49 protein-coding genes and 1 tRNA gene (2 of these 50 running past the window's edge) are annotated in these 57,671 nt (G+C 46.5%); 29 read left to right on the forward strand and 21 right to left on the reverse strand.

Annotation, left to right across the window (positions count from 1 at the left end; genetic code table 11):
* From A7981_RS07325 to A7981_RS07345, 5 genes are all read left to right on the forward strand, one after another.
* A protein-coding gene (locus A7981_RS07325) for a UvrD-helicase domain-containing protein (RefSeq protein WP_067266139.1) crosses the window boundary here: on the forward strand, window positions 1-1,876 show its 3' portion. 119 nt of this gene lie to the left of the window's left edge; only the last 1,876 of its 1,995 coding nucleotides appear in the window; the start codon falls outside the window, past its left edge; it ends in the stop codon at window positions 1,874-1,876.
* A gap of 23 nt (window positions 1,877-1,899) precedes the next feature.
* Complete coding sequence (locus A7981_RS07330; protein WP_254258517.1) at window positions 1,900-3,042, forward strand: MFS transporter; 1,143 nt, start codon at window positions 1,900-1,902, stop codon at window positions 3,040-3,042.
* Window positions 3,043-3,149: 107 nt separating this feature from the next.
* A complete protein-coding gene (locus A7981_RS07335; RefSeq protein ID WP_082889265.1) occupies window positions 3,150-5,165 on the forward strand; it encodes an AsmA family protein in 2,016 nt (671 codons plus the stop codon).
* A gap of 117 nt (window positions 5,166-5,282) precedes the next feature.
* Entirely contained in the window at window positions 5,283-6,209 is a 927-nt protein-coding gene (locus A7981_RS07340) for a tetratricopeptide repeat protein (RefSeq protein WP_067266145.1), read from the forward strand.
* A 45-nt stretch (window positions 6,210-6,254) separates the two neighbouring features.
* Window positions 6,255-8,165 carry an ATP-binding cassette domain-containing protein gene (locus tag A7981_RS07345; protein ID WP_067266148.1) on the forward strand — a complete coding sequence of 637 codons (1,911 nt, stop codon included), beginning with the start codon at window positions 6,255-6,257 and terminating at the stop codon, window positions 8,163-8,165.
* A 198-nt stretch (window positions 8,166-8,363) separates the two neighbouring features.
* Here the strand turns inward: A7981_RS07345 and A7981_RS07350 are convergent, their stop codons facing one another.
* From A7981_RS07350 to A7981_RS07380, 7 genes are all read right to left on the reverse strand, one after another.
* Window positions 8,364-10,403, reverse strand: a complete 2,040-nt coding sequence (locus tag A7981_RS07350) for a PAS domain S-box protein (protein WP_067266151.1) — start codon at window positions 10,401-10,403, stop codon at window positions 8,364-8,366.
* Between the two features lie 195 nt (window positions 10,404-10,598).
* Window positions 10,599-11,150: a thermonuclease family protein gene (locus A7981_RS07355; RefSeq protein ID WP_067266700.1), complete on the reverse strand. Its 552-nt coding sequence runs from the start codon at window positions 11,148-11,150 to the stop codon at window positions 10,599-10,601.
* A 16-nt stretch (window positions 11,151-11,166) separates the two neighbouring features.
* Window positions 11,167-12,153 (reverse strand): hypothetical protein, encoded by a 987-nt coding sequence (locus A7981_RS07360; protein ID WP_067266154.1) that lies wholly within the window; start codon window positions 12,151-12,153, stop codon window positions 11,167-11,169.
* A gap of 59 nt (window positions 12,154-12,212) precedes the next feature.
* Window positions 12,213-12,455: a GIY-YIG nuclease family protein gene (locus A7981_RS07365; RefSeq protein WP_088178032.1), complete on the reverse strand. Its 243-nt coding sequence runs from the start codon at window positions 12,453-12,455 to the stop codon at window positions 12,213-12,215.
* 50 nt (window positions 12,456-12,505) lie between these two features.
* Entirely contained in the window at window positions 12,506-12,727 is a 222-nt protein-coding gene (locus A7981_RS07370) for a hypothetical protein (RefSeq protein ID WP_067266161.1), read from the reverse strand.
* A 453-nt stretch (window positions 12,728-13,180) separates the two neighbouring features.
* A complete protein-coding gene (locus A7981_RS07375; protein ID WP_067266164.1) occupies window positions 13,181-14,191 on the reverse strand; it encodes a hypothetical protein in 1,011 nt (336 codons plus the stop codon).
* A 189-nt stretch (window positions 14,192-14,380) separates the two neighbouring features.
* Window positions 14,381-14,456: transfer RNA gene (locus A7981_RS07380), tRNA-Arg, on the reverse strand.
* Window positions 14,457-14,516: 60 nt separating this feature from the next.
* Here A7981_RS07380 and A7981_RS07385 point away from each other — a divergent pair.
* A complete protein-coding gene (locus A7981_RS07385; protein WP_067266167.1) occupies window positions 14,517-15,095 on the forward strand; it encodes a peroxiredoxin in 579 nt (192 codons plus the stop codon).
* 37 nt (window positions 15,096-15,132) lie between these two features.
* The gene (locus tag A7981_RS07390) at window positions 15,133-15,363 is read left to right on the forward strand and encodes a hypothetical protein (RefSeq protein ID WP_067266170.1); all 231 of its coding nucleotides are present in this window, start codon (window positions 15,133-15,135) and stop codon (window positions 15,361-15,363) included.
* Window positions 15,364-15,421: 58 nt separating this feature from the next.
* Here A7981_RS07390 and A7981_RS07395 read toward each other — a convergent pair whose 3' ends face one another.
* A complete protein-coding gene (locus tag A7981_RS07395) occupies window positions 15,422-15,835 on the reverse strand; it encodes a helix-turn-helix domain-containing protein (RefSeq protein WP_067266173.1) in 414 nt (137 codons plus the stop codon).
* 78 nt (window positions 15,836-15,913) lie between these two features.
* Here A7981_RS07395 and A7981_RS07400 point away from each other — a divergent pair, with 78 nt between their 5' ends.
* Window positions 15,914-16,771: an SDR family oxidoreductase gene (locus A7981_RS07400; protein WP_067266176.1), complete on the forward strand. Its 858-nt coding sequence runs from the start codon at window positions 15,914-15,916 to the stop codon at window positions 16,769-16,771.
* Between the two features lie 77 nt (window positions 16,772-16,848).
* Here A7981_RS07400 and metG read toward each other — a convergent pair whose 3' ends face one another.
* On the reverse strand, window positions 16,849-18,867 hold the full coding sequence (gene metG, locus A7981_RS07405) for a methionine--tRNA ligase (RefSeq protein WP_067266179.1): 2,019 nt from the start codon (window positions 18,865-18,867) through the stop codon (window positions 16,849-16,851).
* 152 nt (window positions 18,868-19,019) lie between these two features.
* Between metG and apbC the strand changes: the two genes are divergently transcribed.
* Window positions 19,020-20,108, forward strand: a complete 1,089-nt coding sequence (gene apbC, locus A7981_RS07410; protein WP_067266182.1) for an iron-sulfur cluster carrier protein ApbC — start codon at window positions 19,020-19,022, stop codon at window positions 20,106-20,108.
* A gap of 35 nt (window positions 20,109-20,143) precedes the next feature.
* Here the strand turns inward: apbC and pgl are convergent, their stop codons facing one another.
* Window positions 20,144-20,854: a 6-phosphogluconolactonase gene (gene pgl, locus A7981_RS07415; protein ID WP_067266185.1), complete on the reverse strand. Its 711-nt coding sequence runs from the start codon at window positions 20,852-20,854 to the stop codon at window positions 20,144-20,146.
* Window positions 20,855-20,962: 108 nt separating this feature from the next.
* Here pgl and gnd point away from each other — a divergent pair, with 108 nt between their 5' ends.
* From gnd to A7981_RS07435, 4 genes are all read left to right on the forward strand, one after another.
* Window positions 20,963-21,871, forward strand: coding sequence for a phosphogluconate dehydrogenase (NAD(+)-dependent, decarboxylating) (gene gnd / locus A7981_RS07420; protein WP_067266198.1), 909 nt, complete (start codon window positions 20,963-20,965; stop codon window positions 21,869-21,871).
* A gap of 37 nt (window positions 21,872-21,908) precedes the next feature.
* Entirely contained in the window at window positions 21,909-23,387 is a 1,479-nt protein-coding gene (zwf, locus tag A7981_RS07425) for a glucose-6-phosphate dehydrogenase (RefSeq protein WP_067266200.1), read from the forward strand.
* Window positions 23,388-23,453: 66 nt separating this feature from the next.
* Entirely contained in the window at window positions 23,454-24,020 is a 567-nt protein-coding gene (gene dcd, locus A7981_RS07430; RefSeq protein WP_067266203.1) for a dCTP deaminase, read from the forward strand.
* 195 nt (window positions 24,021-24,215) lie between these two features.
* The gene (locus A7981_RS07435) at window positions 24,216-26,456 is read left to right on the forward strand and encodes an arginine/lysine/ornithine decarboxylase (protein ID WP_067266206.1); all 2,241 of its coding nucleotides are present in this window, start codon (window positions 24,216-24,218) and stop codon (window positions 26,454-26,456) included.
* Window positions 26,457-26,473: 17 nt separating this feature from the next.
* On the opposite strand, the gene A7981_RS07440 is transcribed toward A7981_RS07435, so the two are convergent.
* Window positions 26,474-26,965, reverse strand: a complete 492-nt coding sequence (locus A7981_RS07440; RefSeq protein ID WP_067266702.1) for a dihydrofolate reductase — start codon at window positions 26,963-26,965, stop codon at window positions 26,474-26,476.
* Window positions 26,966-27,013: 48 nt separating this feature from the next.
* Between A7981_RS07440 and A7981_RS07445 the strand changes: the two genes are divergently transcribed.
* The 5 genes from A7981_RS07445 (at window position 27,014) to A7981_RS07465 (ending at window position 31,673) form a co-directional block, all read left to right on the forward strand.
* On the forward strand, window positions 27,014-28,459 hold the full coding sequence (locus A7981_RS07445) for a HAMP domain-containing sensor histidine kinase (RefSeq protein WP_067266209.1): 1,446 nt from the start codon (window positions 27,014-27,016) through the stop codon (window positions 28,457-28,459).
* The gene (locus tag A7981_RS07450) at window positions 28,456-29,022 is read left to right on the forward strand and encodes a hypothetical protein (protein ID WP_067266212.1); all 567 of its coding nucleotides are present in this window, start codon (window positions 28,456-28,458) and stop codon (window positions 29,020-29,022) included. Before A7981_RS07445 ends, A7981_RS07450 begins: the two co-directional genes overlap by 4 nt.
* A gap of 5 nt (window positions 29,023-29,027) precedes the next feature.
* On the forward strand, window positions 29,028-30,392 hold the full coding sequence (locus tag A7981_RS07455; RefSeq protein WP_067266705.1) for a sigma 54-interacting transcriptional regulator: 1,365 nt from the start codon (window positions 29,028-29,030) through the stop codon (window positions 30,390-30,392).
* 202 nt (window positions 30,393-30,594) lie between these two features.
* Entirely contained in the window at window positions 30,595-31,128 is a 534-nt protein-coding gene (locus A7981_RS07460; protein ID WP_067266215.1) for a BON domain-containing protein, read from the forward strand.
* A gap of 119 nt (window positions 31,129-31,247) precedes the next feature.
* On the forward strand, window positions 31,248-31,673 hold the full coding sequence (locus A7981_RS07465; RefSeq protein ID WP_067266219.1) for a hypothetical protein: 426 nt from the start codon (window positions 31,248-31,250) through the stop codon (window positions 31,671-31,673).
* Between the two features lie 66 nt (window positions 31,674-31,739).
* Here the strand turns inward: A7981_RS07465 and A7981_RS07470 are convergent, their stop codons facing one another.
* Together A7981_RS07470 and A7981_RS07475 are read right to left on the reverse strand one after the other, a co-directional pair.
* Entirely contained in the window at window positions 31,740-32,243 is a 504-nt protein-coding gene (locus A7981_RS07470; RefSeq protein ID WP_067266221.1) for an arsenate reductase ArsC, read from the reverse strand.
* Between the two features lie 101 nt (window positions 32,244-32,344).
* The gene (locus A7981_RS07475; RefSeq protein WP_067266224.1) at window positions 32,345-32,674 is read right to left on the reverse strand and encodes a helix-turn-helix transcriptional regulator; all 330 of its coding nucleotides are present in this window, start codon (window positions 32,672-32,674) and stop codon (window positions 32,345-32,347) included.
* A gap of 55 nt (window positions 32,675-32,729) precedes the next feature.
* Here A7981_RS07475 and arsB point away from each other — a divergent pair, with 55 nt between their 5' ends.
* The gene (gene arsB, locus A7981_RS07480; RefSeq protein ID WP_067266228.1) at window positions 32,730-33,773 is read left to right on the forward strand and encodes an ACR3 family arsenite efflux transporter; all 1,044 of its coding nucleotides are present in this window, start codon (window positions 32,730-32,732) and stop codon (window positions 33,771-33,773) included.
* A 130-nt stretch (window positions 33,774-33,903) separates the two neighbouring features.
* On the opposite strand, the gene A7981_RS07485 is transcribed toward arsB, so the two are convergent.
* From A7981_RS07485 to A7981_RS07505, 5 genes are all read right to left on the reverse strand, one after another.
* Window positions 33,904-34,425, reverse strand: coding sequence for a PepSY domain-containing protein (locus A7981_RS07485; RefSeq protein ID WP_067266233.1), 522 nt, complete (start codon window positions 34,423-34,425; stop codon window positions 33,904-33,906).
* A gap of 206 nt (window positions 34,426-34,631) precedes the next feature.
* Window positions 34,632-35,426 carry a thymidylate synthase gene (locus A7981_RS07490; RefSeq protein WP_067266242.1) on the reverse strand — a complete coding sequence of 265 codons (795 nt, stop codon included), beginning with the start codon at window positions 35,424-35,426 and terminating at the stop codon, window positions 34,632-34,634.
* Between the two features lie 12 nt (window positions 35,427-35,438).
* Window positions 35,439-36,869 carry a threonine synthase gene (gene thrC, locus A7981_RS07495; RefSeq protein WP_067266243.1) on the reverse strand — a complete coding sequence of 477 codons (1,431 nt, stop codon included), beginning with the start codon at window positions 36,867-36,869 and terminating at the stop codon, window positions 35,439-35,441.
* 3 nt (window positions 36,870-36,872) lie between these two features.
* A complete protein-coding gene (locus tag A7981_RS07500) occupies window positions 36,873-38,186 on the reverse strand; it encodes a homoserine dehydrogenase (protein ID WP_067266244.1) in 1,314 nt (437 codons plus the stop codon).
* Between the two features lie 24 nt (window positions 38,187-38,210).
* A complete protein-coding gene (locus A7981_RS07505) occupies window positions 38,211-39,443 on the reverse strand; it encodes a pyridoxal phosphate-dependent aminotransferase (RefSeq protein ID WP_067266245.1) in 1,233 nt (410 codons plus the stop codon).
* A 189-nt stretch (window positions 39,444-39,632) separates the two neighbouring features.
* On the opposite strand from A7981_RS07505, the gene A7981_RS07510 reads away from it, so the two are divergent.
* Entirely contained in the window at window positions 39,633-40,025 is a 393-nt protein-coding gene (locus tag A7981_RS07510; RefSeq protein ID WP_067266247.1) for an Mth938-like domain-containing protein, read from the forward strand.
* Here A7981_RS07510 and fabB read toward each other — a convergent pair.
* Both fabB and fabA read right to left on the reverse strand, forming a co-directional pair.
* Complete coding sequence (gene fabB, locus A7981_RS07515) at window positions 40,022-41,248, reverse strand: beta-ketoacyl-ACP synthase I (RefSeq protein WP_067266250.1); 1,227 nt, start codon at window positions 41,246-41,248, stop codon at window positions 40,022-40,024. The genes A7981_RS07510 and fabB overlap by 4 nt on opposite strands.
* Window positions 41,249-41,318: 70 nt before the next feature.
* Window positions 41,319-41,834 (reverse strand): 3-hydroxyacyl-[acyl-carrier-protein] dehydratase FabA, encoded by a 516-nt coding sequence (fabA, locus tag A7981_RS07520; RefSeq protein ID WP_067266252.1) that lies wholly within the window; start codon window positions 41,832-41,834, stop codon window positions 41,319-41,321.
* 192 nt (window positions 41,835-42,026) lie between these two features.
* Here fabA and A7981_RS07525 point away from each other — a divergent pair, with 192 nt between their 5' ends.
* Genes A7981_RS07525 through A7981_RS07550 form a run of 6 tightly spaced genes read left to right on the forward strand, consistent with a single transcriptional unit; the run spans window position 42,027 to window position 47,486 of the window.
* Window positions 42,027-43,043: a MoxR family ATPase gene (locus tag A7981_RS07525; RefSeq protein ID WP_067266254.1), complete on the forward strand. Its 1,017-nt coding sequence runs from the start codon at window positions 42,027-42,029 to the stop codon at window positions 43,041-43,043.
* Between the two features lie 43 nt (window positions 43,044-43,086).
* Window positions 43,087-43,950, forward strand: a complete 864-nt coding sequence (locus tag A7981_RS07530; protein ID WP_067266258.1) for a DUF58 domain-containing protein — start codon at window positions 43,087-43,089, stop codon at window positions 43,948-43,950.
* Window positions 43,951-44,928, forward strand: coding sequence for a hypothetical protein (locus A7981_RS07535; protein ID WP_082889232.1), 978 nt, complete (start codon window positions 43,951-43,953; stop codon window positions 44,926-44,928). It abuts the gene before it with no gap.
* Complete coding sequence (locus tag A7981_RS07540) at window positions 44,929-45,909, forward strand: vWA domain-containing protein (protein ID WP_067266261.1); 981 nt, start codon at window positions 44,929-44,931, stop codon at window positions 45,907-45,909.
* Window positions 45,900-46,436, forward strand: coding sequence for a hypothetical protein (locus A7981_RS07545; RefSeq protein ID WP_067266265.1), 537 nt, complete (start codon window positions 45,900-45,902; stop codon window positions 46,434-46,436). Before A7981_RS07540 ends, A7981_RS07545 begins: the two co-directional genes overlap by 10 nt.
* Window positions 46,437-46,448: 12 nt before the next feature.
* Window positions 46,449-47,486, forward strand: coding sequence for a vWA domain-containing protein (locus A7981_RS07550; RefSeq protein ID WP_067266268.1), 1,038 nt, complete (start codon window positions 46,449-46,451; stop codon window positions 47,484-47,486).
* Here the strand turns inward: A7981_RS07550 and A7981_RS07555 are convergent.
* Window positions 47,450-47,905, reverse strand: a complete 456-nt coding sequence (locus A7981_RS07555; RefSeq protein ID WP_131800946.1) for a protein YgfX — start codon at window positions 47,903-47,905, stop codon at window positions 47,450-47,452. The two genes, A7981_RS07550 and A7981_RS07555, sit on opposite strands and share 37 nt — an antisense overlap.
* Before the next feature lie 41 nt (window positions 47,906-47,946).
* Between A7981_RS07555 and A7981_RS07560 the strand changes: the two genes are divergently transcribed.
* From A7981_RS07560 to A7981_RS11865, 3 genes are all read left to right on the forward strand, one after another.
* On the forward strand, window positions 47,947-48,951 hold the full coding sequence (locus A7981_RS07560; protein ID WP_067266273.1) for a folate-binding protein YgfZ: 1,005 nt from the start codon (window positions 47,947-47,949) through the stop codon (window positions 48,949-48,951).
* Between the two features lie 152 nt (window positions 48,952-49,103).
* Window positions 49,104-53,996, forward strand: coding sequence for a calcium-binding protein (locus tag A7981_RS12265; protein WP_067266276.1), 4,893 nt, complete (start codon window positions 49,104-49,106; stop codon window positions 53,994-53,996).
* A 270-nt stretch (window positions 53,997-54,266) separates the two neighbouring features.
* Window positions 54,267-57,671: the 5' portion of a hypothetical protein gene (locus A7981_RS11865; protein ID WP_067266279.1), read on the forward strand. It continues 3,210 nt past the right edge of the window; the window shows 3,405 of its 6,615 coding nt (coding positions 1-3,405); the start codon lies at window positions 54,267-54,269; its stop codon lies off the right edge, out of view.

Here is a 57,671-nt window from a genome sequence, read left to right on the forward strand (position 1 = left end):
CCTGATCGAACAATGCGGCTATCAGGCAAAAGAGATCGCTGCGATTACGTTTACGAATAAAGCGGCTCGTGAGATGCAGGAGCGTGTCGGCCATTTGCTAGAAGGCAAATCCAGCAAAGGCCTGACCATTGCCACTTTTCACTCGCTTGGTTTACAGATATTACGGCAAGAGGCTGCACTACTCGGATATAAGCCGCAATTTTCCATTCTGGATTCATCTGATAGCTTCAAGATACTCTCGGATGTGTTGGCGACGACAGACAAACAATTGCTGCGCAAAACGCAATGGCAGATATCCAGCTGGAAGAATGCCTTTATCAACCCCGACCAAGCCAAAGCGCAGGCGGATGAAGAACTCACGCATGCCGCTGCCAAGGTTTATCAGATTTATCAACAAACCCTCAAAGCCTATCAGGCAGTAGATTTTGATGATCTCATCAAATTGCCAGTCGAGCTTTTTGAGCAGCACCCTGAGGCATTGACCAAATGGCAGCATAAGTTGAAGTATCTACTGGTCGATGAATATCAGGATACGAATGCCTGCCAATACAAATTGGTCAAGTTATTAACAGGGATCGAAGGCCGATTCACAGCTGTAGGTGACGATGACCAAGCCATTTACGGCTGGCGTGGTGCGGATGTTGAGAACCTGCGACAACTCACAGAAGACTTTACCCGCCTTAAAGTCATTAAGCTGGAACAGAACTACCGTTCCACAGTACGTATTCTGCGGGCAGCCAACCATGTTATCGCGAATAACCCAAAGTTATTCGATAAGAAACTGTGGAGTGAGCTAGGTACAGGTGATTTGATACAAGTAAGCGCAGCCCGTGATGAAGAACATGAGGCAGAATCTGTTGTCATGAAACTATTAGCGCATAAATTCGAGCACAGAACTAAGTTTCTGGATTATGCGATCCTCTACCGTGGCAATCATCAGGCGCGTATCTTCGAGCAACAATTACGTAACCATAAAGTACCCTATACGGTTTCTGGTGGGCAATCATTCTTTGATAAAGCAGAGATCAAGGATCTGGTGAGCTACCTGCGACTCATCGCCAACGAAGATGATGACCCTGCTTTTATACGTGCTGCCACTACGCCAAAAAAGGGCATCGGCAATACCACACTAGAACGTCTGGGTGAATACGCCAGCCTGCATAAGATGTCTCTATTCGCTGCCGCATTTGAAGGCGAATTTCAGCGTGAGCTAGGAAACCGCCAGCTAGAGGACTTGCTCACCTTCTGCCAGTACATCAATAGGCTTCAGGACCGCGCAGAAAAAGACCCCGCAGGCGAGATGCTGACCGAGATGCTAAATGCTATTCAGTACGAAGCATTCTTATACGATAGCGAAGAACCAAGAGCCGCAGAATCCAAGTGGAAGAATATCCTCGACTTTACCGGCTGGCTGACACGCAAAGGCGATGAGGACGAAAAGAACCTGCTTGAGCTGACGCAGATGATATCGCTCATGAGCATGCTGGAGGGTCGTGAGGATGGCGAACCAGATGCCGTCAAACTATCAACGCTACATGCAGCTAAAGGGCTGGAATATGGCCACGTATTTCTGATCGGCTGCGAAGAAGGCATTTTGCCGCATCGCGAGAGCGTAGATAACGGCAAGGTCGAAGAAGAACGCAGATTGATGTATGTTGGTATTACACGTGCGCAAAAATCCCTCAACATCTCATGGTGCCGCAAACGTAAACGTGCGGGTGAAACCGAGAATTGCGAACCTAGCCGCTTCATCGCAGAGTTACCAGCCGATGACCTCAAACACTTTGGCAATCAAGATGCCGACCCCGCTGCCAGCAAAGAACATGGTAAAGAGCGCATGGCACAAATACGCGCGATGCTGGCAGCCAAGAACTGAATTCAAATATAGATAGTGAGTAAATGATGGGCTTATGGATGATCGCACTGGCTGCCGGTGCTTTTTGCATCGGTATGACAGAGTTTTTGCCGATGGGTTTGCTGCCGGATATCGCGCATGATCTCGATGTTTCTATTCCGGCGGCAGGCAATCTCGTCACCGTATATGCACTCGGGGTCGCCTTTGGCGGGCCACTGATCGTTGCATTAACGATAGGATTGCCGCGGAAAGCAACGCTATTGATGCTAATGGCGATATCGGTGTTGGGCAATGCCTTATGTGCCATGTCACCCACCTATAGCGCGCTGGCTGCCGCACGTATATTCACGGCAATCAGTCATGGCTCTTTCTTTGGTATCGGTGCTGTGGTTGCGTTTTATCTCGCGCCAGCAGGTCAAGGTTCACGCGCACTGGCATTGATGTTCACAGGGCTCACTTTAGCAAATGTGTTAGGTGTGCCATTGGGTACGTTTTTAGGTCAACTGACCAACTGGCGCATGCCTTTCTTTGCAGTGAGCATTTGTGGCTTGTTTGCCATGCTGGCGATTTGGCGCTACATACCAAACCTCAATGGCATGGCAAAAAGTGATATCCGCAGCGAGATGCAGGCCATGATGAGCAAAGAGGTATTACTTGCCCTTGCCATCACAGCTATTGGTTTCGGCGGTGTATTCACTTTATTCACTTACATCACACCCATATTAGAAGATGAATCCGGCCTTGCACCGCACATGGTGAGCCTTGTGCTGGTAGCAATGGGCATCGCTGCCACGATTGGCCTCAATATCGGCGGTAAGTTGGCAGATATGAAACTCTTGCCCACCATCGTAGGTTCACTTTTTGGTATGGCAATATTGAGCGTCTTATTTGCATGGGCAATGCCGTACACCATTCCTGCACTGGCTATCGCATTCATCTGGGGGTTGGTCAGTTTTGCAGTTGGCCCGGGCTTGCAGACAAATGCGATGGAAAGTGCGGGTGATGCGCCCTTGATGGCATCCACCGTCAACCAAAGCGCTTTCAATTTAGGCAACGCAGGCGGCGCATTTCTCGGGGGTGCTGTCATTCATTTTGGTTTTGGCTTACCCAATGTCGCGATCGCAAGTGCCATTGTAGCGATATTAGGTTGTGTGCTCACGCTATACAGCATGTACCGCAAAAAATGACATATTCAGTGTCAGATGATACTGACACTGAATTCAGTGACCTCCCGAACGCGCATATCGGTAAATACCGTTATGCTATGCGATCAATAACGAGAAAAACTTGGCTCATGCTCTTAGAGAAATCTGCACTCACTACGCCCCCGAAGAAACATCACTGGAAATGGCCATTAAGTTTAGGCGGCATTATCGTGATCGCCATCGTGACCTGCGAAGTATTAGGCTGGCCTTTTCTGAGGGTTCCGGTGCAACACTTTCTCAGTGACCAATTAGAGCGTGAAGTTCTTATAGATGAGCCATTCAAATTACGTCTTCTCGGTAGAATACAACTACAAACTGGTGGTCTTTGGATAGCTGCACCCGATGCATTCGTTAAATCATCACAAACCCCGCATTTTATAGATGCAAAAGATATCGCCATCAGCCTCAGTTATTTTGACCTGCTCACACTTAAAGCCGCAGAACCATTTCGTATCAAATCGCTACGGGTAAGCAGTATTGATGCGCAATTGATTCGCCAGAAAGATGGCACATCCACATGGCAATTTGCGAAAGATAATGACGAACCATCACGTCCTACACCTATCGTGAATACTTTGGTGGTGAGGGATGGCAGCTTGGCTTTTAAAGATGCCATCACAAAATCAGACCTGAAAGTACGTTTTGACACCTCAGAAGATAGCGCAGATAAAAAGAACACTAAGTCCAGCCTATCTGCTTCGGGCAAATTTCGAGATCACACACTCAAAGGTGAACTGAGAACCAAAGGTTTTCTGCCAATCGCCACACAAAAAGCGACTTCACCACCTATTGCAGCGCTAGCCTGGCTGGAATACTCAGGGATCAGACTGGATTTTGATGGTACGACATCCGACATATTCGGCAAACAGAATATCAATGGCAAATTCGGTATAAAGGGTGCGTCATTGGGCATATTAGGTGATCTCGTCGATACGCCGTTACCCACCACTGACCCATTCAACCTAAAAGGCAACATCCGTAAAGATGATGTCGTGATATTCGTTGACGTTGCAACTGCCACCGTTGGGCAAAGTAGTTTGCACGGCAAATATGAATATGATCCTCGCCCTGAGCGCCCTCTCCTGAAAGGCACGTTAGAAGGTGATCGCTTCTATCTGGCTGACCTTGCGCCTGCATTCGGTACGCGAAATAAGGACGGATCAAAATCTAGCACCCCTGATGGCAGAACGATACCTGACCGCCCTATTGACCTGCCATCATTGAGCAAGATGGATGCAGAGATCAAAGTCGATCTTAAATATGTAGAGCTAGGCAGTGCTTTCACACACCCTATCTCGCCCTTTAAAGCAAACCTTGTTCTGGATAACAGCAAGCTGACACTTTCCGATATTGATGCACGCACTGCTGATGGCAGCCTTGCCGGATTGATTTCTATCGATGCACGCCAAGCACCTGTATGGAAGATAGATTTATCTTGGAAAGATATTGATCTTGAGAAATGGTTACAAGTATCGCAAGACCGCAAAGATACTGCGAAGAAAGCGGGTAAGAAAGATGCGCCGCCAGCGTATGTCACTGGCACCCTCAACGGCAAAACAGATTTAACAGGCACAGGACAATCCACAGCTGCATTACTCGGCTCTCTGGATGGTAGTGTTGCCATGTATATCAACAACGGCAGCATATCGCACTTGATTGTAGAGGTGCTTGGGTTGGATATCGCGCAAAGCCTTAGCGCTCTCATAGGTGGCGATAATGCACTACCCATGAATTGTGCAGTGATGGATTTGAAAGCTAATAAAGGCATACTTACACCCGATGTCGCATTGATTGATACGCCGGTAACCCTAGTTTTGATCGACGGGGATATCGACTTGGCTAAAGAGAACCTGAATTTAAGACTGTCTGCAAAACCAAAGAACTTCTCACCGCTCACTATGCGCTCACCGATACGTGTGAGGGGCCCATTCAATAATCCACAAGCGCGTCCTGAAGGTGGCCCCATCGCCGCCCGGGTCATTGGTGGCGTAGCGTTGGCGTTTATCAACCCGCTTGCTGCGATCCTGCCTTTCCTTGATGCAGGCTCAGAGAATAAATCCTCATGCGGCAAAGCTTTAGTGGATTATCAGCCTAAAACCAAGTAATCGATGATGTGCTGGCAAATAGCTTATCAGGCAAGATTAAGCTTTATAACAAGATAAGCTTTATAATTAGCACAGTAAGTAGCTATTCGCACTGAATCGCCACGTGATTAAGGTTTTATGTCTAACAGCAATCATTCACCCACACCATCCAAGCGCCTAAATGATGTCAGCGTAGAAGAGCTCACTACCCTGCTCTCAGGCGACCCTAAAGAGGCAGCGCAATGGATCAAGGCTGCCGCAGAGCAAGGCATCACAGAAGCGCAAGCACTGTTAGGCCAGATACTACTGGATGGTCGCGGGTTGGCAAAAGATGAAGCTTTAGCGCGCACGTGGTTTGCTAAAGCAGCCGAGAGCGGCCACCTGATCGCCGTCAATATGATCGGGCGGTGCCATGAAAATGGCTGGGGCGGTGAAATTGACATGGTGGAAGCCGCAAAATATTTCCGTGAAGCAGCAGCGCAAGGGCTGGATTGTGCGATGTATAACTATGCCAACCTGCTTTTACACGGCAATGGCGTGAAGAAAGATGAGCAGTTAGCATTAGATTGGTACCGCCAGGCAGCAGCGCGTGGCTATGCAAAAGCGCTGGGGGTGATGGGTCGATTCTATGAAGAAGGTTGGACTGTCGAACGCAACCCTGAGCTTGCTGCTGAGTACTATCAAAAGTCCGCTGAGGGTGGAGATTTTCGTGGTCAATATAACCATGCCCTGATATTAGCGGAAAATGCGCGTATGACTGAAAGTGTGGAATGGATGCAAAAAGCACTCGCAGGGGCACACCTGAATTTCTCAAGAGTGATGGCTGAGAACCTTTCGTCATTCCCACATCCTGAATTCCATGTAGTTGCCCTGCAAGCATTTGAAAAATGCTGCCAATCGGGCGATGCTAACGATTATTTTGCCTATGCGCAGGCTTTGCTTAAACATCATTCGACTTCGGAAAATTCGATGTTGGCAAGAATATGGCTAAACCGTGCGGCAGATAATGGTCATGCGGTAGCGAAGCAGCAATTAGCTTCCACTTTTCACACTTCACTCAATTAAATTAGCCAACAAACCTCATGGCGATATGCCATAGAAACATAACCAATGCCTCTTATTACATTAGATCAAGCTAGTCTTGCTTACGGACACCACCCACTATTAGACAAAGCCAGCTTCCAACTGGATGCAGGCGAACGTGTCGGTTTGATTGGCCGTAACGGCGCTGGCAAATCCAGCCTGCTTAAAGTCATCGCGGGCGAAAGCAAGCTAGATGACGGTAATATCTGGCGCGCACCTTCTGCCCGCGTTGTATACGTGCCTCAGGAACCAGTGTTGCAGGATACACATACCGTATTTGAAGCCGTAGCCGAAGGTCTGGGTGAATTGCAGCAAACACTGGTCGACTATCACAGCGTATCTCACCAGATGGGTGAACCAGATGCAGACATTGATGCCTTGCTTGAACGCATGCAAACCCTGCAACAGGAACTTGATAGCAAAAATGGCTGGCAGTCTCAGGCCCGTGTCGACGCAGTATTAACACGCCTTAAACTGGATGCCGATAGTCCTGTTTCCAGCCTTTCAGGCGGCTGGCGTAAACGCGTAGCGCTTGGGCGTGCACTAGTAGCCGAACCTGAAGTTTTATTGCTGGATGAACCGACCAATCACTTGGATCTGGAAGCCATCGAGTGGCTAGAAGACCTACTGCTAAGCTTTAATGGTAGCGTGCTGTTCATCACCCATGACCGACGTTTTCTGGACAGATTAGCCACCCGCATCACCGAGTTAGATCGCGGCAACCTGACTGATTTCGTTGGCACTTACTCTAACTATCTGATTAAAAAAGAAGAGCTGCTGGCCATCGAAGCCACCCATGCTGCCAAGTTCGATAAAGTGCTAGCGCAAGAAGAAGCTTGGATACGCCAAGGCATCAAGGCGCGACGCACCCGTAATGAAGGCCGTGTGCGACAATTGGAAAAACTGCGCCTAGAACGTGCCGCCAGACGTGAGCGCCAAGGCAATGTCAAACTCACGCTGGATAGCGGTGACCGCTCAGGCAAACTGGTGGCTGAACTGGAAGATGTGCAGAAATCCTATGGTGATAGAACACTGATCAATGGCTTTAGCACGCGCATATTACGTGGTGACCGCATCGGCCTGCTGGGGCCTAACGGTATTGGCAAATCGACCCTGCTAAAAATGATATTAGGCGAACTAGAAGCAGATAGCGGCACGATCCAACGCGGCACCAATCTCAACATCGCGTACTTTGACCAAATGCGTGAACAGTTGGATGATGAAGCGACCCTTGCCGATACGATTAGTCCGGGTTCTGAATTCGTGCAAATAGGTAACGAACGCAAACATGTGATCAGCTATCTGGAAGACTTCTTGTTTCCACCTCAACGCTCACGCTCACCGGTCAAATCACTTTCCGGCGGCGAACGTAACCGACTTTTGCTGGCCCGATTATTCGCACGCCCGGCGAATGTATTAGTGCTAGATGAGCCAACAAATGATCTGGATATTGATACGCTGGAACTGCTTGAAAGCCTGTTGCAGGAATTCGCAGGCACCCTCTTTCTGGTCAGCCATGACCGTGCGTTCCTAGAAAATACAGTCACACAAGTCATTGCATTTGAGGGTAATGGCGTGCTCACAGAGTTTGGCGGCGGCTATGATGATTGGCAACGCTTTACGCAGCAGCGTGCAGCGGATAAATCTAGTGCAAAACCAAAACAGGAAAATACAAAGTCGGTAGCGGCAGTTACACCAAAACCGCAAACCAGCAAACTCAGCTTTAAAGAAGTTAAAGAGCTCGAAACTTTGCCTGCCAAGCTTGAGGAACTTGAATCAGCACAAACTGAGATCAATCAGCAATTAGCAAACCCTGACATCTATAAAAATGATCCGGAAAAAGCTAAAACGCTACAATCTCAATTGGCGAAGATCGATTCAGAAATACAAACTACGATGAATCGTTGGGAAGCGCTGGAGCAACGTAATAATGCTTAGTCTCTTCATCATGCCTAGCCTTTTGTTTGCAGGATTCAACTGAAGTCAAAGCTAGGTGAAATCGAAACTAGGTAATAATAAATAAGGCAATTGCCTAAGTTTTTTCAAGCATTTGGAAGTATAAAAAAGCCGGAGCCTCTTCATACAGGCGCTCCGGCTTTTTTATACGGGCTATTCTCCAACTCAGTCTATTTACAACTACTGATAAATCACTTTGTTACGCCCCGTTTCTTTGGCGTTATACAAGGCCTTATCAGTCAGCTTAATAAGCGCATCAAGAGACTCAATCTCCGCATTAAATTGAGAGACGCCAATCGAGACTGTCATCTTAAATGTCTGGTCATTATTTGCCTTAATCGCCTTATTACTAATCAGCATTCTGATACGCTCAGCAATCTTCACAGCATTCTGCTTATTGGTCTCGGGCAGCAGAACCACAAATTCCTCTCCGCCAAAGCGCCCAACCACATCCATATCTCGTAAGGTTTCTTTGACTACCACCACAAATTCTTTAAGCGCGGTATCCCCTACATCATGGCCATACTGATCGTTGATGGTCTTAAAATGGTCAATATCCAGCATCATCAATGAGAATTCAGTTTTGTAGCGCTGGGCACGGGCAAATTCAAAACTCGCAAGCTCGTAGAAATATCCACGGTTATATGCCCCAGTCAGGAAATCCATGTGAGCCTGACGCTCCAGCTTGGCATTCAGCTCTTTAATGTCCGTTACATCAAAGAATGAGCTCACGGCAGCATACGGAATATTTTCATCGTCCTTCCATAATGGCTCGGCACTAAACGATATCCAGCGCAAGCCTTGATTGGGCGTATCAAAACCCAATACCAGATTCTTCACTGACTTACCTTTTCTGATCGCGATATTTGCCGGGCGCTCTTCAAGGGGTAGAGGTTTACCATCTTCACGGATGATTTTCCAATTAGTATCTGCAGTTGTACGGCTTAATATCTGCTCTTCTGATAAGCCAAATATCTTTTGCGCACTTTGATTACAAGCCAGAATGTCACCATTATTTGCAGAAAGAATCACCCCTTCAGATAAAGAAGTAACAAGAGAGCGATACAGATTTTCGCTTTCAACCACCTTCTGATTCAATATCTTTTGCGGTGTGATGTCTTGTAACAAACCAGTCCACAATACCCCGCCATTGCTCAGCGCCCTTGGCATCGCGCTCAAGCTTGTCCAGACAGTCCGTCCATCATGCAGAATATGGCGACCTTCCCAGTAACGGTAACTTAAATCTTTAGAGGATTGCTCCAAATTCTGCTGATACCCAGCCAAGTCATCAGGGTGGATCAGGTTGGAAACATGCCGAACATCCTGCAAAAGGCTCTCAGGTGTTAAACCCAGAATTTCAAACACCTTCGGGGAGACATAAGTAAACCGGCTTTTCCCCGCTGCATACCACTCAAACTGATACACGATGCCCGGCACATTCGCCACCACGTCCTGGAATTTGATCTCACTTTGTTTCAGCGCATCATCAGTTTCGACACGGTCAGTTACATCCCGCACACTGCAATACAATCGGTCAAAAGAAGACTCACTGGTATTCCACTCCAGCCAGCGATAACTTCCATCTCTCGTAATATAGCGATTACAAAAACATGGGGTAGGCTCTCCGCCTTCAGAAACGCGCTTTGCCTCAGCCAGAGTGCGTTCAACGTCATTCGGGTGTATAAAATCCATAAAAGATTTGGAGGTTAGCTCTTTCTGAGACCATCCCAACACACGCGTCCACGCAGGGTTTACTTCGATCAAAAAACCTTGTTTATTTGCAATCGCTAGAAGGTCAACAGACTGTGAGAAAAATGCATCACGCTCTGCCTCAGCCGCTTTACGCTTGGTAATATCCTGAATCTGGGAAATAAAGAACTCAGGACTTCCATCAGGCTTGGAAACTAAAGAGACACTCAGCAAAACCCAGATGATGGCGCCATTCTTATGGATATAGCGCTTTTCCATCTGGTAACTCAGGCCTTTACCATCCAGCAGATCTTTCACGTGCTGAAGATCGGCGTGCAGGTCTTCAGGATGAGTCAAAGTCTGGAAGTCAACCTTGAGCAATTCAGTTTCGGTGTATCCAACAATCTGACTCAACGCCGGATTTGTCTTAAGCCATCGCCCATTCAGGCCAACCAGCGCAATGCCGATAGCCGCATAATTAAAAGCGCTTTCAAATAACTGGTCTTGAGTATGTATGGAGAGAGGAGCCATGAGGTAGTACTTAACTATCTTTATGAATACATTAAATTACTCGAAAAATCTTCAGCGGTAGACATCACTTGAAAGAGCCTATCCATTGTAGGGTAATTGTTTTACTTGTGCCACCATGTACTTAATACTGCATGTAATTAAGCTAAATAGCCCCAAAGTTTTCAGCCGAAGTATTAGAGTATTTAGATAAATGATTTATCGAAACTGACGATTTCGATTAAGCCATTGCTTGCTGAATGCATCTTGCGTTTTCTTCACATTGACTTGATGCACAAAATCCCATGGGGCAACCGGATTGCTTTGCGACCATAACCCTATTCGATTTGATCTAGCCATCGTCTCGGCATCTGCATATAGTTGCTGATTTACTTGGCTTTGATCTTCACTATGCTGGGTATCGTGCCAAGCCATTCCATTTCGCACTTGCCTGAGATTACAGTCAACTCCATCCACTATAACCTTACCAATCGACCGACCAGATTTCCCACTCTTGTAGTCGTCAATCACTACAATTTTATCCAAGGCACAATCGGATAGCGCTTGCTTAGATTGAACCCCAAAATCTTGCTTCATTTCAGGCGCATCGATACCAGTGAGTTGAATCTTAACTCGCATGTTTTCAGATAATAGTGTGACAGTGTCTCCATCAAAGACTTCTATGATGCGTCCTTGTAATTGATCTGCATATGCGCTGTTAGTAAAGGTGAATTCAAGCGCCACAAGAATCAATAATTTGATGAGCTGCATTCGATGCCCTGTCATCTCAGCTAAGAGGTGCCAAGCGTTTCTGTAATCCAAAAGGTAAAAACTGAAGTACAAACATCCGGCTAGGATGCCAAAAGGCTGATAAAAGCAATAGCGCAGAACCAATTGCCAACGCAGTAATGGCAAAACCTAAACTCACCACTCCATACTGTTTGAATAATGCACTGAATGTATATAAGACATAGCTTAATGCAGAGACCATCAATGCTCTGCGATCAATCGAAAGAGAAACCAGCGCGATCACAACATACAGCACCACAACAGCAATGGCTTGAGCAACGCTGATATGCCCGCCCCACACACCAAGCAATGCGAAAACAGGGTGTACAAGCAAGGGGGCCGCTAAAAGGTGAAGCCAGAAAGCGACATCAGACTTTCTGGTCTGGCGCGCAGTATCTTCACTATCCCAGCGCATCGCCAAGAAAAATATAGTGATGCCTGCAATGAGTGAAATGGAAGCAGTCCAGTTTTTCATCTCAGGTACTACGGCAATCAATAATGACACGATAAAAGCAGCGCCTGTGGCAACCCCGACAGCAATCGTGATGGGAACATGAAAGCGCCTCCAATGCCCCCAGGCCGCTATCACTGCGATTAAGCTTGCCACGACAAAGCTACCCTTTGCCATCGCAACATTCCCTGCCATAAGAATCCCGCCAATAAAAGCCAACAGAAGGAAGATGGAGGGCAGCGCCATACGACGTTTACGCGTAAAGAATTCAGCGAGTAACCACGCAGTGATAGAAGTCGTTACCCCGCCGAACCATGGTGTGACCGATGCACCTATCCAAGCCACTGAAGCCAATAGCAATGCACACGCTATGACCACAAAAATGTCGTTAAACCCCGTGACGAGCCGAAAATGTTCCTCATCAACCGCTGGTGTACTTCTCAGCTGTGCCACATGAGATCGAAATGCAATAACGTTTTCATCAGTCAAAACCCCTGCTTTTATCGCAGAAGCGAGATCCTCTTCGCTGTACATCATCCACTCCTCATTTAACCTTCAACTCAAGATCGAAATCACAATCGCTATACTGATCACTACCGTTCAAAAAATGCTAGTTTCTCTGATCTGGGCAATCGCTTTAGTTGCGCTTCAGCAATCGACGCCTCAGAGCGATTGGCATATTGCTTTGAGACCAGTACTTTAAGGGGCGGGTTCGCTCGCGTAAACTTCGCCCCTTTACCATCTAGATGTGCTTTAAATCTAGCATCCAGATTATTGGTAATGCCTGCGTAATAAGCGCCGCCTTTACATTCGAGCAGATAGAGATGCCACATCATAAAGAAACTACCGATTAAGAAGCCCGCTTTAGCGCGCTTTGCTTAATTAATTAATCAACCTCATCAGATAATGAGTAGTTATGTGCATTAGAGTTTTTCTCTTTTTCAAATCCATCACGCTCTAATTTCAATCGATACTCACACGATGGCAGATGACCTTCAATGCTGCCATTGATTTTTGTGGTGACTACTTTGCAATAGACGCATTGGTAAGTATGCGCCTGACCTTCAACATGCTCTTGCGGGTAGTCAATGTAATAAGCTTTTTTCATAATAGTTTTTCCTCTTGACTGCATTAGCTCGCACAACTGTAATTAAGTAAGAATATGTTATGGCCGCTATCGCTGCTGGCTTGGACTCACACTCGGCCATCTAGCACCACTGCAACAGTAACTATTTATACTATTTCTTTATCATAGCGATATAGCTACCAATAAGCGCACCAAGAATGCCTACAAAGATTACTAAGCCAAACCTACCTATATGCATCTCCAAAGCCTGCAAGGAAAAAATAGATGATCGTTAGTAGAATTATAAGCACCATAGTGATGCCGATAATGTCTATTATTCGACTGCTAGAGTCTCTAGCTTCATTTTCTTCAGGATTAGTCATAATGAAAGTTATGCATTAGCATGAGTAATCGCATCAAAACCCTCTGACCTTTCATTGGACTATATAGAAAGGTAATTGTTGCCCCCGACACGAATCAAAACATGTGACCCTCTTATAAACTGTTCACTTTTTTCTTTAATTTTTCATTTTGTTTTGCACTGTCTTCAGCAAGTTTTGTTCTGATTGCTGTTTCTTCCTCAGCTAATGTAATGATATTTTGCAAATGAAAGTTATAACTACCTAGGCTTTCTTTATTTGGGAAAATAAGCTGTCCATTGTTAATGGAAATTTTGCCCAAATTGTTTTCCGCTAAGTTAATTATGTCATTTGCATCCTGAAGGTATGCATTACCGACTCTATCCATTTCATAATAAGCCTTTAATGTTTGAGGCTTAAAATCTTCTACTCCCACTAAATATGAGTCCTTATTTGCTTGCAAAACATCAGCCGAATCAATAAAAGATTTAATCTCTTTATAGTAATTCAGCACCATTGCTAACCTTTCGGCATTTAATTCTAAAACATTTTCAACAATGGCTCTTGATTCTGAAATGCCAGATTGTGAAGTTAAATTGGCTGGAGATAATGCTTTATCGATTCTTGAACTCAAATATCTTTTGTTCAAATCTAACATTCTTCGCCCAAATTCTTCTGCGAGTCTTGCTGTTCCCTTAGCCAATATCTGAATATCAGTTTGATTGCCAGTAGATTCATCTTTAATGGCGGCAGAAGCTTGGGAGCGAGCAGATTGTCCAGAGTTGCTCAATTCCATTTGCTGTTTAGCATTATCTACAACAGTAATGATTTCATTAAGGGCATGCTTTACAGATTGAATTTCTTGCCATTTTTGGTAATTCAAATAAACCGACAAGGCTAGAAAAAGCAGGCTAAATGTCAGATATAACCTCGCCCGTTCTAGTTTCGTATTTCCCTTAGTCCAAGCATATGCAAACCCACCGGCAAGTAGGAAATAGAAAAGCATTTCCCCAACCATTTCCGCTGGCTGAAAGCTCTTAGACTTAGTGATAGATGACAAGATGAAAGGAAGAGAGAAAGATAATACCAATAAGGCTCTAGACCCCCATTTCTCATAAGCTCCATTCTCTGCAGTTGGATCGCTCATATTTTCCCCAATTATGATGAATATTTATTATTGAGCCATATTAATGTATTTCTTAGTTTTTTCCAGTTTTCACTATGAACCTTGGTGATTCTAAAGAATTTTAGTCTAAAAATTAGGGCTATTTAGGCGGGTCTTAATTGAGGAGGAAAATATAAATTTATTTATAACTATTGATATATATAATAAATTTGGTGCCCCCGACACGAATCGAACGTGTGACCCTCCCCTTAGGAGGGGGATGCTCTATCCACTGAGCTACGAGGGCATTGTGCTATTTTCTCATAAATCAGGTGTTAATTAAGGCTTTGCATACAAAAACATTGATATGATAGTGCCATTCTTTCACTCATTCCTAAGGCATCAAGTGATCAAACTGATTGCATTGGTAATACTCATTAGCCTGACGTTTTTGGGTTATCAAGCTTTTAGTGTTGCCGCCAATTTACCCAAAGCAGGTGAACCTGCACCAAATTTTAGCCTGCCAGATACAAAGTCGCAGCAACATCAGCTTTCAGATTATGTGGGGAAATGGCTAGTGCTTTATTTCTACCCAAAGAACGATACACCGGGTTGCACGAAAGAAGCTTGTAGCTTCAGGGATGATTTATTCACAATAGAGAAACTGGATGCCAAAGTTGTTGGCGTCAGCGTAGACAATACAGACTCACATGCAAAATTCGCTGAAAAGTATCATTTACCCTTCCCTTTGCTTGCAGATAAAGATGGTAAAGTCGCTGACGAATATGGTGCGCTCATGAATTTTGGCATCATCAAGATAGCCAAACGTTATACTTTTTTAATTGACCCTAAAGGTAATATCGCAAAGGTTTACCAGAGTGTCGATACATCAAAACACTCACAAGAAATTATCGCCGATTTAACAAAATTAACAGCCAAGCCTTAAAATAGGTAATGCTTAAATCAACCAATATGGAACTATCATGAAGAAAATTGCATTCATGCTGATCGCACTAGCACTTGCTGCTTGTAGCACGACAAAACCTAAATCTGATGGGCGGGAATGGATAGAAGTAAGCTGTAGTGGGTTTGCAGACTGGTCAGCTTGTAATGATAAAGCAGCGAGACTCTGCCCGGATGGCTATAACGTAGCCAAAAGAGATGAAAACTGGGTCACACAAGGCCGCGTGATGACATTCGCTTGCAAGAAATAGAAGCGCATTTAAGTATCAATAATGATGTCGAATATTTGTAAATAAAAATGGCGTACTGTCACTTCGATTGTATGTGATTTCTTGCGTCAATAATCCTAGTTAGATTACTTTCGATCCAATCAGCCAGTGTGCTGACATGTGTAGCAACCTCCATCCCTAATGGTGTCAGGCTATATTCAACATGAGGAGGCACAACAGGGAACGACTTGCGAATCAAGAATCCATCAGACTCAAGGCTTTGCAAAGTCTGAGCTAACATTTTCTCACTTACCCCATTTACCTTTTTACGAATCTCGCTAAAACGCTTCGTACCTTCAAGTAAGACTAGTAGCACAAGCACTCCCCACTGACTTGTCACATGTTTTAATACACTTCTAGAAGGACAATCTGCCGCTAATAACTCGCCTCGCTGCAATCGCAGACTCAGCGGTATTGGCTCACCGGCAATTTCAATATTTTCAGGCGCTTTCATACTTACCTTTTTGTGCGTACTTACTTTTAGTAAGTTTATCAGATATCTTATGCTTTCTAATAAATTAAGGAGATAAATATGATCGTCATTACCGGAGCCACAGGTCAATTAGGTAGGCTTGTTATTAAGTTTCTATTGGAACGGATACCCGCATCTGAAATCATCGCAGCAGTACGTGATCCAGAAAAGGCTAAGGATCTAGCCGGGCTAGGCGTAGAAGTTAGGCAAGCTGACTATAATGTTCCTTCAACATTAACAGCCGCATTCAAAGGGGCTGAAAAGCTATTGCTGATATCTTCTAGCGAGATTGGTAGCCGCGTTAGCCAACACCTTGCGGTTATTGAAGCAGCAAAACAGGCTGATGTTAAGTTGATTGCTTACACAAGCATTTTGAAAGCAGATACCTCCCCACTTGCACTTGCAAGTGAGCACCTTGAAACCGAGCAAGCGCTCAAAAGATCTGGTGTTCCATTTGTAGTGCTAAGGAATGGTTGGTACACAGAAAACTATGCGGCTAGTATTCAGCCAGCGATAGCGCATAGTGCCTTTATTGGTAGTGCCTCTGATGGAAAGATTGCCTCAGCAGCGCGCGAGGATTACGCACTAGCCGCAGCAACCGTATTATTAAGTCCAGTTGTTGAATCCGGTACGATTTATGAGCTTGCAGGGGATGATGTGTATACATTAACAGAATTTGCTAACGAAATTGCAAGGCAGTCTGGCAAGGCGGTAAGCTATGTGAATCTTCCGCAAGCTGATTTTGCAGCCGCTTTGGAGGGGGCAGGCTTACCTAAACCTTTTGCAGCGCTGCTAGCTGACTCAGATATCGGCGCATCGAAAGATGGATTATTTGATGATAGCCATCAATTAAGAAGCTTGATCGGTCGGCCGACTCAACCATACAGCTCGGTAATAGCAGCAGCTTTAAATACTTAACCAACTTGTATAGCTGTTAGTAGCGCAACAGCTATACAACGATGGCCTACCTTTCAATTCCATTTGCCTAAACAGCCTTACTTAACACGCATACCGGGCTGTGCTCCGGCATCCGGTGTCAAAATAAACGGGCCGCCAGTTTCATCGCTTGCAGCCAGCACCATGCCTTCAGATAAGCCAAACTTCATTTTGCGCGGTGCAAGATTAGCCACCATGACAGTCAAACGCCCTTTCAAAGTTTCAGGATCATAAGCTGACTTGATACCAGCAAATACCTGACGCGGTTTTTCTTCACCGATATCTAGCGTTAACTTGAGCAACTTCTCTGCCCCTTCAACATGCTCGGCATTCACTATCTTGGCGATGCGTAGATCCACTTTGGCAAAGTCATCGATAGAAATATAGTTGGTTTCTTCAACCACCTCCACAGCAGGTGCAGTATTTGTAGATTGCAGGTTTTCTTTATTCGCTTCAGTCATGGCTTCAATATGTTTCGGGTCTATACGTGTAATAAGATGTTGATATAGCTGGATACTATGCCCTGCTGGCAATGATGTTTTTACATCTATCCAAGTCAGTGGCTTAACATTCAGAAATGTCTCAATGGCTTCAGCTAGTTTAGGTAAAACTGGCTTGAGATAGATTGTCAGCAATCTGAACATCTCCAACGCTGCTGTACATACCTGATGGAGTGCTTCGCTTTGGCTTTCTTGTTTTGACATATCCCAAGGCGCATTTTCAGCGACATAGCCGTTTGCCTTATCAGCGAGCGCCATTATTTCCCGCAGTGCGCGACCATAATCGCGACTCACATAAGAATCAGCAATACTATCTGCAGCGTTACGCAAGTCATCAATGACAGGGTTAGCTTTAAGTAAAGCGAGCTTGCCATCAAATCGTTTACTGATGAAACCTGCCGTGCGACTGGCGATATTGATGTATTTACCGACCAGATCGCTATTTACGCGTGCAACGAAATCATCAAGATTCAGATCGATATCTTCCATGCTGCCATTGAGCTTGGCAGCATAGTAATAACGCAGATATTCAGGGTTCTTGATATGGTCTAGATAGCTACGCGCCGTGATGAATGTACCGCGTGACTTGGACATCTTCTCGCCATTGACTGTTAGAAAGCCATGCGCAAAGACTTGTGTAGGTTTACGGTGGCCCGAGTATTCAAGCGTTGCAGGCCAGAAAAGTGCGTGAAAATAGAGAATATCTTTACCGATGAAGTGATAAAGCTCTGTAGTGCTGTCTTTTTTCCAGTATTCGTCAAAATCCAGGCCGATCTTGCTACACAAGCTCTCAAAACTTGCCATATAGCCGATTGGTGCATCCAGCCAGACATAGAAATACTTGCCCGGTGCATCTGGTATCTCAAAACCAAAATACGGAGCATCGCGGGAGATATCCCAGTCAGAAAGACCTGACTCGAACCACTCGCCCATCTTGTTGGCTGCCTCAGCTTGTAGAGTACCTGAACGTGTCCAGTCTTTAAGGAAATCCTCACACTCACTCAGTTTGAAAAAGTAATGCTCGGTTTCTTTTCGGATTGGGGCTGCGCCGGAGACTGCTGAATATGGATTAATCAACTCTGTCGGACTATAGGTAGTGCCACACACCTCACAGGAATCACCATATTGGTCTTTTGCGTGGCACTTAGGACACTCGCCTTTGATAAAACGATCCGGCAAAAACATATTCTTGACCGGATCATAGTATTGCTCGATGGTGCGGGTCGCTATCTTATCGTTTGCCTTTAGCGCACGATAAATATTGCTGGAAAGCACACGATTCTCTTCAGAGTTCGTTGAATAGTAATTATCGAACTCGACCAGAAATTCTGAAAAATCTGCGTAATGCTCTTTATGCACTTTGTCGATCAACTGCTCAGGCGTAATCCCTTCTTTCTCAGCGCGCAGCATGATAGGCGTGCCATGTGTATCATCCGCACATACGTAATGCACTGTATTGCCCTGCATCTTCTGAAAACGCACCCAAATATCGGTCTGGATATACTCCACCAGATGCCCAAGGTGAATGCTGCCATTGGCATAAGGTAGCGCTGAGGTAACGAGGATTTTTCGGGTCATAAGTTTAGTATTGTTCAACCATGCGTACAGACTGAATGCTTCTGTTATTTTAAGTAAGCTGCCATTTTAGCAAATGCCAGCGGCTTTCACATGCGTTAACACCAGACATGCGTTAAAATTTGCTTCTTTGCTATTTGCAGGAGTCGCTTTTCATGTCACTTACGGAATCACAAGTTCAAGCTGCGCTCTCTGAAATCAGCGACCCCAATACGGGGATCGATTTTATTTCTGGCAAATCGGCCAAGAACATCAAAGTAAGTGGCAATGACATCTCTCTGGATATCGTATTAGGCTACCCCGCCAATAGCGTATTGAGTGAGATTAAGTCACTCGTAGAAGAAAAACTGCGTGCATTGCCAGATGTTGGCAAAGTAAGCATCAATATCGGTAGCCGCGTGGTTCCACATAGCGTTCAGCGCGGTGTGCCGTTGATACCCAACGTTAAGAACATCATCGCTGTTGCTTCTGGCAAGGGCGGCGTTGGAAAATCCACCACTGCGGTCAATCTTGCATTGGCACTTGCTGCTGAAGGCGCACAAGTTGGCATATTGGATGCTGACATATACGGCCCTTCTCAACCGCAGATGCTTGGCATTAGCGGCAGGCCAGACAGTACTGATGGAAAAAGCATCGAGCCTATGTTGAGCCATGGCATACAAGCCATGTCAATCGGGTTCTTAGTCGATACAGATACGCCAATGGTATGGCGCGGCCCGATGGTCGTGGGTGCGCTGGAGCAACTATTGCGCGATACTCGGTGGAAAGACTTGGATTACCTAGTAGTCGACCTACCACCCGGCACTGGCGATATACAACTGACCTTGTCGCAAAAAGTACCCGTCACGGGAGCAGTGATCGTTACAACGCCTCAGGACATCGCTCTATTGGATGCGCGCAAAGGGCTGAAGATGTTCGAGAAGGTCGGCATCCCGATATTGGGCATTGTAGAGAACATGAGCACACACATATGTAGCAATTGCGGCCATGAAGAGCATATATTTGGCGCAGGTGGTGCTGAGGTCATGAGTAAAGATTACAACGTCGACCTGCTTGGCTCATTACCTTTAGACATTCGCATTCGTGAACAGACAGATAACGGCAAACCTACCGTGATTGCAGAACCTGACAGCCAGATTGCCCATACTTATAAAAAAATCGCCCGCACCATCGCAATCAAGCTATCACAACAGGCGCTTGATCACAGCAGCAAGTTCCCGAATATCGTGATTCAAAATACTTAAGAATAGTTAGGGCACCCCGCCCTAACTCGCCATCACTAGATCGTCACACCAAAGTAATAGACATCCACACCTGCCGCTGGTTTGATCAATGTTGCCGGGATAGCAACCCCATTGCGCCAGTTATTAACGGCATCTTGTTTGCCAGCGCCTGTGACCAAAAAGATCACTCCGTAAGTATCACTTAAACGATTCTGGCTAATGGTGATACGCTCAGGCGGAGGCTTGGGCGCGTCGAACACAGGCACCGCATCCGCACTATTATCAACAGCTTGGTCAGGGAATAAACTTGCGGTATGCCCATCTTCCCCAAGCCCTAACAAGACCAGATCGAACGTACGCACCCCTTTTAATGTCTCAGCATAAGCTTTAGCGCCAGCGAGATTACCGAGCTCAGCAGGAATATCGTGTATTTGGCTAGCAGGGATTGCTACATGATTTAGCCATGCCTGACGCGCCATTAAACTATTTCGTTCCTTGTGGTCTACAGGGAGACAGCGATCATCATTGTGGTAGATATGCCAATTTGCCCAGTCTGCTTGCTGTTTGCTTAATAGCTCATACACATTCTTAGGCGTGCTGCCGCCAGCAAGCACGATGAGAAAACTACCATGTTTCGCGATAGCTTCTTTGGCCGCAGCTAAAATACGCGCTACCGCAGCCTCATTGATCGCCGTTTGTGATTCAAAAGCATGCCAGCGACTTTGTTGACCATTTACCACTAAAGTTTCGTTGAAGTTTTGCGTCATGTTTCTACCTTTGTTATACAATCTTGAATGCATCTGCTGCTGAGCAGTTAAATATTAATTCATCTTAACAAGAGATGATGACACATCATCCCCATCAAGGAAAATCAAATGAAACTTGCTATGCTAGGTTTAGGCAAAATGGGCGGCAACATGACACGCCGTTTACTCAAAGGTGGTATCGAGGTTGTAGGCTATGACCGCAGCGAAAATACTGTCAATCAATTAGCCATCGAAAATGGCATGATTCCGGCAAAATCAGTAGAAGATGCAATCGGGAAACTTTCCGGCCAAAAGATCGTTTGGCTGATGTTGCCAAGTGGCGACCCGACAGAAGAACAAATCAAAGCGTTGATCCCTTTGCTAAACAAAGGCGACATCATCATCGATGGTGGTAATTCAAACTATAAACACAGCCAACGCCGTGGCGTATGGTTGGCAGAACATGGCATCGGCTTTATGGACTGTGGCACTTCAGGTGGTATCTGGGGTCTTGAGAATGGCTACTGCCTGATGGTGGGCGCTACTCAAGAAGTCGCCTCTGTCATTATCCCTATCCTTAAAGTACTGGCTCCGGCAGAAGATCGCGGTTGGGCACACGTTGGCCCAGTGGGTTCAGGCCACTTCACCAAGATGATCCATAACGGTATTGAATACGGCATGATGCAAGCCTTCGCTGAAGGTCTGGACCTGCTCAAAGGTAAAGAAGACTTCCATCTAGACTTGGCACAAATCACAGAACTATGGCGTCATAGCTCAGTGGTACGTAGCTGGTTGTTAGACCTCACCGCTGAAGCACTCAAGCACGACCAAGAGCTAAAAGATGTGGCTCCATATGTAGCTGACTCTGGTGAAGGCCGTTGGACAGTGGTCGAAGCCGTTGAGCAAGGTGTTGCTGCGCCAGTATTGACTGTTGCATTGCAGATGCGTTTTGCCAGCCAGGATGATGATGGCTATTCATACAAACTGCTTTCCATGATGCGTAATGCTTTCGGTGGACACACAGTTAAAACGAAATAAGTCACAGGCAATAATATTTACATCTAAGAGATAAATCATGAAAGTCATAGACCCTTGTACTCTGGTGCTTTTCGGTGCCAGCGGAAACTTGTCCCGCATCAAACTCATGCCGGGCCTTTTCAGACTAGACCAGGCTGGAAGACTGCCGGAAAAGATGGCGATTCTGTCAGTCGGTCGTGGACAAGTCTCACGCGAAGACTGGCTAAAAGACATCAAAGGCATGCTGGATGCCAAGTTTCCCAAGGGATATGACCAGAATGTATTCAACCGTTTTATAGAGCGTAATCATTACCATGCAAACCCGCCAGAAGATGCAAATGCTTTTCAGCGATTAAAAGAGACATTGGCTGATGAAAAGGTATTTCCGCAGAATCTGGCCTACTTCTTATCTGTACGCCCTTCAGACTTTGCAGATGTAGTCGATAAGCTTGCTGCCGTTGGTTTAACTAAAGAAGACAAATACTGGCGCCGCGTGGTGATCGAGAAACCATTTGGTACAGACTTGGCTTCTGCAAAAGAACTACAAGCATCGATCAGCAAGCACCTGAAAGAAAGTCAGATCTACCGTATTGACCATTACCTTGGTAAATCTGCACTGATGAATATCATGCTGCAACGCTTTACCAATGCCGTGCTTGACCCGATCTGGAACAATCAATACATCGACCATGTACAGATCACTAACACTGAGATGCTAGGTGTTGGCGAACGTACCCAGTTCTATGATGCTACTGGCGCGCTACGCGATATGATACAAAGCCATATCCTACAAACAATGGCGCTGACTGCGATGGAAATGCCAAAGGAACTGACACCGGATGCAATCCGTGCAGAAAAGATCAAAGTACTGGAAGCCATCCGCCCTATTCCTGTGAATGAGATCGATCAGTATGCTTTCCGTGCACAATACGCTGCCGGCGAGATCAAAGGCGAAAAAGTACCGGGTTACCTTGAAGAGCTGGGCGATAATTCAAGCGTTGTTGAGACTTACGCTGCATTAAAACTGTTTATCGACAACCCTCGTTGGAAGGGCGTGCCGTTCTATATACGCACTGCCAAACGTTTACATGAGGCCGATACAAGAATCTCGATCCGCTTTAAAAAAGCACCATTGCAGATTGGCGACGGACAAGATCAGAACTGGCTAATGCTAGGCATTCAGCCACGTGAATGTATCAAGTTGGAAATCCAATCCAAGATTCCGGGATTAGATATCAAGACTCGTACGATTCAGTTAGATGCAGCTAATCGTCAAGATGGCGATGAAAGTATCGATGCATACGAAGCGTTATTGCTGAACTTGATGGAAGGTGACAATTCACTTTACCTCCACATCAATGAAGTTGAAGCGCAATGGCGCCTAGTTGACCCTGTGATCGAGACTTGGGCTAAAAATCGCAAGCCGGTGCACCAATACCCTGCTGGTAGCACCGATCCTGAAGCGTCAAAAGTCATCTTTGAACACGAAGACCAGTTCTGGCGCTATTCAATCGAGCTTGGCGGCGACGAAAAATAATCATCAACTTGTACTGATTGGAGCGGGGTGAAAACTCCGCTTTTGTCTTAGAAAAAAGAGAAGAATATGAGCATTAAATCCGATAAGTGGATACGCCGCATGGCTGAGCAAACAGGCATGATCGAACCATTTGAACCGACATTGATCCGTGAAGCAAATGGTGAAAAGATCGTATCCTATGGTACATCAAGCTACGGTTACGATATTCGCTGCGCGAATGAATTCAAGGTATTTACCAACATCAATAGCACGATTGTTGACCCTAAGAATTTCGACCCCAACTCTTTTGTTGAATTCAATGGCGATTCCTGCATCATTCCCCCAAACTCTTTTGCTTTGGCTCGCACGGTGGAATATTTCCGCATTCCGCGTAGTGTATTGACCGTGTGTTTAGGTAAATCAACGTATGCACGCTGTGGCATCATCGTGAACGTCACCCCATTTGAACCAGAATGGGAAGGCTACGTCACACTTGAATTTAGCAACACCACTCCCCTGCCAGCCAAGATATATGCCGGTGAAGGCTGCGCGCAGGTACTATTCTTTGAGTCAGACGAAATATGTGAAACCTCATACAAAGATCGCGGTGGTAAATACCAAGGTCAAGTCGGCGTCACGCTACCAAAGATCTAAGCGATTATCTAAATGACGGGATGATGTTGCGCATCAAAATCCAGTGTTCTGGCATGCCGATTTTCAACATCACCTTGCGGCTTTTTATCGCTGATAAACCGTCTTCATGAAATTTACATTAAGTTGTTGTAGCACAAACAAATTGTGCTATATTTCGCCCCTTTTATAATTTTAGGCAGCCTGTAGGAGGCCTCTATGAAATTCAGATTTCCCGTTGTCATCATTGATGAAGATTTCCGTTCCGAGAACTCCTCTGGTCTAGGCATTCGTGTATTAGCCAAAGCGATCGAAGATGAAGGAGTTGAAGTGCTAGGTGTCACCAGTTATGGTGATCTCACTTCGTTCGCGCAGCAGCAAAGCCGTGCATCGGCATTCATCCTATCGATTGACGATGAAGAGTTCATCGAGGAAAAACCTGAAGCCCTGTTAAACCTGCGTAAATTCGTGGACGAGATTCGCTATCGCAATGAGGAGATCCCGATTTTCCTGCATGGTGAAACACGCACTTCTCGCCATATCCCGAATGAGATTCTGCGCGAGCTGAATGGTTTTATCCATATGTATGAGGATACGCCAGAATTCGTCGCCCGTTATATTTTGCGCGAAGCCCGTACCTATCTGGATAGTCTGCCACCTCCGTTCTTCCGTGCGCTGGTACATTATGCCGAAGAAGGCTCTTATTCATGGCACTGTCCTGGTCACTCAGGTGGCGTGGCATTTCTTAAATCACCGGTCGGTCAGATGTTCCATCAGTTCTTTGGTGAGAATATGCTGCGTGCCGATGTCTGTAATGCCGTAGATGAACTTGGGCAACTACTGGACCATACAGGCCCTGTCGCCGCATCAGAGCGCAATGCCGCCCGTATTTACAATTGCGACCATTTGTATTTCGTGACCAATGGCACATCCACATCCAACAAGATCGTCTGGAACTCTACCGTAGCACCAGGCGATATCGTCGTGGTTGATCGTAATTGCCACAAATCTGTGCTGCACTCGATCATCATGACGGGAGCAATCCCTGTTTTTCTGATGCCAACGCGTAATCACTTTGGCATCATCGGGCCTATTCCTAAAGAAGAATTCGCTTGGGAGAACATCCAGAAAAAGATCGCACGCAACCCGTTTGCCTCAGACAAGAATGCAAAGCCACGCGTATTGACGATCACGCAATCAACCTACGATGGCGTGCTATACAACGTGGAAGAAATCAAAGAGATGCTGGATGGCAAGATCGATACCTTGCATTTCGATGAAGCCTGGCTGCCACATGCGACCTTCCATGATTTCTATGGCGACTACCATGCCATCGGCGCAGATCGCCCGCGCTGCAAAGAATCCATGGTGTTCTCGACACAATCCACACATAAATTGCTTGCTGGCTTGAGCCAAGCTTCGCAGATTCTCGTGCAGGATGCCGAAAATAATAATCTCGACCGTGATGTATTCAATGAAGCCTATTTGATGCATACATCAACCAGCCCGCAATACTCCATCATCGCCAGTTGCGATGTAGCAGCCGCTATGATGGAAGCGCCAGGTGGTACCGCACTGGTGGAAGAATCCATTATGGAAGCACTCGATTTCCGCCGTGCCATGCGCAAGGTAGACGAAGAATGGGGCGCCGATTGGTGGTTCAAAGTCTGGGGGCCAGATGACCTGACAGAAGAAGGCATAGAAGAACGCTCATCGTGGATGCTGAAGGCTGGTGAAGATTGGCACGGCTTCGGTAATCTGGCTGAAGGCTTCAATATGCTAGACCCGATCAAGGCCACCATTATTACCCCAGGGCTTGATATTCATGGCGAGTTCTCTGATGAGTTCGGCATACCCGCCGCCATTGTGACCAAATATCTGGCTGAGCATGGTGTTATCGTCGAAAAGACCGGGCTTTATTCGTTCTTCATCATGTTCACCATCGGCATCACTAAAGGCCGTTGGAACACGATGGTCGCCGCCTTGCAGCAGTTCAAGGACGATTACGACAAGAACCAGCCTTTATGGAAAGTTTTGCCAGAATTTGTCGTCAAACATCCACGCTATGAGCGCATGGGTCTGCAAGAACTTTGCAAGCAAATCCACAGCATTTACAAAGCCAATGATGTCGCACGCCTGACGACTGAGATGTATCTTTCCGACATGATCCCTGCGATGAAGCCTACAGATGCGTTTGCGCGCATGGCGCATCGCAAGATCGACCGCGTACTGATCGATGAGCTTGAAGGTCGTGTAACCGCTGTATTGCTTACCCCTTACCCGCCCGGCATTCCCTTATTGATTCCAGGCGAGCAATTCAACTCGATCATCGTGACTTATCTTAAATTCGCACGCGAGTTCAATGAGAAATTCCCGGGATTTGAAACAGATATCCACGGCTTGGTTAAACAGGTTGTCGATGGAAAATCACATTATTACGTCGATTGTGTAGCGGAATAATTTGTCTGACTGTACGGTTAATTAGTTGTAATTCTTTGGTAATTCACATACGAGAACTTTAAACCGTTCTCGCTTGTATGCGATTCACGAGATACTTCCTGCCAGTCAGCTAAATCAAAGGCTGGTAGGAAGACATCACCATCGAACGTTGCATCGATCTCTGTAAGATATAGCTTATCGGCTAAACCCAAGCCGTCCTTGAAGAGCTCTGCCCCACCGATCAGAAATACCTCATCGTCGTTTATCGACTGATCAATGGCACTTTGCAGGGAATCTGCAATCAAAGCACCAGCGACCTTATATTCAGGATTTCGTGTAACGATGACGGTGGTGCGGCCAGGCAAGAGGCGATTCAGCGAATCATAGGTTTTTCTACCCATGATAATATGGTGTCCCATGGTTAATGCGCGAAAGCGTTTTAAGTCTTCCGGCAAATGCCATGGCAACGTATTATTTGCACCGATGACCCGATTGTGGGCGATAGCAACGATTAATGAAAGTGAAGACATAGCCATTATTATACTTGGCTAAAATCATTATTGGCTAAAGGTTAAAGCTTGCGTATTGCATACCCAAAATCATTTTTAAAATTGCTGTTGCTAGGTTTCACACTGGCAATGCTACCTTTGCTTTTTGCATTCGGTAATGCGGCGTTATATCTTGATCGCTTGGCCGAACAAAGCCTGAGTACGGTCAACCAATCGGTGCAGGCAACCCGCTCCAGCAAATCACTCGTTGAACAACTGACGCTCATGGAGCGCAGTGCAAGGCAGTTTTTTGTACTGCATGATAACCAATTGCTGGAGAACTTTACTCATGCCCATACCCAGTTTGGCATGGCCATTAAAGAGCTGGAGAAACTTTCCGTCATTGAAAGCCAGCATGCGAATCTGCAAGACCTACGCAAAAAAGAAACGTCGCTCTATGACGATATTGTTTCGCATCCGCCTGAGCCACAAACGATCAACGCGGCTATTTCCCGATTTATCGATTTATCCAGTCAGGCGCAGAATATTCTCGCCGAAAACAATAATCTGATCGACCAAGCAGCTATCGCATTGGCTAAGACATCTGAGCTCACGCAAAAGATGTTGATATTTCAGACCTTGACCCTTTTGCCAGTTGCTTTGCTGGTAGCGGCTGTTATCACCTACCTTGTCGCACAGCCCATCAGGCGTATGGATGCAGCGATCAGACGATTAGGTGAGGGGGATTATCATGAGCCGATAAGTATAGATGGCCCAGGTGATCTGCATAGTCTGGGAGAGCGTCTCGATTGGCTGCGCGCGCAGCTTGAAGAGCTTGAGCAGCAAAAGCAACGATTCTTGCGGCATGTTTCGCATGAGTTAAAAACACCCTTGACCGCAATTCGCGAAGCGAGTGAATTACTGAATGATGAAGTTGGTGGATCACTAAGCCCACAGCAAAAAGAAATCGCCTCGATACTGCGAGAAAGTAGCCTGCGCTTACAGAAGATGATAGAGAATCTACTGAACTACACGGCAGTGCAGTTCCAGAAGCCGCAATTGCGATTGGAAATCGTGAAACTGATCCCCCTCACCAAAAGTATTTTGGCCGACTATGCATTGACCTTGTCTGGCAAGCATATCGAGATCAAACAGGAATTCCATGACGGCGCCATGATAGGCGATACCGATAAACTGCATAATGTATTCGATAACCTGATTTCCAATGCCATTAAATATACGCCACCATTCGGTAAAATCACCATCAGGATAATGACAGTGGATGAATCTACAGTATTCGAGATTCACGATGGCGGTCCCGGCGTGATGGCTGCGGATAAAGCAAAGTTATTCGACCCCTTCTACCGTGGTAATGGCGTTTATGAAAGTCTTGTCAGCGGTAGCGGCTTAGGCTTATCGATCGCCAAGGAATATGTAGATGCTCACGGCGGCGAGATCACGCTGCTGCCATCAGAACAAGGTGCGCACTTTAGCGTACGCTTACCGCTTAAACCGATTGATCTGGAGCCATCATGATGAAGAAAACCTACCTGATATTAAGCATGATTCCCCTTTTCTTTCTCAGCGCGTGCAATACCATGGTCAAGCATACTCCAGCACAAAATGAACCCGTTGCGCTAGCCGCGTCTGCGACAACCATTAATGAGGATTTGCTTCAATATATCAATACATTCCCTACGCTTGCAGCCGATGCTCAGAAAAAGGAACTCGCTCAAACTAACCAGCTTTTAGCGCAGGACAAGGGCAACCTCACCTTGCGTGCGAAGAGCGCGATCATCTACACCATACCCGGCAGCCGTCTCAGGGATAACAACAAGGCGCAACTCTTGCTTGATGATCTAATCAATACAAAATCCATTAACCTACAACAAAAGAACCTGTTTATCTTATTGCGCGACTTTTCAATTGAAAACAGCAAGTTAGCAAGTAAAGCACGGGATGACCAAAGACGCGCAGATGCACTGCAGCAAAAGATAGACGCCGCTCAGCAAAAACTGGATGTTTCGCAAAAGAAACTGGACGATTTAAAAAGCATAGAAAAAACGATGATAGACCGTGATGTAGGGCAAGCTAAATGAGCTCGATGAATTTTGAAACACAAAAGATACTTGCCGTTGATGATGACCCGGACATCCTGAAATTATTGGGAATGCGCCTTAAAGCCGCTGGCTACCCGGTTGCCACGGCAAGCAATGCAGAAGAGGCACTCGGGCAAATTGCGGTCAATCGCCCCGCACTTGTCATTAGTGATTTACGTATGCCAGGGATGGATGGCATGGCACTTTTCGATGCTATCCACAAAAAAGACCCGGCCCTCCCCGTTATTCTGCTGACAGCACATGGTTCGATACCCGAAGCGGTGGACGCCACACAACGTGGGGTATTTGGTTTTTTAACCAAGCCATTCGATAGTAAATCGCTACTGCAACAGGTGGAAGCGGCCCTCAGGACAACATCGGGCACCCCCAACGCAAGCAGAGAAAATCAAGATTGGCGCGCTAATATCGTCACGCATAGCCCGCAAATGGAAAACCTGCTGGGGCAGGCAAAACTGATGGCGGTATCGGATGCCAGTGTATTGATCCAGGGAGAAAGTGGTACAGGTAAGGAGTTGCTGGCACGTGCTATCCACAAAGCCAGTCCACGCGGCAAGCGCCCTTTCGTGGCGATCAATTGCGGGGCGATTCCAGAAGCATTATTAGAATCAGAACTATTTGGACATAGCAAAGGGGCATTTACCGGGGCCATTCGTGAAAACAAAGGCTTATTTCAGACAGCTGACGGTGGTACGCTGTTTCTTGACGAGATCGGCGACATGCCCCTTGCTCTACAGGTAAAACTTCTCAGAGCATTGCAAGAGCGCGTTATTCGCCCAGTGGGTGCCAATACAAACATCCCGATTGATGTTCGCATCATCTCGGCAACGCACAGAAATCTCGCAGATGAGATGAAGGCCAGCCGCTTCCGCGAAGATCTATATTACCGTATCAATGTTGTTTCTCTTGCCATCCCATCGCTTGCAGATAGACGCGAAGATATCTCATTGCTGGCGAATAATTTCTTGCAAACGCTGAATGAGAAATATCAAAAGAACATCAATGGCTTTGCACCAGAAGCTTTAGAACTACTGATCGCAGCGCCTTGGCCTGGCAATGTGAGGCAATTGCAAAACATCGTCGAGCAGACCGTTGTGCTATCTACCACGGCCTTGGTGCCAGCCTCGTTAGTACAAAAAGCCCTGCATGATGATATCGGCGGTATTGTGCCTTTTGAAACAGCGCGTAAGAATTTTGAGCGGGATTACTTGATCAAACTACTTAAAGCAACCAATGGCGGCGTGACCCAAGCAGCGCGTCTGGCACAACGTAACCGTACAGAGTTCTATAAGCTACTACAAAGACATCACCTGACGCCTGCGTTGTTTAAAGATGACAATACAGCCAATTAAGTCTGCATTTAGAGACATAAATTAATTTTAATAATCAATTAGTTATAAATAACCCCTCAGATATGTCTCCATACGGAGACATATCTCCATCTGCCACACCTCACAATAAATTATCTAAGCAATTGATTATAAATAACTATTTATAGTTGGCATGATGCTTGCCATTACTCTTGTGTAACTCGCTTGAGTGAGGGGAAGAAGAATGAAAAATATACTAGAGGTACATACACACTTAAGTCTCCGCCGACTAGTCACAGTGGCGGCAGTTTTGTGTGCGTGTGCCAGTTTGCAAGCTGCTGCTGTGAGCCCATCAGATGGGGCTACACAGACAACCATACAAAATGAATTCGATAAGATGGATCTAAACCATGACAAGCAACTGAATGTGGAAGAGATTGCAGCGGATCGCGACCTTGTTGAACACTTCGATAAAGCGGATATCAATAATGATGGGCTGCTGGCCATAGATGAATACAACACTTATAAAAGCGCTAGTCAGCAAAAACAGCTGGATAGTTTTATTGTAGATAGCAAAGTCACAGCAAAAGTAAAAGCAGAACTGGTAAAAGATAGCGGAATAAAGAGCCTGAATATCAGCGTTGAAACGCATGAGGGCCAAGTTATTCTAAGTGGCTTTGTAGACAACACCCAACAGCTGAGACGTGCACTTGAGATCGCATCAGGCGTCGAGGGTGTGCAATCAGTGAAAAATGGATTATTAGTTAAAGGTTCGTAGTGAATGCAATATCGTTGTTTGTTTTTATGTAGCAGAGTATGTATGACATTTTTTGCGGCATTAGTAAGCGCGCCGGCAGCAGCACAAGTGCTTAAGGTTATTCAATAAAGGAGAATATGATGACAACCAGTAACGCTATACGAAAAACACACCCCATGGTCTTAGTGGCTGCAACGTCACTCACCATATTCAGCCTATTGGGTAGCGCCGCTATCACTGGCCTGATCCCTTCAGGACCTTCGACAAAGCCGCAAACGCAGGTACTTGCGCAAAATTTTGCAGAAAATAGTATTGCGCTATTAGATAGCAAAAATCTGGGTAATGGTGTAAATGATCAAAGTGATCTGTGCACTACATGCGGCACGATCATTTCAATCAAAAGCGTAGAGCAGGAAGCCGATAACAATGAGCAGCCAAGCCCCTTATACGTGATACAGGTACGGATGGAGGATGGTAGCCATCGTACTGTTACCCAAAATAAACAGCCTCAACATACCGTAGGTGACCAAATCAAACTATCTAGCAATCAACGCATCAACGCTTAGTAATACGCTGCATCTCCCCTCCCCTTAAGCGAGCCTTTTTCTCCCCGAAAAGGTTCGCTCTTTTTTTTACTCATACTTGGACAAACCAATAGCATCGAGTTCATCTTTGAGTTTAATGTGATCCAGCTTTTCAATCGGCAATGACACAAACATCTTGATACGGTTTTCAAGATAACCACATATCTTGCGGAAGCCGCCCAGCTTTTCTTGATCCGTTCCTTCTATCGCAGCAGGATCTTCCACCCCCCAGTGTGCAGTCATTGGTTGACCAGGCCAGATAGGGCAGACTTCGCCGGCGGCATTATCGCAGACCGTAAATACGAAATCGAGATGAGGTGCGCCTGCAACCGCAAACTCGTCCCAACTTTTACTGCGTAAACCTTCTGTAGACAACCCTCTAGCTGCCAATGTCTGGATAGCAAATGGATTGACCTGCCCACTAGGATAACTACCAGCGCTATATGCCTTGAATTTACCCTTACCCCAGTGTTCCATCAGTTTTTCAGCCATGATGCTGCGTGCCGAGTTACCAGTGCAGAGAAATAGTACGTTATAGATCTTTTGTTCCATGATGTTTCCTCAATCAGTTTTATTCATTAGGGTGCGCAGCAACTACTATTAGAAGCTGGTTTTATTTCAAAACCCTGACGGCTTTTAATGAGATATCAAGGTTATTTTGTGGCGCAACAATTGTTAGCAGGCGGGCACTCTTCAGTATTGCCCTGACAGCAGTTTTCTGTGAGATAGCCGATTAATCCATTCATCGTACTGTAATTCGCCGAGTAGATGATGGTGGTACCTTTTCGCTTGGTATCAGCTAGCCCTGCGTACTTCAATTGCTGCAGGTGAAATGACAGGGTTGCATTCGGTACGCCTAGACTCTCACCTAGCATCCCCGCAGGCATACCTGCCTCGCCCGCCTGAACCAATAGGCGAAATATATCTAATCTGGTCTCTTGAGCCAGGGCATCTAAAGCTGCGATCACGATTTTTCTTTCCATATTTCTATATTTATGGAAATATAAGCGCCTGTCAAATGAATTTTTAGAGAATCTTATGGGTAAAGCAGTCAATGGAATCAGTTTTTTTGAACGCTACCTCACCCTGTGGGTGCTTTTATGTATCGTCATCGGCATTGGCTTAGGAAAGGTTTTGCCGGAAATATTCCAGCAATTGGGAGCATTGCAGGTAGCAGGCGTTAATCTGCCTGTCGCAATATTGATATGGTTAATGATTATCCCGATGCTGCTTAAAATCGACTTCAATGCCGTCACCAATGTCAGGCAACACTGGAAAGATATCGGGGTTACTTTATTCATTAACTGGGCGGTAAAGCCGTTTTCGATGGCTTTATTTGCTTGGGTTTTTATTAAGATATTGTTTGCTGACTACCTGCCGCCCGAGCAAATCGACGCTTATATTGCTGGGCTGATCATTCTCGCCGCTGCACCATGTACCGCCATGGTATTTGTATGGAGCGGTCTATGCGATGGTGATGCCAACTTCACCCTGAGCCAAGTCGCATTGAATGACATCATCATGCTCGTTGCTTTTGCCCCTATCGTCGCACTTCTGTTGGGGATAGCCTCGATTACAATCCCATGGGACACGCTACTGATATCAGTATTGCTCTATTTGATCGTGCCCATTTTTTTCAGCCAGCTCATTAAAAAAGTACTCATGCGTGATCCACTTAAAATACCACGCGTATTGAAAGCAGAAGTCATTCAGCCAATATCCATTCTGGCATTATTGATCACCTTAATTCTCTTATTTGGGTTTCAAGGTCAACAGATCGTCAATCAACCCTCTGTGATCGCTTTGCTTTCTATACCCATCCTCTTTCAGGTATATCTCAACTCAGGGTTAGCTTACTGGCTTAATCGCAAGCTAGGGGTCGCGCATTGTATCGCTGGGCCATCGGCATTGATTGGCGCAAGTAATTTCTTTGAACTGGCAGTAGCAACCGCTATCGGCATATTCGGTTTGAATTCAGGTGCGGCACTATCAACCGTGGTTGGCGTGTTGGTGGAAGTACCTGTGATGCTTTCAGTCGTATCAATTATCAATAAAACTAAGCAGTGGTATGAGGCTGGATGATGAGCATTTATCGAGCGGTTGCAACACATGAAGGTGAAGGCTTCATCTTATAAGGGTAACGTCATTTATAACCAGCAAAAACGACAAATGCCCCGAGGGGCGTTTGTCGTTTTATACCGTTTAAAATAGATTACTCTTTACCGATTTGGAACACTTCAGGATGCGCTTCTACGATCTTGCCGCTAGCCGCATCAACTTCAACCTTAATCTCTTTACCATCTTTACCTTTGATATCGAACTCATACGTAGCAGCACCATCAGCCTCAATCTCATACTCGACTTCAATGATCTCACCTAGGTAAGCAGCTAACGCTGTTTTACGGGCATCGGCTTCACTGACTTTTGCCTTGGCTTTGAACAATGGATGATCAGCGCTGGCAACTTCCTGCTCAACTTCAACGATCTTACCTGTCAATGCGTTGCACTCAACATCCCACTCTGTACCATCAGGTGAGTTGATATCGAACTCATAGACTGGCACTTTTTTCTCAAGCTTAAGTTCCAGCTTAACAATCTCGCCGGCCTTTTCTTTCAGTGCCGCAGCAACGCAAACTTCAAGGCCAACTTTAGTTTTAGGGAATTCACCAGCGATAGCCGTATGCGCGGCAAATACCGTGGATAGTAGGCAGACACCTATTGATAGTTTTTTCATGATTGCTCCATAGATAGTTAAAAGTATTACTCTTGTTGGTCAAGTAAATACTGCAAGCTTTTTGCCCGCTTTTTATGATTAAGGTCGATATAAATACTCCACCTCTAGGGTATTTTAATACGACAGGCGAAGTTTTAAAACACTTAAGTTAATGATTTTTATAGAGAAATGGCTGTTTTCAGCCACTTTCGCTAATAAAATAGAGATTAGACTGCGACAGGTGCTTTTATAGGGGGATGGGGCTCGTACCCTTCAAGCACAAAATCTTCATATTTAAAGCTAAATATGTCCTTCACTTCAGGATTAATGCGCATGACAGGTAACGCGCGCGTGTCACGTGAAAGTTGCTCTTTGGTCTGTTCCAGATGGTTTAAGTAGATATGTGCATCACCTAATGTATGCACAAAATCCCCAAGACCTAGCCCACAGACCTGGGCAACCATCATAGTAAGCAATGCGTAAGAAGCGATATTGAATGGCACGCCCAAAAAGATATCTGCGCTACGCTGATAAAGCTGGCAGGAAAGCTTGCCATCAGCTACATAGAATTGGAAAAATGCATGGCAAGGCGGTAATTTCATCTGATCGACATCGGCAACGTTCCAGGCAGAAACGATGAGGCGACGTGAATCCGGGTTGCGCTTGATCATATTCACTACTTGCGTGATCTGGTCGATAGACTCACCGTTAGGCTTTGGCCAATTGCGCCATTGGTAACCATAGACAGGGCCAAGATTACCTTTATCGTCAGCCCACTCATCCCAGATAGAAACGCCATTTTCTTTCAGATAAGCGATATTGGTACTGCCCTGCAAAAACCAGAGCAACTCATGAATGATGGATTTTAAGTGCACTTTTTTAGTCGTCAGCAGGGGGAAGCCTTCTGCCAAATCAAAGCGCATTTGATAACCAAATACCGATAAAGTACCTGTACCAGTGCGGTCTTCCTTTTTATGTCCGTGTTCCAGCACGTGGCGCATCAAATCATGGTAGACCTTCATTCAGACGAGCTCCTAGCGAATGTGTTGGGTAATGTATTGTTTGATGGAATCGATATCTGCTTCCATCACTTCAAATCTTTGCGGCAGCGCGTCAAGCCCGTGCAAGCTTGCTGGGCGTTCTGGGTTTTGCCCAAGCGCTTCAACAATAGCCTCTTCAAACTTGGCTGGTAATGCAGTTTCTAGCACCAGCATCGGCACATCCGCTTCACGGTGCTCTAATGCAACCTTCAAACCGTCGGCGGTATGGGTATCGATAGTGACCCCATAATGGTCAAACGTATTACGTATCGTCTGCATGCGATTTGCATGATTGCTACTGCCGGAAATAAAGCCATAACCAGCGACTTTATCAAAATAGCCCTCTTCATTCAGGTCGAAAGCACCGCCGACATCGACCTTGCTCCATAACTGACGCACTTTTTCTGTATTACGACCAACCAGATCGAAAACAAAGCGTTCGAAATTAGACGCTTTGGAGATGTCCATTGATGGGCTGGATGTATGGTATGTATTGGCAGACCCGCGAGGACGATAGATACCTGTTCTAAAGAACTCATCCAATACATCGTTCTCATTGGTTGCGACCAATAGCTTTTTGATAGGCAACCCCATCATACGCGCGACATGGCCCGCGCATACATTACCAAAATTACCCGAAGGCACTGAGAAGCTCACTTGCTCAGCATTGGTCTTGGTTACAGCAAAATAACCCTTAAAGTAGTACACCACTTGTGCAACAACGCGCGCCCAATTGATAGAATTGACTGCACCGATCTTGCTTTGCGCCTTGAATGCAAGATCATTTGATACCGCTTTGACTATATCCTGGCAATCATCAAACACACCGTTAATAGCAATATTAAAGATGTTCTCATCTTGCAAAGAGAACATCTGCGCTGTCTGAAAACGGCTCATCTTTTTATGTGGGGACAACATGAATACACGCACACCTTTTTTGCCACGCATCGCATATTCAGCAGCAGATCCCGTGTCACCAGAGGTAGCACCGAGAATGTTGGTTTCTTGCCCCTCTTTAGCCAGCACATACTCAAAAAGATTGCCTAACAACTGCATGGCGATATCTTTGAACGCAAGCGTTGGGCCATTAGAAAGCGACAATAAGTAAAGATTATCTTCAAGCTTAAGGGTTGGCGTAATATCTTCAGCGCTCTGCTCATCACGCGCATAGGCATAGACCTCTGCACGATACGTTTTGTCTACGATAGTGCGCAGGTCGCTCGCAGGGATATCATCGATCAAGCGCGAAAGGATCGTAAATGCAAGATCACGGTAGTTCATGCCGCGCATCGCATTTAAATCAGCGTCATCGAAGTGGGGATAAGCCTCTGGCATATACAGACCGCCATCAGGAGCTAGTCCGCCAAGGAGTATCTCGCTGAAACTCAATGCAGGCGATTGCCCGCGGGTACTGATATATTTCATAGGTTAACGGCCTAATTCTTCCATACGCAGACGCGTCACTTTGCCTGAGATAGCAGATAAAGCTTCGATCTCGGCAATTGCCGCATCCATATTCTTTTCTATTGTGATATGCGTCAGGATGATGATATCCGCAGCATCTTCACCATCTGCAGGTTCTTTTTGCATCATCGCATCGATTGAGATAGCCCGGTCAGCCAGCACTTTAGTGACTTCAGCCAAGACGCCCGGTTTATCCAAAGCGCGCAGGCGCAGATAATAGGCACTATTGATTTCACGGATTGGCAATATAGCTAATGTAGCTAATTCGCTCGATTGGAATGCAAGCATCGGAACGCGTTGTGCCGCATCGATCAACTGGGCACGCGATACATCAACAAGATCGGCAACTACAGCACTTGCTGTTGGTTCAGCACCAGCACCAGCGCCGTAATAAAGCGTTGGGCCAACTGCATCCCCTTTAACCACCACAGCATTCATCGCGCCATTCACATTTGCGATCAAGCGTTTTTCCGGGATAAGCGTTGGATGTACGCGTAACTCAACACCTTTATCTGTTCGTTTGCTAATGCCTAACAACTTAACGCCGTAGCCAAGTTCTTCAGCATAGCGTATGTCTTCACCTTGCAGATTGGATATGCCCTCGGTGTAGGCTTTATCGAACTGCATAGGCATGCCAAAGCCAATAGCTGCCATGATAGTGAGCTTATGTGCGGCATCAATGCCTTCCACGTCAAAAGTCGGGTCAGCTTCTGCATAACCCAACCGCTGCGCTTCTTTCAACACATCAGCGAAATCCAGACCTTTTTCACGCATTTCAGTGAGAATAAAATTGGTTGTGCCATTGATGATGCCAGCGATCCATTCGATGCGATTAGCACTTAAACCTTCTCGTAGCGCTTTAATGATAGGGATACCGCCAGCGACTGCAGCTTCATAGGCAACGATCACACCCTTTTTCTCAGCTGCTGCAAAAATCTCATTACCATGTACTGCCAGTAAGGCTTTGTTAGCAGTCACGACATGCTTGCCATTCTCGATCGCTTTTAGCACCAGTTCTTTTGCTAATGTGTATCCGCCAATCAGCTCGACAACCACATCGACATTCGGATCATTCACGACGTCGAACGCATCATCGGTCAACGCAATGTTGCCGCCAGTGATTTGGCGTGCACGCTCAAGATCACGGTCAGCGACTTTTACGATATTGATCGCACGGCCAGCACGGCGCGCGATCTCATCCTGATTACGCTTAAGAACAGTAAATGTGCCGCCACCAACGGTGCCGATACCCAATAGACCTACATTCAACGGTTTCATGCGTTCTATCACTTTCAATAAACTTTAACTCGCAGCGCCATGACGCTTACGATAATTCTCAAGAAAACGGGCAATACGCTTGATCGCTTCAGTGAGGTCATCCACATTCGGTAGAAACACGACACGGAAATGATCTGAGGACTTCCAGTTGAAGCCGCTACCTTGCACAAGCAATACTTTTTCCTCAAGTAGCAAATCAAGGATGAACTGCTGATCATCCTCAATGGGGTAGACCTTAGGGTCGAGCTTGGGGAATAGATACATCGCAGCGGCTGGCTTTGTACAGGTCACTCCAGGAATCGCCGTTAATAACTCATAAGCAAGATCCCGTTGCTTGCATAGCCGACCCGTTGGCGCCACCAGATCATTGATGCTTTGGTAGCCGCCTAATGCAGTCTGAATCGCCAACTGACCTGGCACATTGGCACACAGACGCATCGAGGCGAGCATATTCAGGCCTTCAATATAATCCGTTGCGTGACGCTTCTCACCTGAGACCACTAGCCAGCCAGCACGGTAACCGCAGGTACGATAATTTTTGGATAAACCATTGAATGTGACGAACAGCACATCATCAGCCAACGAGGCAACTGATGTATGGATATTTTCATCATAAAGCACTTTGTCGTAGATCTCATCAGCGAAAATGATGAGCTTATGATGGCGTGCGATCTCAATGACTTTTTCCAGAAAATCGGCTGGATAAAGCGCGCCTGTCGGATTATTTGGGTTGATCAGCACGATACCGCGTGTGTTCGCAGTGATCTTAGCCTCCATGTCTTCCAAGTCAGGTAGCCAGCCATCCTCTTCATTACAACGGTAATGCCTCGGCGCACCGCCAGCCAGTGTCACCGCAGCAGTCCATAAAGGATAATCCGGCATCGGTACTAATATCTGGTCGCCATTATTCAATAGCGCTTGCATCGCCATCACGATCAACTCGGAAACACCATTGCCGATGATGATGTCATCTATCGTTACACCCGCGATATTCTTCTGCTGCGTGTAATGCATGATGGCTTTTCGGGCAGCAAACAAACCTTTGGAATCGGTATAGCCCGATGCCTGATCCATATTGAGAATGACATCTTGCAGAATCTCTTCGGGTGCTGCAAAGCCGAATGGCGCTGGATTACCGATATTCAGCTTGATGATGCGGTGCCCTTCTTCTTCCATCTGCCGCGCACGCGCCAATACCGGGCCACGAATATCGTAGCAAACGTTATTGAGCTTGGTAGATTTAAGTATGGGATCCATAATCGCCTAAGAATTACGTAAAATTAAGCATTACCTAAAATAATGTCTTATAAAGCATTTATATCGGATGGCTATTCAGTCGAACTGAATTCAAAACCAAGCCGGAAAAATATGCTATTTTACATTGACACAGGCTGTACAAGCAATTTAAGACTTCACTGATAACATATTGTTTACAACACCCAGCAAATGAAACTTCACCTTACACAAGCGGCAGGCAACCAGTTAATCACAGGCTATGGCGAAGGCTGGGTCGAAGTGAACCATATTCGCTATACAGAGAACATGATCGTGATGCCAGAAGCCGTCAAGGCAGACTGGGCGATTGGGAGTTTTGATGATTTATCTGAAGCCGCTTTTGTACAACTAGCCGAACTAAAACCAGAGGTTGTTTTACTTGGCACGGGAAAAACTCATCGATTCATACACCCAAAACTCAGTCGCGCACTGACAGAATCAGGCATAGGCATAGAGTGCATGGATACGGCAGCGGCTTGCAGAACTTACAACATATTGATGGCAGAAGGCCGCAATGTAGCTGCGGCCTTACTGCTATACGCAACTAAAGATATAAACGACTAGAGACCTTTACGCGAGAACACCAATGTTGCATTGGTGCCACCAAATCCGAAGCTGTTGGACAATGCAGTCTGCACATTGGCTTGATCGATACGTTTCTGCACGATAGGCAAACCTTCTGCGGCAGGGTCTAATGTTTCGATGTTGGCAGACGCAGCGATAAAGTCATTCTCCATCATCATCAGCGTGTAGATGGCCTCATTCACTCCAGCTGCACCCAGCGCATGGCCAGATAAAGACTTGGTCGAAGCAATCGCAGGTACCTTGCCATACGCACCATCACCAAAGACTTCACGAATCGCTTCAAGCTCTTTCGTATCGCCCACTGGCGTGCTGGTACCATGGGTATTGATGTAATCGACATCGCTAATGCCTTGCAAAGCAAGCTGCATGCAACGCACGGCACCCTCTCCACTTGGAGCAACCATATCATAACCATCTGAAGTCGCACCGTAACCAACGACTTCTGCATAGATCTTAGCGCCACGCGCCTTGGCATGCTCATACTCTTCAAGTACCAAGATACCGCCACCGCCAGAAATCACAAAACCATCGCGATCAGCATCGTAGGTACGTGATGCTTTATCAGGCGTATCGTTATATTTGCTAGACATCGCACCCATGGCGTCGAACAGGTAGGACAAGCTCCAATGCTCTTCTTCGCCACCTCCGGCAAACACGATATCCTGCTTGCCAAGCTGAATCTGCTCGACACCAGCACCGATACAATGCGCACTCGTTGAACAAGCAGAACTGATACTGTAGTTAACACCCTTAATCTTTGCACCAGTAGCCAGAGTAGCCACAATACCACTACACATTGCTTTGGTGACCATATAGGGACCAACACGGCGGATGCCTTTCTCGGCAAGCACTCGGTTACTTTCTTCGATACTTTCGGTCGAAGGGCCACCACCACCGACAATAATACCGGTACGCACATTCGAGACCAGATCTTCGCCCAACCCGGCATCGCCAATCGCTTCTTGCAGAGCGATCCACGCATAGGCATGACCCTTGGCCATAAAGCGCATCAGTTTGCGGTCTATCAGTTCCTGCACGTTCAAATTCACAGAACCTGCAACATGCGAGCGCAACCCGTGGTCAGCGTATTCCTGCTGGAAACTAATACCAGAACGGCCTTCACGCAGACTATCCAGCACTTCAGATTTATTATTTCCGAGACTGGAAACGATCCCCATCCCGGTTACAACGACACGACGCATGCGTGCTCCTCAAAATTTATAATGTATTCAACACTACTTTTATGTCAGGCATTATCCACCTGATCAAGATTTAGAAGTTATCGGTACGTGTAAATAAGCCAACACGTAAATCATTGGCCGCATAGATTTCGCGTCCATCTATCTCCATATGGGCATCAGCAATGCCCATTACAAGCTTACGCATGATCACACGCTTCAAATCGATCTTATAAGTCAGCATTTTACCAGTTGGCAAGACTTGTCCACTAAATTTTACTTCACCTGCACCAAGTGCACGACCCCGGCCTGGGCCACCCATCCAGCCAAGATAGAATCCGACCAATTGCCACATGGCATCAAGACCTAAACAACCTGGCATCACTGGATCGCCTTCAAAATGACATTTAAAGAACCATAAGTCTGGATTAAGATCCAACTCTGCAGTGATCTGCCCATGTCCGTATTTACCGCCATCTTCAGTAATAGAGACGATACGATCGAACATTAGCATCGGTGGCAACGGCAGTTGTGCATTGCCTGCGCCAAACATTTCCCCACGTCCACAGGACAGAAGTTCTTCATAGGTAAAGCTATTTTGTTTTTGCATTTAGTTTTTACTTTATGGGACACACCCGAATAAATTAACCGCTATTTTCGCCTGAAATGCTTTTTAACAAAAGCCCTAAGTCGTTTAAAGCTTAATTATTGAATAAGATATAAGAATTGTTTACTAAAAAAAACAAGGTTGTTACAATTTGTTAACAACTATAAACATTAATATTTACTATGGAATATATCAATGAGCGACCATCAGTTGGCCGACTGGCGCACGCATGCGCTAAAACTTGAATCTGAAGTCAATAAGGTAGTCGTCGGGCAGCAAACCCCTATCCGTTTAATCACGACCGCTATTTTTGCACGCGGGCACGTATTGCTTGAAGGTGATGTTGGCGTTGGCAAGACCACCCTGCTCCGTGCTTTCACGCGCGGCATAGGTGGCGGCTATCAGCGGATTGAAGGCACGATCGACCTGATGCCGAATGATTTGGTCTATCACACCTACTTAGGCGAAGACGGTCGCCCACACGTAAGTCCGGGGCCGCTGCTTTCACAAGGAAAGAATCTATCCGTTTTCTTTTTTAACGAAATCAACCGTGCACGCCCACAAGTCCATTCTTTACTATTGCGCGTGATGGCTGAACGTACCTTATCCGCCTTCAATACGGAACATGAATTTCCGCATATGCTGGTCTTTGCTGACCGTAACCAAGTGGAAAAAGAGGAGACTTTCGAGATTCCTTCCGCAGCACGTGACCGCTTCATGATGGAGATTCCTATTTTCGTCCCTAGCGATGAAAACATCATGGAGTCACTGATCTTTGATACACGCTTCCATAATGTAGATAAGCTCGTCGAGCAAGTATCTCAAGATGTTCTTCAGTTCGACCAACTCAACAGTTTTGCCGAGGTTATTCAGCAAACCGTTCAGGCAAGCGCAACACTCAGGCGTTATGCGTTGGACTTATGGCTTGCGACCAAGAACCCTGCAAAATATGGCATACAGATTCAAGGTGTGGACATCAACCGACTGGTAGTGGCAGGTGCCAGCCCACGCGGCATGGCGATGATGATGCGTGCCGCACGGGTGAATGCATGGCTGAATGGCCGTGATGCAGTCGTGCCTGAAGATATCCATGCAGTATTCTATGAAACTATCGCACACAGGCTGGTATTCAGCCCTGTCTACGAGATGCGCCGAACAGAGATTGCACGTGAGTTATTAAGCAAGATCATCAACGCTATCTCAGCGCCTTAAATGCTATATTTATTGATGTTGCTGCGATCCAAGAAAATGCGTCATGCAGTCTGAGCTAGCAAAAGAGTTTAGTTACCAGATAGGCTGGCGTAGCCGTGGGCGTCATCCGGGCAGGCATATTAGCGCCCAACGTGGATTAGGCATGGATTTTGTAGGGCATGCGCCGTTGATTGCCTATCCAGATCCTCGTCGTATCGATCTGCGCCTGACGATACGTGACCCGTTCGAGCAGGTATTCGTCCGCATTTTCAACCAGCGCAGTGCCACCCCTGTTTATGTCGCCTGCGATTTATCCGGCTCCATGGGCTTCTCTGGCGAGTACCAAAAACTACATACTGCCGCAGAGATCACAGCATCTGTTGCTTATTCGGCCTCTCGCGTCAATGATCCGTTCGGGTTCATCGGTTTTGATCAATCTGTCAGAGAAGACTGGATCAGCCATTCCAGTACCCGTATGCAGAGCGCCTATTTATTGGCCGAAAAATTAAAAGACTATCAACCGCAACAGGTCGATGGCAGCGGCATACTGGAAATCACCCCTCACTTATCGCGGGAACGTGCATTAGTGTTTCTGATCTCTGACTTTCATATGCCGCTCGATGTGCTGGAGCAGGCGATCATCAGCATGCAGCGTCACCATATCGTGCCTATCGTACTTTGGGATGCTGCTGAGTACCGTAAACTCCCTGAATTCGGTATCGCCCAGATCGTCGATAGAGAAAGCGGTGAGCGGCGTAGCCTGTTCTTGCGCGGAGATATGCATACGCGAATTCAGGCATCGTTTGCTGAGCGACGCGATGCACTTACTCAGCTTTTCATGCGCTATGACATACCGCCTTTCTTTATTGAAGAAGGTTTTAAAGCGGATGCACTTACCGAATATTTTTACCAGTTTATGGCTGCCTGAATGATGAACTTCACTAAACCTTTTATGATCCTGCTGCTCATCGGCATGCTGATTGTCAGTTTCTTTTTGGGGTTTTCTGCCACGACTCATGCAGAAGAATTAGAAGATGCGCCAAAGAATCCAAATCCGCCTGTGTATATCGTCGATATCAACCCAGTGCGCGACGTTGGTTACCATGTGGGCGATGTGCTCAATCGCACCGTGACGCTCAAGGTAGAAAAACCCTACAAGCTGCTACAAACATCCTTACCACTGACAGGCACTGAAAAGAAATATCGCGGTAAAGACCAAGGCGTTGAAGTGCGATCAGCCGTGCTTGAAGTATCGGATGACAGTAAATTTAATATCTATAAACTCGAGCTAAGCTATCAGGTCTTTACAAGCAGTGTCGTCACCAAACCGAGCCAGCTGCCCCCTGAGCTTGTGAAGTTTGGCGGCAATGGGCGTGTATTCCAGGTGCGCATTCCCTCGTGGCCTTTCCGTATATCCCCATTGGCGGTGTATGGTGCAGTTAAGATCGAACGTGACATGAGCCAGTTCCGCGGCCCCTTACTTCTGGATGCTAAAAACAATCAATACACGCTCTGGGCATTACTCACCCTACTTGCGCTCTCACTCATTGGCTTGGTTTACATTCTGGGTAGCAGGACATGGCTACCTCGTATGGGCGGCCCCTTTGCAAAGGCATATCGTGACCTGCGGAAGAAAAAAGCTTCAGATTCAAGCGTAAAAGAAAGCATTACCCGCCTGCATCATGCATTCAATGTGACGAATAATGGCAGCGTGTTCACGGCAGATAGCTTTATCGTTGCGCACCCAAAATTCGCCCCTATCAAAAATGAGATCGCACAATTCTTTGTGTTATCGCGTTGGGCATTCTTTGATACTGAATCCAATCATGGCATCACAGGTGACCCGCAAACATGGCTACGCAAATTCAGTCGACGCTGCCGCGACTGCGAACGGGGATTAGCGTAATTGAATTTCGTTGCCCCATGGTTATTGCTGCTATTGCCGTTGGCATTAGTACCGTTGTTATTGGATAGGCACCATAGCCATCGTTATTCTTGGCTGGGTATGCTTCCGCGTGACCGTTTATCTGACTTACTGGGTTTATTGCTCAAGATACTGGCAGCGCTCGCCTTATTTGCCATCATTATCGGTGTTGCAGGACCTGCAACACCAGCACAGTACATTCAGCGCACAGGCGTTGGCGCTCAACTGGTGCTGGTTATCGACCGCAGCGCAAGCATGGATGATCCGTTTTCCGGTGCGGTACAAAGCGGCAATGCAGGGGAATCAAAGGCACAGGCTGCTGAACGCCTGATCACCCAATTCGTCAAACAGCGTAAGAACGATATGTTTGGCATGGTGACCTTTAGTAACTCTGCAATTCACGCCCTACCTTTAAACGATAGTCGTGAGGCGATTTTAGCAGCCATCAAGGCAGCGGGTGGTGCAGCCTTGTTTCAGACAAACATCGGTAGCGGGTTGACCAGCGGGCTATCTCAGTTCGATAAAACACCGGACTCTGGTTCGCGTGCCATCATTTTACTTTCAGACGGTGGTGGCCGCATGGGCGCGATGTCACAGGAAAAGATACGCGATTGGTTGGATCGTATGCATGTGACGCTTTATTGGATCGTATTGCGCCAGCCGGGCGCTATCAGTATCTTTGATAAAGACTTCAAGCCGGTAGAAGATCGCCCTCTACCACCGGCGGTTGAGTTAAATGACTATTTCAAGAGCTTGCGTACAGGTTATCAGGCTTATGAGGCTGAAGATCCTACCTCGCTGGCTGCCGCGATCGAAGACATCAATCGCAAGGAAAAAAAGCCGATTCGCTACATGGATGAGATACCCGGACGCGATTATTCGCCATGGTGCTACCTGCTTGCTGCAGTATTTATTGGTTTGCTATTGGCAGTGAAATTTATTGAGGTAAGAACATGGCATTGAATACCAAAAAATTAACCTGGCTTCTGGTTGCCGTTGCGATTGTCAGTGCTATCGGCAGCGTGGCCGAGCTTATTCGCATCAATCAGGTACATGCCTTCAATAAGGCCATACTGAGCGGCAAAACACCCGAAACCGATAAAGAGTCTTACGAAGCAAAATTCGCTGTAGCGTATTGGTTAGCAACGAATGGTAAATATCAGGAATCATCCCTGCTATTTGGTCAGCTGGCTGATAAAGGCACGGCCACACAGCGATCGGGCGTGCAATTCAATATCGGCAATATCTTCTTTCTGCGCGGCTTAGCCATCAATGGTCGTGACCTGACCGTGCGCGACCAGACTGAATATCTGCTCACTCAGGCAAAAACGGCTTATCAACAATCATTACGCCTTGATAATAGCTTTTGGGATGCCAGCCATAATCTTGACCGCGTGATTTCCATGCTACCAAGCCACCCTACTCCCGGCGTGGGTGAATCTGACTCACCCGGCCTCATCATGGGTAACATCCCTGTTGGTTTACCTTAAAGTCAAAGTTACATGAGAGTCTTTTTAACCCGCTTCTTTAGTTACATCCGCCATCGGCGCGATGCTGCATTGCTTGCGACTGCATTCTTATTATTGATTGCGGCGGCCTTCAAACCCACCTTGCCTGTGCCTCGCAATATATACAGCTATATGTTCGTCGTGGATATCAGCCAAAGCATGAATACAAAGGGCATGTTTTGGCATGGCAATGAAGTATCACGGCTGGAATATACCAAATACATGCTGCATGATGTAGTGAGTACTTTGCCCTGTGGTAGCCGCGTGAGTGTTTCTGTATTTGCAGGGTTTACGGTCGCTGCCCTATACACCCCAATCGAAGTATGCGGGAACTATGCCGCCATCCAAGATACGATCGCCAATCTGGAATGGCGCATGGCATGGTCAGGCAATAGCCGCGTACGTGAAAGCGCAGATGCCATCAGCCGTCTGTTACGCTCCATAGATGAGCCAGCACAAGTCGTATTCTTTACCGATGGTGAAGAAGCCCCCCACCTGCATGCGTTCAACACCAAAGACCTGACTAACTTTCAAGGTGGTAGTGGCTGGCTTATTGTCGGTGTCGGTAGCGAAAATCCTAACCCGATTCCCAAACTGGATGAATCCAATCGTGTCATCGGCTATTGGTCGGCAGAAAATTTCACCATGCAGCCTGGCATCGCGCAGATATCACAGCAGAATTTCGGTAATCGTGATGATAATGTCGCCAGCGGCAATGATGACCGTTACCAATCAAAACTAGATGAAGAATACCTCAAGCAATTTTCAAAAGAGATCAATGCAGACTATGTCAATGGAGAAGATATTCAGTCAGTCAAACGTGCCTTAAACAATCTAAAGCCCGCCAAACGCGATATATCACCCATGCAGATCGATTGGATACTGGCGATCATCGCAGGCATCGTCATCATCAGCGCATATACCCCACAAAGACTGTTCCAGCTGATACGGCGTCTATCAGCAAGAATGCCTGACAGCATATTTAAGAAGAAGCCTCAAGCCTCATCTGGCACATCATCTAAAGCCTCTTGATCACTCCACTTTAGCCATACACGCAATTGACGAAACGCTGCGCTTGATGCCGAATCGGGCATCAGGATAATACTGCGTGACCAAAACATGCCGGAAATCTTTAGATTCAAAATAGTCAGGTAACTCGCAACAAAGCTGCTAGATAATATTGCCGCCGCATATCTGTTACCACTTTTATCGGTGATATATAAGGCATTGCGGTGATTCACTTCGATCTTTTGTGGTGACTGCGGTAAAACCAGCAATGCATCCCGCATGATATAAAAAATAGTCGCAGCAATAATCAGCACCAGCACAAACAATTTAAGCAGGATATGTAAAGGCATGAACATAACAACACTGGCCGCCAAGAAACTTGCAATCGCAAGTATGGCCACCATGTAATAAGAAGGCGTTAAATCCAAAGCAATCGGCTTCACGTTATAATCATCCGATACAAAAACTTAAGCAAAATAACATCATGACACAGTGGCAAGAATTCCTCATCGCGCAAGGCGCAAATTTTAAAGATGGTTATGTGGCTGATTTCGGCACGCCCAACGCCATAAATAGCGACACTATCCTTGCCGACCTCTCCCATTTAGGGCTACTCAGGTTGCAAGGCGACGATGCCGTCACCTTTCTGCAAGGCCAAGTCACTAACGATGTTAAAAAGCTCGATGGCAACAACAGCCACTACTCAGGTTACTGTACGCCCAAAGGCCGCCTGCTAGCCTTGTTTCTGGCTTTTGCACAAACCGATGGCATTTACCTGCAATTTCCGCGCGAACTGGTCGAATCCATTCAAAAACGGCTGAAAATGTATGTCATGCGCTCTAAAGTCACCATCACCGATGTCAGCGATGAACTCACCCATTTCGGCATTGCTGGTAACAACGCAGCGCAGATATTAAGCACTCTATTCGGTAGCGATATACCGCAACAAGCTTACGCGACCATCACCATCGACAACACGACGATTATCCGCATGGCAGGTGAACTACCGCGCTACCAACTGCTGACAAGTGATGCACATGCTAGCAAACTTTGGGCAACGCTCGGCGAGCAAACCGTTAAAGTCGGCAAACCACAATGGGATTACCTTGAAATCCAAGCGGGCATCCCAGAGATCACCCTAGCCACCCAAGAAGCGTTCGTCCCGCAGATGGTCAACCTAGATGCGCTCGATGGCATCAACTTCAAAAAAGGCTGCTACACCGGCCAGGAGATTGTCGCCCGCACGCATTATTTAGGTAAGGTAAAACGCCGCACTCAACTTGCACATATCGATTCAAGCGAGCAGCCAAAAGCTGGAGATGATGTTTGTAATGAAGCAAACGAAGTTGTAGGCAAGGTCGTAAGAAGTGCGCCAGCAAACAGTGGGTTTGGCTTATTAATCGAAATCAGGCTTGAGGCAACTGCGCATGCAAGGTGGGAAAATACCCCCATTACGATAGCCTCACTTCCTTATGTGTTAAGCGAATAATCTTTACAGACATGTGTATTGAATAAATCTGAAATTCAATATACAAACTGTAACGAGCTTCACATCATTAATTAATAAAAACTGCTTATAATCGCAACAGTCCAAAGGTTTGCTCAGCGCTAAGTTTTGAAGATTTATTTTAAGGGTATGTAATGGCAACAACGCTTAGTGGTGGTCCAGGCGACAATTTATTAAACAACGCTTCAGGAGCACTTTCTGGGGATATCTTGTATCGGGGCTTTGAAGGTAATGACACCATTCTTGCCGGTGCTGCGAATGACACACTTGATGGCGGCACTGGAGACGATTCGTTAGTCGGAGGAAAAGGTGACGACACCTACATTATCGACAGTGCTTTAGACATTCTGCTTGAAAACCCCAATCAAGGCACTGACACCATCGTTCTTGCTAACAACTTGGGTTTCTCTAGTATTAGCTTTAGTGCTTTTAAAAACTTTGAGAATTTCGATATCAGTACGACCGGCACAGTAGCCTTTGATGTCGAAGGTAATGCAAGTGCCAACATAATCACTGGCAATAATGGCGACAATGCACTATATGGCCTGACTGGCAACGACACTCTAAACGGTGGCGCTGGCGCCGATACCTTAGAGGGTGGCGCTGGCGCCGATAGCATGGCCGGAGGAACAGGTAACGATCTTTATATAGTAGACAATGTAAATGATGTTATTTCAGATTCCGGTGGAGATAGTGACGAGGTTTCAGCCTCTATCAGTTTCAGCCTTGCCAATCTACCCGACATCGAACATCTCAGCCTGACTGGCAAGGCAGCACTCTCGGCCACGGGTAACGCAAAGAACAACCAGCTATTCGGTAACGATGGCAACAACCTGATTGATGGCGCTGTCGGTGCAGATAGCATGTATGGCGGCAAGGGTGACGACATCTATATCTGGGATAGTCTTGGCGACCAGATGTATGAAAATGCCAATGAAGGTAACGATACCTTTCGGCTTGTCGGCGATTTCGGCACGACAGGCGTGCAAACGCTAACAGTCTCTATCAACGCAAACATAGAGAATATCGATGCCAGCAGGACTACCGGCGAGTTTTATTACAACCTCACAGGCAATGCAAGCGCCAACCTGATTATAGGGAATCTCCTCGACGATACAATAAATGGCGGAGATGGCAACGATACGCTTATCGGTGGCGCAGGCGACGATAAGCTCGAAGGCGGCCTCGGCATTGACAACCTGCAAGGTGGAGCTGGAGATGACGAATATGTTGTCAACCTCAAACTCACTAATGGTATAGCTTCTCTAGAAGACACCATCACAGAAATCGCTGGTGCAGCAGGCGGAATAGACACCCTCAAACTCTCAGGAGGTACAGGTGCCACCAAGCCCAGCTCTATTCTGCTGGCGACCAATCTGGAGAACATCGATGCCATTGATACGGATAGTGCAATCGCTCTGAACCTCACTGGCAATGCAGTAAGCAATGAAATCAGCGGTAGCGATGGCAACAACGTCATACTTGGCCTTGCAGGCGATGATAAACTAAGCGGCAATCTCGGCAATGACACGCTGGATGGCGGTATTGGCAGCGACCTTTTGAATGGTGGCGATGGCAATGACAGCCTAATCGGTGGACTAGGAGCAGATCAACTCTCCGGTGGTGACGGTAGCGATATCTATAATGTCACCCTGCTGAAAGAAACCAGCACCACAGTAGTATTAGAAGATACAACCCTTGAGAATGAAGATGAAGGCGATAATGACATCATCAAACTTACGGGCAATGTAAGCCTAACAAGCGCCGCCCTGCTGGATATGACCACAGCACGCTTTGATAACATTGAGCATCTTGATATCGTAGGCACAGGCACTAGCAAGCTCAATATCAAAGGTAATGCGCTAGATAACTACCTCACAGGCAATTCAGCCGCCAATACGCTAGAAGGTTTAGCAGGCAACGACACCCTAGATGGCGGTCTCGGCAACGATACACTAATCGGTGGAGACGGCAATGACCTCTACATCGTCAACGCCATCGGTGATGTAGTGACTGAGAGCGGCACAGTAAGCAGCGCTAGCGACACCATTCAAGGCAGCATCAATATTGATCTTGCCAATTACACAAACGTTGAAAATGTCGCCCTCTCCGGCACGGCCGCCTTGAGCGCCAAAGGTAACGGCACAGCAAACACCATTGAAGGCAATAGCGCCTCAAACAAACTGGAAGGTTTGGGCGCAAACGATAGCCTGATCGGGGGCGCAGGCAATGACACCCTAGATGGCGGTGCAGGTGCCGACACCATGATCGGTGGCGCAGGCAATGACACGTACATCGTTGATAACGCACTTGATGTGGTCAACGAATTAGTGACAGGTGCACTGAGTGGCGTTGATAAAGTGAGGCTGGTTTCTGGCTATGTACCGTTTTCTTTTATTGCGCAAAATGAGATCGAAAATATAGATGCAAGTGCGCTTGGTTTTGGATTAAGTTTGACAGGCAATGCGCTTGCCAATGCCATTACTGGCACTGCCAATACTGATGAGTTATTCGGTGAAGCTGGCAATGACACCCTGATAGGTGGCGCAGGTGATGACAACCTAGAAGGTGGAGATGACGCAGATAACCTCCAAGGCGGTACTGGCAGTGACACCTACTTTGTTAACCTAAAAACTACCGGAAGCGGTACCAATATTACAGTAGCTCTTGAAGACACGATTACCGAAGTTGCGGGAGACTCAGAAAGCACGGACACGTTACAGCTATATGGCGGCGCGGGAGCCAACAAGCTGACCACCCTTACCCTAGCTACCAACCTTGAAAACTTGTATGCACTCAATGCAAATAGCGATATTGCGCTTAACTTCACGGGCAACACAGCAAACAACGACATCACAGGCTCGCAGGGTAATAACGTCATTTTAGGGTTAACAGGCAACGACTCACTCTTCGGCGAAGATGGTAACGATAGCCTAGATGGTGGCATCGGCAATGACGAACTTCATGGCGATAACGGTAACGATACCCTTATCGGTGGTACTGGTGTAGATACGCTGGATGGCGGCGATGGCGATGATACCTACATTGCTAACATCAAAGCTTTCACGGCTGCCCCTGGGGTCGTGATTGCTGAACTCGAAGACGAGATTTCCGAAGGTGTGAATAAAGGCACTGACACCCTCAAACTGGTTGGCAACATCAAGGCAACAGACCCTAACGCCCTAAACTTGAAAGAAGATGTCCCGTTCAGCAGTTACATTGAGAACTTCGAGAATATTGATATCTCCGGCACAGGCACCACACGACTCTATCTCACTGGTAATACTACCGAAAATCTACTCATCGGTAATGCAGCCGCCAATGTCGTCTTAGGTGACAGTGGCAATGACACTCTGGATGGCGGCGCTGGTAACGACACACTTGAAGGCGAAATTGGCAGCGACAAGTTATTTGGCGGCACGGGCTTAGATACCCTGAATGGTGGTAATGGTAACGACTTTATCGACGGTGGTGCTGACAACGACATGATTAGTGGCGGTGCAGACAATGACGCCCTATTTGGTGGTCTTGGCAACGATACGATCTTTGGCGACGACAATAATGATTTCATCGACGGTGAAGCCGGAAACGATTTCTTATACGGTGGCGATGGTGACGACACCGTCTTTGGCGGTGCAGGCAATGACAACTTAGAAGGCGGCGCTGGCTACAACAAGCTCGAAGGTGAAGATGGCAATGACACCATCACCGGCGGTGATGACGGCAACTCCATCGAGGGTGACGCGGGTAATGACAGCTTGGAAGGCGGCGCTGGTGTCGATTTAATAGAAGGTGATATTGGCAACGACACTCTGAATGGATTTAGCGGCTCGGACATCCTTGAAGGTGGTGTAGGTAATGACATCCTTGATGGTGGTGACGGCGATGATTATCTGGAGGGTGGCGACGGTATAGATACACTTACAGGCGGTGCCGGTGCAGATACTTTCAAATTCTACAGCCCTGTCATCGCTGCAAATGCCGATATCATCACTGACTTTAGTGGCGCTACTGGAAATCACGACAAGATCGAGTTGGATGCTTACTACTTTAGTGCTTTTCTTAATAGCGATAGCGTAAGTGGTGGCAATATTATCAATGGCACAAAAGCGCTTGATAATGATGACCACCTCATCTACGACGCACTCACTGGCAAACTATACTACGATGCAGATGGCGCTGGAGGCAAAGCAGCAGTACTTTTTGCAACGCTGCTGGGCAATAAACCAGAAATGTTGTCGGCCGATGACTTCAAGCTTATCGGCTCAATGGCTGATTCCATAATATCAGGTGCAAATACAGCCGAGACTTGGATCGCAGCCGAATCAATTGCTTCCGGTTACTCCTATAACGGGCTTGGTGGCAACGATACCATCCTTGGGCATACATCAAGATCAGGCTCTTTAAGTGGTGGCTTGGGCAATGACAGCATCACCGCTGGCAATGGTGGTGACAACCTCTTTGGCAACGAAGGTAATGACACCCTAATTGGTGGCACCAATAACGACTATCTGGCCGGTGGGGATGGTAACGACTCTCTATCCGCAGGTAACGGAGAAGATTTTCTGCTAGGTGGAATCGGTAACGATAAACTAGATGGCGGCGCTGGCAATGACTATCTGCGTGGTGATGATGGCAACGATACCCTCACCGGCGGTGCTGGTGAAGATACATTATCAGGCGGTAACGGCAATAATGTGATGACCGGCGGCGATGATGCCGATATCTTCATATTCAACAGACCAGTGCTTGCAGCAAATGCCTCTACCATTAGCGACTTTACTTCAGGGGAGGATATTCTGGAGCTAAGCGGCGATGTTTTCAGAAAACTCACTGATGGCGTTTCTGACAACAACCTAGCCTTCGGCACAAAAGCCATAAGCCTCGAACATTACCTGATTTACGATAACAAGACAGGCAGCCTGTATTACGATGCAGATGGTTCAGGCGCTGGGGCAGCAATCAAGTTCGCCACCCTTTCAAGCAAGCCAGCAAGTATTGATGCAGATGATTTCCAGATTGTTTAATGAATGCTTTTAAATAAGATGCCTTAAAAAAAAGCCCGCAATCGCGGGCTTTTTGTTACTCACTCCTCGTTCACACCACCCTACTGCGAACACAACTGAATGACCCTGCTAAGACATTAATTAGAATAAATATTTAAGTTAATTTACAAGTGTAAATATTTTGCTAATAATTGTGAGCTAGTTCATAGCTTAGTGGTATTTTTTATGGTCTTATTCATACCTAAGTGAAAATCTATTGCGTTTAATCTTAAAAGGTTTAAGGGGTAAAGAATGGCATATTCAACCAAGCTTGTTTCAGTAACCAAACTCAATGGAGCAGGCAATAAGCCCAGCGGACTTGATGGAGGGGTTAACAATGTAGACAGCGGCAACGTTTCCCCAGAAGCAGGCACAGGAGGCGTAAGCCAGTCATCGAATGGTCGTTATATTGTATTTACTTCAGAAGCCACTAACTTTGGCGCAACTACAGAAGCGTCGGATACCGACACTCGCGACATCTTCTTGAAGGATATGGTGACAGGCAACTTAACAAGAATCACTACAGGTGGCTTTGGTCCAGATTCAAGCGACCCAGATGTCTCCGATGATGGTCGTTACGTTACTTACCAAACTAATAACTCCATTTATCGTTACGATGCCGTATCTAATAGCACTGCACAGATAAGTAGTAATGGCGCTGATCCTCACATGAGTGCAGATGGTCGGTACATCACATTTAACACCCCTGAATCGTCCGGTATTTCCCAAGTTTATCTGGTCGACATGCAGGCAAATACAACAACACTCATTTCTGTTGAAGCTGATGGCGTAACCACTGGCAATAATAATAGTAGCAATGCCTATGTTTCCAATGATGGTAATTTTGTTGTATTTGAAAGTCTGGCTAATAATTTTAGCGCAGGAAATGCTAACGCTAATAAAGAAATTTACCTCAAAAATATAACCACTGGTGCGCTCACGCGGGTTTCCGAAAATGCTCAGGGCGGCGGCGGGGAAACTGATGGATTTGTCGGCGAAGATAGCTTGCCAGCCACGCTAGGCGACGCTGATGCAGTACCGTTTCCTATTTTTCCAGTAAGCACGAATGCATCCATTTCTGGCAATGGCCGCTATGTGGTATTCCAAAGTAGTGCGGAAGATTTCATTGATCTTGATAAATCTATTAACTCAGCAATTTACCGCAAGGATTTAATAACGGGCGATATTAAGCTAGTAACTGAAGGCAAGTCGGGCGCAGATGCTCTAGGGGGTACTGATGCAAGCATTAGTGCAGATGGCCGATTTGTGCTATTCAAATCGGGATTTGGTACAACTCACGATTATAGCATTAACACAGTAGCAAGCCCTACATCGCCAATGTTCTACTCATTCTGGTATGTAAAGGATATGGCCAATGGGGATGTCTACAATATTGATTTGTCAGCAAAGGGGTTAAGGCAACAAACAACTGTTCCTGGTTTTGGAACGATTACTGGCCCTACTGCTTACGACCCTCCATATGAGTCATATAACGCTACTATCTCAGCAGATGGCAAATACATCACTTTGAGTAGTACGCAATCACTCGATATTGGAAAAGTCCCTGTAAACACTATTATTACAGGAAACGAAACAATCGTTGACAATAATGATAAGCAATTCGATGTATTCCGCATCGATATATCTTCCATTACATCCCAAGCCATTGCTGCTCAAACAAGAACAGGCACAGCTGGCGATGATACGCTCATCGGGGGAGATGGGAAAGATCAGCTAGTCGGGCTTGATGGTAACGATACTTACAAGGTTGAGCTGATTCAATCAGGCACTACGGCCACCATAAAACATACAGTAGTCGAGGCAGCTGGTAAGGGCAACGACACTACTGAGGTGATTGGTGTTGTGAACGGTTTGGCCAAGGCAGCTACTATTACCATATTTGCTAATGTAGAGAATCTGGATGCCAGCGCTACTGGCTCTACACTATTAAATATTAATGGCAATGCACTGACAAACGTAATTACAGGAAACGATGCTGCCAATGTCATTAATGGCCTAGCTGGCTCGGATATTCTGGATGGTGGCATTGGTGATGACACGCTGGATGGCGGCACAGAGGGCGATACTATTGAAGGTGGCGAAGGTAATGACAACCTCATTGGTGGCTTGGGTCAAGATGCGTTGATCGGTGGCGATGGCAACGATACCTACGTTGTCAACCTCAAAACGGTGAGTGCGGGCGGTGTATCTGTTGAACTTGAAGATAATATTTCTGAGTACGTAAATAAAGGCATTGATACGCTCAAGCTCATCGGCACAGCTAAGCTAACCAATGCCTCACTCATTGCATTGAGCGATTCACTTGCCAATATTGAGCATATAGATGCCAGCGCAACAGGCACTACTTTACTGAACTTAGTAGGCAATGGCTCTGCGAACTACCTCACTGGTAATGCCGCGTCTAATACGCTATCAGGCGATCTTGGCAACGATACGCTAGATGGTGGAATCGGTGCTGACACCATGGATGGTGGTGATGGTGATGACACCTATTACGTTGATAATGTAGGCGACCTAGTATCAGATAGCGATGGCGAAAATGATACCGTTATTCTGCAAATTGCTTCTGGCACCTACAGCGCAGGCAGCGGTATAGAAGGTATATTCATTACCAACGTCACTGGGGCAATCAATATCATTGGTAACGGCGGTGATAACATCATCCTCGGCAATAATAGTGCTAACAAACTTGAGGGCTTAAGTGGCAATGACAGCCTCACAGGTGGCGCTGGCAGCGATACGCTAGATGGCGGCGCTGACATCGACACTATGATAGGTGGCGCAGGTAATGATGTTTATTTTGTAGACGATCAGCAAGACGTTGTCGATGAGACTGTGACAGGATCCAGCGGCAACGACACTATCAAGATAGCCCAAACTTTCAATGGCACTGATTACGTTGCTACGACCAATGTTGAAAATATTGATGCAAGTGCATTAATTACTGGTGACATCTTTTTATATGGTAACTCAATTGCCAATGCTCTCACTGGCGGCAGTGGTGATGATTCACTTCAGGGGTACGATGGCAATGACACCCTGATTGGTGGTGCAGGCAACGACACACTTGTTGGAGATTTTGGCGCTGACAATCTACAAGGTGGCGCCGGTGATGATGACTACTATATTTACCTTAAGACCGCTGGCACAGGCGCCAACGTGGTTGCCTCGATTGAAGATATCATTACAGACACATCAGGTAATGATGACACAATCACATTGTTTGGTGGCAGTGGCACCACAAAAACCAGCTCGATCTTACTGAATTCAGCAATTGAAAATCTGATTGCTCACAACATTGATGGCGGAATTACGGCCAATATCAATCTTACCGGTAACGCTTCTGCAAATACTATTACTGGCAGCAATGGTAACAATGTCATTCTTGGTCTTGCTGGAAAAGACACCATCAATGGCTTTGATGGCAACGACTCTATTGACGGCGGCGCAGATGACGACTGGCTGATTGGTAGTGATGGAGATGACACGCTGGTTGGCGGCGTCGGTGCAGACTCATTATCAGGTGGCAATGACAATGACACCTATGTTGTAGCTATTAAAGCGCATACATTCGGTGCAGACACCTCCGACATACTTGAAGATATCATCGATGAAAGTGGCGATGGCATCGACACA

This window comes from Methylovorus sp. MM2 (genome assembly GCF_001648895.1).
Taxonomy (GTDB): Bacteria; Pseudomonadota; Gammaproteobacteria; order Burkholderiales; family Methylophilaceae; genus MM1.

What these genes read in the sequence shown, in the direction of transcription:
- A7981_RS07370 (WP_067266161.1), bottom strand. Translation starts at nt 12,727, where the DNA reads ATGAAAAAAGCTTATTACATTGACTACCCGCAAGAGCATGTTGAAGGT.
- A7981_RS07475 (WP_067266224.1), bottom strand. Translation starts at nt 32,674, where the DNA reads ATGGAAAGAAAAATCGTGATCGCAGCTTTAGATGCCCTGGCTCAAGAG.
- A7981_RS07330 (WP_254258517.1), top strand. Translation starts at nt 1,900, where the DNA reads ATGATGGGCTTATGGATGATCGCACTGGCTGCCGGTGCTTTTTGCATC.
- dcd (WP_067266203.1), top strand. Translation starts at nt 23,454, where the DNA reads ATGAGCATTAAATCCGATAAGTGGATACGCCGCATGGCTGAGCAAACA.
- A7981_RS07395 (WP_067266173.1), bottom strand. Translation starts at nt 15,835, where the DNA reads ATGAAAGCGCCTGAAAATATTGAAATTGCCGGTGAGCCAATACCGCTG.
- A7981_RS07500 (WP_067266244.1), bottom strand. Translation starts at nt 38,186, where the DNA reads ATGAAACCGTTGAATGTAGGTCTATTGGGTATCGGCACCGTTGGTGGC.
- A7981_RS07400 (WP_067266176.1), top strand. Translation starts at nt 15,914, where the DNA reads ATGATCGTCATTACCGGAGCCACAGGTCAATTAGGTAGGCTTGTTATT.
- A7981_RS07530 (WP_067266258.1), top strand. Translation starts at nt 43,087, where the DNA reads ATGCAGTCTGAGCTAGCAAAAGAGTTTAGTTACCAGATAGGCTGGCGT.
- zwf (WP_067266200.1), top strand. Translation starts at nt 21,909, where the DNA reads ATGAAAGTCATAGACCCTTGTACTCTGGTGCTTTTCGGTGCCAGCGGA.
- A7981_RS07490 (WP_067266242.1), bottom strand. Translation starts at nt 35,426, where the DNA reads ATGAAGGTCTACCATGATTTGATGCGCCACGTGCTGGAACACGGACAT.
- thrC (WP_067266243.1), bottom strand. Translation starts at nt 36,869, where the DNA reads ATGAAATATATCAGTACCCGCGGGCAATCGCCTGCATTGAGTTTCAGC.
- pgl (WP_067266185.1), bottom strand. Translation starts at nt 20,854, where the DNA reads ATGACGCAAAACTTCAACGAAACTTTAGTGGTAAATGGTCAACAAAGT.
- A7981_RS07340 (WP_067266145.1), top strand. Translation starts at nt 5,283, where the DNA reads ATGTCTAACAGCAATCATTCACCCACACCATCCAAGCGCCTAAATGAT.
- A7981_RS07465 (WP_067266219.1), top strand. Translation starts at nt 31,248, where the DNA reads ATGACAACCAGTAACGCTATACGAAAAACACACCCCATGGTCTTAGTG.
- A7981_RS07485 (WP_067266233.1), bottom strand. Translation starts at nt 34,425, where the DNA reads ATGAAAAAACTATCAATAGGTGTCTGCCTACTATCCACGGTATTTGCC.
- A7981_RS07435 (WP_067266206.1), top strand. Translation starts at nt 24,216, where the DNA reads ATGAAATTCAGATTTCCCGTTGTCATCATTGATGAAGATTTCCGTTCC.
- gnd (WP_067266198.1), top strand. Translation starts at nt 20,963, where the DNA reads ATGAAACTTGCTATGCTAGGTTTAGGCAAAATGGGCGGCAACATGACA.
- A7981_RS07510 (WP_067266247.1), top strand. Translation starts at nt 39,633, where the DNA reads ATGAAACTTCACCTTACACAAGCGGCAGGCAACCAGTTAATCACAGGC.
- A7981_RS07335 (WP_082889265.1), top strand. Translation starts at nt 3,150, where the DNA reads ATGCTCTTAGAGAAATCTGCACTCACTACGCCCCCGAAGAAACATCAC.
- arsB (WP_067266228.1), top strand. Translation starts at nt 32,730, where the DNA reads ATGGGTAAAGCAGTCAATGGAATCAGTTTTTTTGAACGCTACCTCACC.
- A7981_RS07450 (WP_067266212.1), top strand. Translation starts at nt 28,456, where the DNA reads ATGATGAAGAAAACCTACCTGATATTAAGCATGATTCCCCTTTTCTTT.
- A7981_RS07505 (WP_067266245.1), bottom strand. Translation starts at nt 39,443, where the DNA reads ATGGATCCCATACTTAAATCTACCAAGCTCAATAACGTTTGCTACGAT.
- A7981_RS07440 (WP_067266702.1), bottom strand. Translation starts at nt 26,965, where the DNA reads ATGTCTTCACTTTCATTAATCGTTGCTATCGCCCACAATCGGGTCATC.
- apbC (WP_067266182.1), top strand. Translation starts at nt 19,020, where the DNA reads ATGTCACTTACGGAATCACAAGTTCAAGCTGCGCTCTCTGAAATCAGC.
- A7981_RS07355 (WP_067266700.1), bottom strand. Translation starts at nt 11,150, where the DNA reads ATGCAGCTCATCAAATTATTGATTCTTGTGGCGCTTGAATTCACCTTT.
- A7981_RS07525 (WP_067266254.1), top strand. Translation starts at nt 42,027, where the DNA reads ATGAGCGACCATCAGTTGGCCGACTGGCGCACGCATGCGCTAAAACTT.
- A7981_RS07385 (WP_067266167.1), top strand. Translation starts at nt 14,517, where the DNA reads ATGATAGTGCCATTCTTTCACTCATTCCTAAGGCATCAAGTGATCAAA.
- A7981_RS07390 (WP_067266170.1), top strand. Translation starts at nt 15,133, where the DNA reads ATGAAGAAAATTGCATTCATGCTGATCGCACTAGCACTTGCTGCTTGT.
- A7981_RS07345 (WP_067266148.1), top strand. Translation starts at nt 6,255, where the DNA reads ATGCCTCTTATTACATTAGATCAAGCTAGTCTTGCTTACGGACACCAC.
- A7981_RS07350 (WP_067266151.1), bottom strand. Translation starts at nt 10,403, where the DNA reads ATGGCTCCTCTCTCCATACATACTCAAGACCAGTTATTTGAAAGCGCT.
- A7981_RS07460 (WP_067266215.1), top strand. Translation starts at nt 30,595, where the DNA reads ATGAAAAATATACTAGAGGTACATACACACTTAAGTCTCCGCCGACTA.
- A7981_RS07560 (WP_067266273.1), top strand. Translation starts at nt 47,947, where the DNA reads ATGACACAGTGGCAAGAATTCCTCATCGCGCAAGGCGCAAATTTTAAA.
- A7981_RS07535 (WP_082889232.1), top strand. Translation starts at nt 43,951, where the DNA reads ATGATGAACTTCACTAAACCTTTTATGATCCTGCTGCTCATCGGCATG.
- A7981_RS12265 (WP_067266276.1), top strand. Translation starts at nt 49,104, where the DNA reads ATGGCAACAACGCTTAGTGGTGGTCCAGGCGACAATTTATTAAACAAC.
- A7981_RS07360 (WP_067266154.1), bottom strand. Translation starts at nt 12,153, where the DNA reads ATGTACAGCGAAGAGGATCTCGCTTCTGCGATAAAAGCAGGGGTTTTG.
- metG (WP_067266179.1), bottom strand. Translation starts at nt 18,867, where the DNA reads ATGACCCGAAAAATCCTCGTTACCTCAGCGCTACCTTATGCCAATGGC.
- A7981_RS07545 (WP_067266265.1), top strand. Translation starts at nt 45,900, where the DNA reads ATGGCATTGAATACCAAAAAATTAACCTGGCTTCTGGTTGCCGTTGCG.
- fabB (WP_067266250.1), bottom strand. Translation starts at nt 41,248, where the DNA reads ATGCGTCGTGTCGTTGTAACCGGGATGGGGATCGTTTCCAGTCTCGGA.
- A7981_RS07550 (WP_067266268.1), top strand. Translation starts at nt 46,449, where the DNA reads ATGAGAGTCTTTTTAACCCGCTTCTTTAGTTACATCCGCCATCGGCGC.
- fabA (WP_067266252.1), bottom strand. Translation starts at nt 41,834, where the DNA reads ATGCAAAAACAAAATAGCTTTACCTATGAAGAACTTCTGTCCTGTGGA.
- A7981_RS07365 (WP_088178032.1), bottom strand. Translation starts at nt 12,455, where the DNA reads ATGATGTGGCATCTCTATCTGCTCGAATGTAAAGGCGGCGCTTATTAC.
- A7981_RS07455 (WP_067266705.1), top strand. Translation starts at nt 29,028, where the DNA reads ATGAATTTTGAAACACAAAAGATACTTGCCGTTGATGATGACCCGGAC.
- A7981_RS07375 (WP_067266164.1), bottom strand. Translation starts at nt 14,191, where the DNA reads ATGAGCGATCCAACTGCAGAGAATGGAGCTTATGAGAAATGGGGGTCT.
- A7981_RS07470 (WP_067266221.1), bottom strand. Translation starts at nt 32,243, where the DNA reads ATGGAACAAAAGATCTATAACGTACTATTTCTCTGCACTGGTAACTCG.